This is a genomic window from Nitrospirota bacterium (assembly GCA_016235245.1).
GTDB lineage: Bacteria > Nitrospirota > Thermodesulfovibrionia > Thermodesulfovibrionales > UBA6898 > UBA6898.
Genome location: JACRLO010000019.1, coordinates 56,256 through 112,691 on the forward strand (window position 1 = coordinate 56,256; position 56,436 = coordinate 112,691).

Sequence of the window (56,436 nt, forward strand, 5' to 3'; positions counted from 1 at the left end):
TGATATGCCAGCTCGGCATTTTTGAGAAACGGGAAGGCTTTGCTCGTCGCCGGGGTGTAGATCTTCGCCATGTCTATATTGCCCAGCAGCCCCTGAAGCAGGTTATTAAAATCATGGGCTATGCCGCCAGCAAGATTACCGAGCGATTCGAGGTTCCTCACCTTTATGATCTCAGTTTCCATATTCTTGCGCTCCGTAATGTCTTCGAGAAGCCATATCGCACCGTCTTCCAGGTTTGCCGGATTTACTGCCTGGCCGACAAGATTGCACCAGACAAGGGAGCCGTCTTTCTTGCTCATCTGCACCTCGCCGGTGAAGACTTCACCCCGGGAAAGAGCCGCATATCCCTTTTCCCCTGTTTCGATATAACTTTTTTTGTCAGGGTAGAAGATCTCCGTATCGTTGCCGACTGCCTCGTCAATCGTAAAGCCAAACATATCAGCCAGACTCTTATTCGTCCAGATGATCTTCCTGTTTTTGAGAAACAGGACTCCTACCCCCAGGTTGTCGAGGATGATCCGCTGCTCATTTGCTACCCTCACGAGGTTGGCCTCAGTGATCTTACGGGTGGTAATATCACGATTACTGGCGCGAATGCCGCGAAAGACGCCATCGGCGCCATGAATCGGCTGACACACATGATGTATCCAGCGAATATCGCCGTTTCGGTCGATAATCCGAAATTCGAGTTCTTCCGGTCCCTGATATTCTTGCAGAGCGGTGCGATGGTTTCGGTGCTCTTCATACGAGGCAGTATCGTCCGGAAAAACGATTCGACTCAGTAAATCCGGGTCGGCGATGAACTCGGAGGAACTATAGCCGGTGATACGCTTGCAGGAAGAGGACATATAAATGATCCGGTTCTGCTCCGTGATCCAGTATTCCCAATCATAGGTGAAGTCAGCTACCGTATGGTATCGCTCCTCAGTCTCTCTCAAACGTTTATCGGCCCTGCTTTTATGGAGGGCGACCTCGATCGTGGACATCAGAGTATCTATCGTAGATGGCTTGGGGAGATAGCCGAAAGGTTCAGCTTTTTTTGCCTGTCCAAGCGTTTCAGCATCGGCGTGCGCTGTTAAAAAAACGATGGGAATGGCGAGTGACTTCCGGATCTCTTCGGCAGCCTGGATGCCGTTCATGTCACCTGCAAGGGTAATGTCCATCAGGATCAGGTCCGGATGCAGCTCAACTGCCCGACGTATTGCATCTTCTCCGCTGGCTACGACCGCTATGACCTCATACCCCAGCTGGACCAGGCTGGATTTGATATCCATCGCGGTCACGGATTCGTCCTCAACTAACATTATTGTACTGACTTGTGCATTGGTTTCGGTATTCAAAGCCTCTTCTGTCGGCTGCCTATCCATTCTGATCACCTTTTCGTTTTGAAGTTTCAGGAAACTGTATGGTAAAGTTGGCGCCTCCGGAATTTGACAGCTCGATCGTCCCGTGTATCTGCCCTGCCAATACATTGACCAACTGCAGGCCAAGCGACTGGGTGCTGCGGAAGTCAAGTTCTTCAGGAAATCCGATGCCGTTGTCAGAGACGGTCAGGACAAGACTGCCGTTATCGGCTCTGTTGACGCCAACGGTAACCGTTCCCTTTTTCTCATCCGGAAACGCATGCTTGAGGCTGTTTGAGACCAGTTCATTTACGATCAGTCCGCAAGGGATGCCAACGTTTACATCAAGTGCAATGGGTTCCATTTCTATGATACAGTCAACGTTACGCCGCTTGTAGGTGCTCGCAATTCCGGCAAGGAGGCTCTGCAGATAGTCTTTGAAGTCGATATGGGCCAGATCATCTGACCGGTACAGTTTTTCATGAATCAGCGCCATCGAGTTCACCCGGTCCCTGCTCTCCTCAAACAGGGCGCGGACTGTCTCGTCGGCTGCGCCCTTTGCCTGAAGATTCAGCAGGCTGTAGATTACCTGCATATTGTTCTTCACCCGATGATGGATTTCTTTCAGCATTACTTCCTTTTCTTTGAGTGAACGTCTGATCTTTTCTTCCGCCACCTTGACCTTTGTCAGGTCTACATCAAGACAGAACAACTCGGAATCCCGGCCGTGGCGTTGAACGATGGCATGACTCGAATAGACTGTCACGCGCGAGCCATCCTTGCGCAAAAGAGACAGCTCTGATGAGGCAATGGGCTGCCCGCTTTCGGCCATCTGCTGTATGGCTTCTTTGACACCGTCCCGCATTTCAGGAGGAATGATCAGCTCCAGCAGGTTGCGCCCGATTGCTTCCTCTGCCGTGTATCCGTACAGCCGTTCAGAGGCATAATTCCAGTAATGTGTTGTGCCATCGAGCCTGTACCCCTGGACGGCAACTGAGGGCACATGCTGAAGCAGCATGCGAAACCGTTCCTCGCTCTCACGCAGCGCCACTTCAGCCTTTTTTCGCATGAGCAATGAACGCCCGAGTCTGTTTTGTGCAAACCAGAGACCGACAATGCCGACCACCCATATTCCGGTATATCCCCAATATACCGGATATAACGTGCTCAGGGCTATGTCGTGATATTGCCCGAACGGCACGGAAACGCTGATACCACCCCTGATATCACCGACCCGGTAGCCCTGGTGGCCGTGACACTTAAGGCATCCAACCTCTGTGACCATTGGCCGCATCAGACGCATATAGCGTTTGTTCCCTATCATTTCAAGAGAAGACACTTCTTTTGAACCCGCTTCAAAAGCCCGTAAGGCCCTTGCTTCCCATTCGTCCGGAGCATTCTCCGTCCGAAGCGTGTTCAGGCTCGTAATATGCCCCTGGACCCCATACTGTTCTTCTGAGAGTTCGTGAACCTGGCGGGTCATATAGGCAGGGTTTACCAGGGTGAGTTTGTTGCCGGACGGCGTTGTAATGTCCCGCTCCGGTATATGTGCCAGATGAGGATTCGAAGGGGTTTCCCGCGTTATCGGCACATAGACGCCGCCATGCCTGGCTGCCCATCTGCGATAGGCAAGGTCTTTGTTATAGGTGGAAATGGCATCGGTCTGTGCCAGTGTTATGGCGAAGGAATCAGCTTTCCGGGTCTCCCAGAAAACCAGTCCCGCGATAAAAAGAGTCCAGCAGATCATCAGGCCGACAAAAAGCAGCAACAGCCTTCTATTATCAATACTCGGGCTGATTGCTGCTTGAGGCTCTTGAGACGCACGTATTGTCATAAGGACATTACGCTTTATCGTGGAGCATAATCTGGCACATGGCTATACATTCTCCCTTATGTTTAATCATATCCCATTTCAGATAAAACACAATATGGATTCTCCGGTTTTGTGACGACGAACCTGTTGTGAAGATAACGGATAGGAGCGGACAGTTTCATCCGGATTCTGCAGTCTTATCCGGCAGGATGCGATCAAGAGGCGAGAATCAGCTTATCTGTCCGGCAACGAGCTCTTCAATCTTCAGTCTGATTTCATCACGCGCCCTGCGAAACTCAGCCATGACCTCTTCTTCCGTGCCGACAGCACAGGCAGGGTCATCGACCGGCCAGTGGATACGTGTGATATCAGGCGGGGTCATGGGGCAGGACGCTTCGGCATTGCCGCAGAGGGTAATGATCTTGTTCATGGAGAGAAGGAAGTCAGGATCGATCTCCTTTGATTCCTGCTCGGAGATGTCAATGCCGAGTTCCCGCATCACGGTAGTGGCGCGACTATTTACGTCAGTCGGCGTCAGCCCGGCGCTGTGGGCATCAATGAGTCCTTTGCCGAGGACCCGTGCAAACCCCTCTGCCATCTGTGACCGGCAGGAGTTGCCGGTGCAAAGAAACATCACTCTTATCATGAACTGCCTCCTGGGGCAGACTCCCCATTCCGTGATACGGGCAGGCCTGCCATTTTGGTCGATAAAATAACCGGTAATTCGTCCTTCGGGGAACGCTCGGTCAATTATGCAATGACGGCAGGGAGCGAAACGTCCCGTGCCAGCGTCCCTGATCGGGCATATCTCATTCACGAGGATATTGCCTAAGACTATAGCAGATGTTTAATGCTGGTACCAACAAAGAATTATGATTTGTAATGGCAGGGAAACCGGCATCTGCTATACTGAAACCACAGAGGGGGATGGGTGTATGAGCATTCAAGGCAATGATGCCAGTCTGCAGGAAATGAGGAAGGACTATCCGGATAAGTTTGTGCCTGAGGTCCGTATTTTCAGTCATATACATCCCGGCGACCGGATCTTTATCGGCACCGGCTGTGGAGAGCCCCAGTACCTCGTACAGGCGATGATCAGGCATATTCAGTCCCATCCGAAGGCGTTTGTCGACACGGAGCTTCTCCAGATATGGAACCTCGGCGTCAACTCCTATGCGGAAAAGCAGTATAGGGACAATTTCAGGTTCAACTCTTTTTTCATCGGCAGCACGGCGCGCGATGCGGTCAATACCGGGCTTGCCGACTATACCCCCATATTCCTTTCTGCGGTCCCCGGCCTCTTTAAAGAAAAACGCGTCCCGATTGATATCGCCCTTATCCAGACTTCACTGCCTGATGCCCACGGCTATGTGAGCCTTGGCATAAGCGTTGATATCGTAAAGTCCGCGGTGGATAATGCCGAAGTCGTTATCGCCCAGGTGAATGCCGAAATGCCGCGCGTGCATGGCGACACCTTCGTACATATCAGAGATATTGATTTCCTGGTGCCGCATGATGAACCGCTGCTTGAGTTTGGTGCGGTCGTGTCCGATGAGATCGTCGGCCGCATCGGGAAATTTGTCGCGCAGATCATTCAGGACGGCGACACGATCCAGGTGGGGTATGGCAGCATCCCCAATGCGATCCTGGAGCATCTCAGGCATAAGAAGCATCTCGGTGTTCATACCGAGCTCTTTACGGACGGTATTATGGAACTCATGAAAAGCGGGGTCATAGACAATTCCCTGAAGGAGTTGAACCGTGATAAGACGATTGCGGCCTTCTGCATGGGAAAGCGGGAGACCTATGAGTTCATCCATGACAATCCGAGCATTGAGTTCAGGCCGGTAAGCTATACGAACAACCCACTCACCATTGCGAGAAACCGACGTGTAACGGCGATCAACAGTGCCCTTGAAATAGATCTTACCGGACAGGCAACGGCTGAGTCTCTCGGCAAGTATTTTTTCAGCGGGATCGGCGGACAGGCCGATTTTATGCGGGGAGCGATCCTCTCCGAAGGAGGCAAGACAATCCTTGCCATCCAGTCTACGGCGGAACACGATGCGATTTCGAGGATCGTGCCGTTTCTGACGGAAGGAGCTGGGGTTACCCTGACCCGTGGTGATCTGCATTATGTAGTGACCGAATACGGCATTGCCTATCTCCATGGCAAGAACATCAGGGAACGTGCCATGGACCTCATCGCCATTGCGCATCCGAAATTCAGAAGCTGGCTGATCGACGAGGCGAAGAAGCTTCATCTTATTTATGAGGACCAGGCCTTTATTCCGGGTGAGGCAGGGGTATATCCTGCCGAGTTTGAGGCGCACCGGACCACGAAGGCCGGTCTCGTATTGCTGATGCGGCCCGTGCGCATGACCGATGAACAGCTGCTGAAGGACTTTTTCTATGATCTGTCATCCGACTGCATGTACCACCGTTTTATTTCGACGCGGAATTCGATGCCCCATGAACAGCTCCAGAAATTTGTCGTGATCGACTACACGCGGGAGATGGTCATTCTTGCCATACGGGAAAGCGAAGGCAGGGAGTCGATCGTCGGCATGGCCCAGTATTATATCGACGAGAAGACGCATACCGCAGAGGTCGCCTTTGTTGTGCGCGACGACCACCAGAGCAAGGGCATCGGTTCAGAGCTTCTTGGCTATATCACGCTTCTGGCAAAGCGCAATGGTCTTCACGGCTTTACGGCAGAGGTGTTGATGGACAATAGGCCGATGCTCCAGCTTTTTCAGAAGATGGGTTTTATCGTTGAACAGCGGGCCGAAGCAGGGGTCTATGAGCTGAAGATGTCCTTCAGGGAAGGGTGAGCGGTAAGACGGCGGTTACCGCTTGTTCAGTCCCCAGATATTGTCTGCATATTCCATTACGGCGCGGTCGCTCGAAAATTTCCCCATATTGGCGGTATTGAGGATAGACCTGCGCGACCAGTCCTCGGCGTTGCGGTACGCAGCACCGGCCGCGTCCTGCGCCTGAACATATGAGCGGTAATCGGCTAGGATCAGGTAACGGTCTCCGCCATGAAGCAGGGCATTGAAAATCGGCATATAAAGGTCCTTCTTTTCAGACGAAAAGAAGCCCCAGCCGATCATGTCCAAAGCTTTTCTGAGGTCTGCATCGTTATGGTAGTAGTCCCACGGATTGTATCCGTTTACCCGCATGCTGCTTACTTCGTCGATCTTCATTCCGAAGATGAACATGTTTTCCTGTCCCACCTCTTCCATGATCTCGATATTCGCACCGTCAAGCGTGCCGATGGTAAGGGCGCCGTTGAGCGCCAGTTTCATGTTGCTTGTCCCTGAGGCCTCCATGCCGGCTGTGGATATCTGCTCCGACAGGTCAGCCGCCGGTATCACCTTCTCGGCCTGCGATATGCAGTAGTTTGGCAGAAAGACTACTTTCAGTTTTCTGCTGACCTCTGCATCACTGTTGACAGTCCTTGCGATATCATTGACCAGTTTGATGATCAGCTTGGCAAAGAAATAGCCTGGTGCGGCCTTGCCGGAGAAAATTACGGTCCTTGGCACCATGTCTGTCTGCGGATCATGTTTGAGGCGATTGTAAAGCGTAATGACATGAAGGATGTTCAGGAGCTGCCGTTTATACTCGTGAATACGCTTTATCTGCATATCATAGAGTGATTCTTCATCCACAACAATACCGGTCTTGCGAAGGATATACTGGCCAAGCAGCGCCTTGTTGGACCTCTTCACCTCCCGCCAGGCAGCGCGGAACAAGGGGTCTTCCGCAAGAGGGATGAGCTTTTTCAGGTCATACAGGTCAGTGATCCAGCCATTACCGATCTGGGAAGTAATAAGTGCCGAAAGGCCAGGATTTGCCTGGAGCAGCCACCTGCGCTGCGTAATGCCGTTGGTTACATTCCTGATACGACCGGGAAAGAACTCATCAAAATCCCTGAACAGGGAAGTCTTCAGAATTCGCGTATGCAGCTCAGCAACGCCGTTTACGGAATGACTGCCGACGATTGCCAGGTGTGCCATGCGCACTTTCTTTTGCGGCCCTTCTTCAATCAGCGACATCCTTGCCAACCGGTCGAGGTCAGAGGGGTATCGCTGCTCGACTTCCTGCAGGAACCGGTGGTTGATTTCATAGATTATCTCCAGGTGGCGGGGCAGCAGCTTTCCGATCATCTCGACCGGCCACTTTTCGAGCGCCTCGGGCAGCACGGTATGGTTCGTATAGGCAAAGGTGCGGACGCAGATGTCCCAGGCCTCTTCCCAGCAGAGGCGCTCCTCGTCCAAAAGCAGACGCATCAGTTCGGCAATGCTTATGGCAGGATGGGTGTCATTGAGCTGGACCGCGATCATCTCTGGGAGTTTGCTGAAGGGGGTCTCGCGCTTCCTGAACCTCCTGAAAATGTCCTGAAACGTTGCTGCTACAAAAAAATACTGCTGCTTGAGTCTCAGCATCCTGCCCTGCTCCATCTCATCGCTTGGATAGAGCACCTTGGTAATATTTTCCCTCAGCATCTTGACTTCCATGGCCTTCATGTAATCGCCATGATTATAGAACTCCATATTGAACTCGAAACTCGAAATGGCCGCCCAAAGGCGCATATTATTGACGATGTCTGTCCCGTAGCCGGGGATGAGGATGTCGCAGGCCATGGCATCTACCGTGTCTGCATCTGCCCATTGGCAGCGCATATTTCCCGCCTCGTCAAGGTAGCGGTCAGACCGGCCGTAGAATTTAACTGTGTACAGAAAACCCCTGCGGTCAATCTCCCAGGGGTTTCCCTTCCTGAACCAGTTGTCGCAGAGTTCAACCTGCCAGCCGTTGACGATCTTCTGGAAAAAGATGCCGTAGTCGTACCTGATGCCGTAGCCATAGCTTGGAATGTTCAGGCTCGCAAGCGAATCCAGAAAACAGGATGCGAGTCTTCCAAGGCCGCCATTGCCGAGGCCGGGGTCATTCTCCTCGGTCTCGAGATCTGCAAGGGAAAAATCGGTGCCCTCGAGCGCCTCCCTGCATTCTTTTTCGAGGGACAGGTTCAGGATATAGTTTTTCAGAAACCGGCCCGGCAGAAACTCCATCGAAAGGTAATAGACCCTTTTCGCCCCGCTTTTATAATATGACCTCTGAGAATTCAGCCAGCGCTCAATAAGCCGGTCGCGCACGCAGTAGGCCAGTCCGTTATAAAACGTGTCTTTTCTCGGCGTGCGGTAGTCATTGCCCAGAATGGATACAATATGTCTTTGGATGTCATCTTTTAAGCTGCCACAGACAGCAACGTCTGTCGTCGTCTTCTCCGAAATATGTCCTTCCTTTTTCATGTCTGACCCCTCAAACAGATGGCAATAGACGTTCACCATGCGAATAGTTCAGCTGCATTATATCACCTTTTTGACAGTGGCGAACGCGCAGAAAAAGGGGGGGCATGAACTGAAGACTTCGTTCGGGGCAGGGTGAGTGCGTGACGTGGCGCTTCTGCGTCCTATTGCACCAAATTAGCGGCGGGCAGCTGCATGTCGGACGGATTTGTCTGCCGGCGAAATGGCAGCTTTATCCTGCAGGGGATATTTCTCGGGGTTATCGAGATTGTCGATCTCCAGATCAACATCGAGTTCAGGCCAGTATAAATGATAACCATGCAGCAGCTGAACGTCCTGAATGGCGTGCAAAGTTTGATCTCTAAAAAATGGGTAGTCCTTGTAGCTGAGAAAATATTCCTTTTCCTTTGCATAGAGTCAAATGCTAAATGACGTAATGTTTTCAACGCTTACTGAAATGCTTTTGCCATGCTTTAATGATTTCATTGATATAGTGCCAATGACACAATAGGCCCCAGCCAGAATTTTGCTTCCCCGGCTTCACAGGTCACATGGACATGAATACGGTCTTCCTCATTCGAGAGGAAGTAAAATCTGTAACCCTTTTCTCAAAAAATTGATGGGCTCATCTGCCTTGCATTCCCCCTATCCCGATTGGCATGAAAATAGGATAATATTAAGAATATCAATGCGGTTGCCAAACTGCACACAATGTGATAATCTGTCAGTGAATGAAGCTGATAAACTGGAATACCGAAAAAAGCCTTAATCTCAAAGCATCAAGGGGTATTTGCTTTGAGGATATCGTGTTTTATATTGAAAACGGCGACATTTTGGATGACTACCAACATCCGAATCAGAATAAATATCCGGAACAGAGAATTATGGTAATCGGAATTAATAATTATGCATATCTTGTTCCTTATGTTGAGGATGTGGAAGAACTATTCCTGAAAACTATTATTCCGAGCAGAAAGGCAACAGAAAGTTATTTCGGAGGTAAGAAATGAAGACAAAATTGTCTAAAGAAGAACAGGAAATATTGGATAGTTTTGAAAAAGGCGAGTGGATACCGGTAAAAAACCTGTCAAAGAGAAAAGCAGAACTGATGAAATTTGCAAAAAACACTCTAAAGAAAGACAAAAGATTAAACATAAGAATTTCTGAAAGAGATTTAAACGAACTGCAACGCAAGGCAGTAGCAGAAGGCTTGCCATATCAGACGTATGTTTCCAGCATCATTCATAAATTCCTGAGCGGCAAACTTATAGAAGCAAAGAACTGCTAACACCGCTTTCAACCAGACGCGGAACAAGCTCGGCGTGTTTTCAGTCGTGTTTGCCCGCGCTTGTTACGGCCAGCGTGTCTGCCGGACATGGCACAGAACTTACGAGGTGAAAGCCCCCGTGCCAGGTAGAAGCAGAGCCGAAGGCAAGGAGAAGGGCACCAACAGCAGGCGCCTTCAGGCACAGAAGGCATAAATGCTATAGTCTCCCGCTTTTTACGGTTTTCTGCAGATGAGCTGTGCAACTGCTTTCTTCGGGTTTTTCTTAATGCCTTCAAAGGAATGAATGATCTCCCAATCCTGAAACCATGACCGCAGTTCTCCCGGCTGAAGCAGATGATCAGGATTCTTCGGTTTTCCGAATTGGGCCTGCTCTAATGTAAAGGTCTCATACATAAGAAGACCGCCTTTCCTGATGGCTTTTCTGATAAAGGGGATGAGCGGCCGATGAAGATACCGAAAGACAAGCACTGCGCTGAAGATATCGTTTTCAAACGGATCGCTGTTTTCCCGTTCGAGATCGATATGCCTCAGTGTTACGGGAACGCCGAGCGATGCAGCTGTCTCTGCGGCCTGCTTCAGGGCCTCATCTGACCGGTCCGCAAGGACAACGGAAAAATCTCTCAAAGCGAGGACGAGGCCGTTATGGCCATCGCCGCAGGCAAGATCGAGCAGCGGAAGATCCTTCAGCCCACCAGTAAAAAGTGAGAGGTTATCCCTGAGCAGGGAGTCAGACTCAGGCGGTCCGAATGGGGCTACGGGCAGTGACATACAGGCAGAAGATCATTACCCGAAACTACACATTCCTGATGAGTGCATGCTCGTCGCACTCCGGGAATTTGGGACAGCGGATGCAGTCGCCCCAGATCTTCTGCGGCAGTTCTGCTTTGTCCGTATCCTTGAATCCTAATTTCTTAAAGAATTCTGGCTGGTATGTAAGGACAAAGACCCGTTTGACGCCGAGTTCTTTTGCCTCGATCAGGCAGTGTTCAACCATCTTTCTGCCGATGCCTTTTTTGTGAAACTCTTTTTTCACGGCGAGCGAGCGCACCTCGGCAAGATCATCCCAGAGCACATGAAGGGCGCTGACGCCTACGATGACCTTCTTATCCTCGGCAATCACAAAGTCCCTGAGGTTTTCATACAGTTCGTTGAGCGACCTCGGTATCATCTGCTCCTTGCGGGCGAATTCGTTTACGAGCTTCTGGATATCCCTGATATCGCTGATATGGGCCTTACGTATTTTCAATGCAGTCCATCCCCTTTCTGACAAGCCCTCGGTTTGCCGAAAAAGCAGCCGCTTTTTTCGGGTCGGCATTGTCCTCAAATATGCTGAATATGGTTTTTTGTCTGAGCAATGCAGTTTTTGCGATAAAGGCGCCGAGCATTACCATGTTGGCCGACTTCTGATTGTCCTGATCGCCTGCAATCCGGGTTGAAGGCACCGCGACGGCAATGACGTCCTTCCTTGCTATCTTGCCCGGGATAAGCGAAGAGTCATAGAAAAGCAGGCCGTCTTTTCTGAGGCCCGGCAGGAAGCGTTCAAGTGATGCCCTGTTCATCACGATGAGGATATCCGGCGTCGTGACCACAGGAGACCCGATCATTTCGTCAGCGATGATCACGGTGCAGTTTGCTGTGCCACCGCGCATTTCAGCGCCGTATGAGGGGAACCAGGTGACGTCCCTGCCTTCGAGCATGGCTGCCGACATGAGCATCCTGCCGAGAAAAAGTATGCCCTGTCCGCCGGAGCCTGCGATGATTATCTTCTTCTCCAAATCAGTTGCTTCCCGGGTATTTATCTTTAACCAGCCCCAGTGGGTAGGTCTGCGAGAGGGTCGTCCTGACCCATTCTGCTGCTGCCCGTGGGCTCATGCCCCAGTCAGTAGGGCAGGGTGACAGGATCTCGATCAGACTGAAGCCCTTGCCTTCGATCTGGTATCTGAAGGCCTTTTCTATGGCCTTTCTTGCGGTAACCAGGTTCTTATACGAATCAACCGCAACCCGCTGGATGTATGCGACGCCTTCAAGGGTCGAGAGGAGTTCGGAGACTTTCAGCGGATAGCCCGTGCTCTTCAGGTCCCTGCCCGTGGGCGTGGTGGTTGTTCTCTGGCCGGTGATCGTTGTCGGCGCCATCTGTCCACCGGTCATGCCATAGGTCGCGTTATTAATGAAGAAGACCGAGAAATTCTCGCCCCTGTTGGCCGCATGGATGATTTCAGCGGTGCCGATTGCCGCAAGGTCTCCGTCTCCCTGATAGGCGAAGATGATCCTGTCAGGCATGATCCTTTTGAGCGCTGTGGCCGCGGCCGGGGGTCTGCCATGCGCTGCTTCGAGTATGTCGAAATTGAAGTAATCGTATGCAAAAACAGCGCAGCCCACAGGCGCTATGCCGATGACCTTCTCCCGGATGCCGAGCGCATCGATACATTCTGCAATAAGCCTGTGCACGAGGCTGTGGCCGCAGCCGGGACAGTACCGGAATGCATCCGGTTTCAGACTCCTGGGTCGCTCAAATACTTTTTTCACGCACGTTTCCCTGGTAACAGACTATGGTATTTCTGCCCGCAGTTTTTGCTGCGTACATGGCGCTGTCTGCAGCATTGAGCAGGTCCTTTGCCGTGGATGCATTCTGCGGAAACGAGGCGACGCCGCCGCTTACCGTTATATTCACTGTCTCCGTGGCATTGATTTTTATCTCTGTCTCCCGCACTGACTGTAATATTCTTCCGGCAAGGGTGATCGCTTCATCTTCTGCCGTGTTCGGCAGTATGATAACAAACTCCTCGCCTCCATACCTTACCACAACGTCCGTTTCTCTCGAAACCGACTTGAAGATCCTGGCAAGTTCCTGAAGCACCTCGTCTCCTGCCTGGTGACCGTAGGTGTCGTTCAGGCGCTTGAAGTTATCAATGTCAAAAAGCATGAGCGAAAACGAACTGCCGTACCGTTTCGTCCTCGATATTTCAAGATCGAGATAGCGGTAAAAATATCTGCTGTTAAAGAGCCCGGTGAGGCCGTCGGTTATCGAGAGCCGTTTTGTTTCCTGGAAGAGCTTGATCTTGTCGATGATATGGGATACGTGGTTGCCGACCAGTGAGAGGAGTGCCGCAAAATCAAAATCCATCTCCCTGTTCACCCTGCTGGCCAGAAAGAGCAGGCCTATTGCCTTTTGGCTGGATAGAAGCGGTATGGCAACAATAAAGACAAAGCCTTCCTCTCGCAGCACCGGGACCCTCGAGATGGCCGTACGCTCAACAATATACATCGGCTCCTGTATCCTGAGGGCATCGTGGCAGATGGTTTCAATGCCTCCGGCAAGGATAAAGTTCTGCAGATCCGGGGAAAGGCCTTTGCTCGTCTTCAGTTTGAGTCGCTCGTCTTCGCTCATCATCAGGAAGCCTGTATGAAAGTCTGTGATGAGAAGGACTTTTTCGATCAGGTCCTCCATCACCAGGTCCATATTTTCTGATGAGATAAAGGCGCTTGAAAGGGTATTGATGATGATCAGTTCCTTGTTTCTTTTCAGGAGCTCTTTTTCGAGTCTGATGAAGTTCGTGATGTCCTTGATTACAATCCTGATAAGATAGGTTATGCCGGAATGCCTGAACGGGAGGATCAGCACCTCAAAATGCCTGTTATGAAAGACGATCCTCTCAAAATCCTCCGAGCCTGAGGAGAAGGACTGGGAGATTTTAACGGAAAGCCCGTCAAGCAGGGTTATTTCATTAAAGTTCTTGTCGATCACCGCATCTCTATCCATCCCAATGAGCGTAAAAAAACTCAGGTTGGCATCAAGGACGGTGCCGTCGGACCTCAGGATAATAAAAGGGTCGGGTATGAGATCCAGAGAGATGAACTCTGCCTGGTCCTTGTGAGCGTTTTTATCAGTGGAGACAATCTTCATGCCTTATTTGCTTCTTTACATTCGTTATGGTTTTCACCTGTTATTATTCTATTTTATTTCCAATAGCGCAATAGTATTTTATCGGGACAGCCATTCCGCGTTTATGAAGCTATTTCTATATAAACCATCTTTCAATCCGTATGGTTAGGGTGAAAGAGTAAAGGCGTTGCATTTTTGTACGTGCCATTGCTATAATCCAGATACGTAATTTTTTCAGTCTGGCGAAGTAAATTAAGAAGAGTGGGCTTTCCCGCTCTTTTGTTTTCTATGGAAGAAATACAGGAAAAGATAGCGGCGTTGGCAGAATCCATTGCGGAGCAGCATGGGATTCGGGTCTATGACGTGGAGATCGTGGGCAATGCGAGGAATCCTTTTGTGAGGGTTTACCTTGACAAGGAAGAAGGGGTTTCTCTCGATGAGTGCGCGAAATTCAGCAGGTCGCTTTCTGCGCTGATCGACGTAGAGGATCCGATACCGACGGCCTTTGTGCTGGAGGTTTCCTCCCCGGGGCTCGACCGGCAGTTGAAGAAGCTGAGACATTATGAACAGTCAAAGGGTAAGCTGGCTAAGGTGGTACTGAAGAAAAAGTCTGCAGATGGACAGAATGTGCTCATCGGCAGGATTATGGATGTTCAGGGCGACATGATAACCCTGATAACCGGGGACGAGCAGAAGCTGTTCCTACCCTTTGATGCCATCTCTCGGGCAAGATTGGAGATAGAACTGAAATGACAAAAGAACTGTGCCATGTAATTGAACAGATAAGCAGGGAAAAGGGCATCTCGAAGGAGATCATGATAGAGGCTCTGGAGTCGGCGCTGCTCTCCGCCATGAGGAAAAAATATGGCGGCAGGACAAATATTCATCTGACTATTGACCGGAAAAAGTGTGATATCCGGGTCTATGAGACGAAGCTGGTGGCTGCGGAAGTGGCTGACCCTGACCAGGAGGTCTCGGTCAAAGACGCCCAGGCTATCGATCCGGAGAAGAAGGAAGGCGATTCTATAGACTTCCCTCTCGATCTCCATGACCTGGGCAGAATAGCTGCACAGACTGCGAAGCAGGTCATATTCCAGAGGGTGCGTGAGGCAGAGCGCGATGTCATCTTCAGCGAGTTCAAGGACAGGACCGGCCAGATCGTGAGCGGCTCTGTTATGAGAAAAGAGAAGGGCGCATACTTCATCAATCTTGGCAAGACAGAGGCATACCTTGCGATCAAGGACACGCTGCCGACCGAGAACCTGAAGCGCGGAGATGTTGTTAAGGCGATTGTTGAAGAGGTCAAGATCACCTCAAAAGGTCCCGAGATTATTATCAGCAGGACATCGCCCCAATTTGTCGGCGAACTGTTCAGAATGGAAGTGCCTGAGATCAGCGAAGGCCTTGTTATCATAAAGAGTATTGTCCGCGAGCCCGGAGAACGCACAAAGATTGCTGTCACCTCAAAGGACACTGCGGTTGATCCGGTCGGCTCATGCGTCGGCATGAAGGGAACCCGGGTGCAGGCCATAGTCCGTGAACTCAGGGGTGAGAGGATCGACATTATTCCCTGGACCGATGAACCGAGGACGCTCATTGCCCGTGCGCTCAGCCCGGCAAGCGTCGAGAAGATCGGCGTCAACGAGGATGACAAGACCGCAATGGTAGTCGTCAACGACCAGCAGCTCTCCCTTGCGATCGGCAAGAAGGGCCAGAACGTGAGACTTGCGATGAAGCTCACCGGCTGGGATATTGATATCATCAGCGATACGGAATATTCAAAAATACGCCTGGAAGAGACAGATAAGGCTCTTGAGGATTCCATGAAAAAGGAATCCCAGAAAAAAGAGACGCCATCTGTCGATGCCTGACAGCACAGGACTCTCCCTCCAATTCGTAAAAGGAGTCGGGCCGCATAAGGCCCGGCTTTTTGCAAGTCTCGGTATCAGCACCATCGCAGACGCATTCCATTATCTCCCTTTTCGTTACGAAGACCGTTCAAACCTCAAGCCTATCACGGACCTTCAGCCTGACAGCAGGGAGACCGTTTCAGGGACTATTGTTTCACTCAAGGCGAAGGGCAACAGGCTCGGCATTCTGGAAGCGGTGCTCACTGACGGGGCAGGATATCTGAAGATCACATGGTTTAATCAGCCCTTCTTAAAGAAAACCTTTAAGATGGGCCAGTCCATTGTCGTCAGCGGCACGGTAAAACGGAACACCAGGGATATGCCGCATCTGATGATGGAAAGTCCGGAGTATGAGACACTGCCAGAGGATGCTGATGCCCTTATCCATACCTGCAGAGTCGTCCCCTTTTACCATCTTACCGAAGGCATCAGCCAGAAGCAGTTCAGGAAGCTCATGTTTTCGATTATCCAGGAGTATGCGGTGCATCTTCGGGATCCTCTGCCCTCAGATGTCCTTTCGAGGAATGATCTGCCTGCACTTCAGGAGAGTATCCGGCAGTTGCACTTCCCCGGCAATACCGAAAACCTTGCCGACCTCAACAGCGGCAGGACCAGATATCACCGCAGAATCATATTCGATGAGTTCTTTCTTTTCGGGCTTGGTCTTGCCGTGCTCAGGGATACTGCCGGACGGGAAAAAGGGATCAGTTTCAGGCCGATGGGAGACCTCAGAAAGGCTCTTCTGGAGCAGCTTCCCTTTGAACTTACTTCAGCACAGAAACGGGTCATGGACGAGATCGGCAGGGACATGCGTAAGTCCAGCCCCATGAACCGTCTTATCCAGGGTGATGTCGGCTGCGGCAAGACTGTTGTAGCTCTTTCTGCCATGCTCGATGCGGTAGAATCAGGGTATCAGGCAGTGCTCATGGCTCCGACAGAGATCCTTGCGGAACAGCATTACATCAATATATGCGGGCTGATCGGTCAGCTCGGCCTCAGCGTGCAGTTGATGACCGGAGGCTCGAAAAAGCAGGCTTCAGCGGACGCATCTGCTTCCGACATTATTATCGGCACCCATGCGCTGATTCAGGAGAAGGTGAAGCTCAGGAAGCTGGGGCTTGCGGTGATCGACGAGCAGCACAAGTTTGGTGTCATGCAAAGGGCGGTTCTCAGAAAAAAGGGCATGAACCCCGATGTCCTGGTGATGACCGCGACGCCGATCCCGAGGTCTCTCGCCCTTACCCTGTATGGCGACCTTGACTGTTCCGTAATCGATGAACTCCCTCCCAAAAGAAAGCCTGCGCACACCTCCTGGATGGAAGCTTCGAAGAAGGATGAGATCTATGAACTTCTCAGGCAGGAACTGAGCAGGGGAAGGCAGGCCTATGTGGTGTACCCTGCCATAGAAGAGTCCGAGAAGATGAAACTGAAAACAGCGCAACAGGGCAAAGAGGCATTTTCCCAAAAGTTTCCCGAGTTCAGGGTCGGGCTTATGCACGGCAGGATGAAGACCGAAGAGCGTGCAGCCGCGATGGGTCTTTTTAAAAATAAGGAGATCGATATCCTGGTGAGTACAACCGTAATCGAGGTGGGTGTGGATGTCCCCAATGCCTCGCTCATGCTGATCGTGCATGCCGAGCGTTTTGGCCTGAGCCAGCTGCACCAGCTGCGGGGGAGGGTCGGAAGAGGCGCTGACGATTCATACTGTATCCTGATCGCATATTGTCCCATTGGTGAAGATGCCCGGCGCCGTCTGGATATTATGGTGAGGACCAATGACGGCTTCCGGATTGCGGAGGAGGACCTCGAGATCAGGGGGCCGGGGGAGTTTCTGGGAACGCGCCAGGCAGGGCTGCCTGAGCTGAGGAATGCGAATATTATTCGGGATGCGGCCATACTTGAGGCGGCAAAAAATGAGGCTGCTGTCATCATCGAAAAGGACGCCGGACTCAAAGAATTACCTTTTCTAAAAGAACATCTTGATGTATTCTGGAAAGGAAGAGTTGACTTCTTCAAGACAGGGTAGCGGAGGCGAGGCATGAAGAAAATAATAGACGATTTCAGAAGAGGGCTGGAGAGGCTGCGCTGGTTTGCGACCGTGTTTGCCGAGCGCCTGAAGATCGAGATAGCGATATTCAGGCTTCTCTATGAATCTGACAGGATCGTCAAGACCAGAGGAGAACTTCTGAGAAAGATCGGCGAACGCGTCATGGAACTGAAGGACCAGCAGGACAAGAACATTCTGAAAGATTCGGTCGTAGCAGAGGCAGTGGCTGAGATCGGCAAGCTTGAAAAGACTATCGATGACCTCAAAACCAGGGTCGCTGAGATGGGCAGGGTTTCGGAGTAGGTGATACTGTACGGCATTGTATTTATCTTTGGTGCGCTTATCGGTTCGTTTCTGAACGTATGCATATACCGGATGCCGCGTGACCGTTCGATCGTATGGCCCTCGTCGCGCTGCACGTCCTGCAGTAATCCTATCAGACCTTGGGACAATATACCGGTGCTCAGTTTTCTGCTGCTGGGAGGCAAGTGCCGGACCTGCAAGGCCCCCATATCTTTTCGGTATCCGCTTGTTGAGGCGCTGAACGCTTTCTGCTATGTTTTTCTTCTCTGGAGATTCGGGCCTGACTGGCCGCTTCTGATCTACGCGCTGTTTTGCTCTGCGCTTATTGTCATAACCTTTATCGATCTTGATTTCCAGATCATACCTGATCGCATTTCTCTTCCCGGCATACCTCTTGGCCTGCTTGCCGGCTCGCTCATCCTGCCGGATCCGTTTATGCGGGCGGATGCGCTCGGATGGAGAGCGTCGTTCATCGGCGCTGCATCAGGGTTCCTTTTTTATTATTCCATTGCCTTTGCCGGAGAGAAAATATTCAAGAAAGAGGCAATGGGCGGAGGCGACATCAAAATGATGGCCATGGTCGGAGGATTCCTGGGATGGAAGGGCGTAATTCTGACGACCTTCCTCGGCAGTTTTTTCGGGTCGATCATCGGCATCTTCATGATGCTCTTTCGGGGAAGAGAAAAGGGCAGTCAGATACCGTTTGGTCCCTTTCTTGCGCTTGGAGCGGTGATTTCGCTTTTCTTCGGTCAGGAGATCATTATCTGGTATCTGTACCGGAGATGAGCATGACGGGATGCATGATGCGCTGACATGAACTTCCAGTATATCCAGATAACCCTTATCATTTCCGTTGTCCTGATGTTTGTTATTCTCGTTTTTTTTGTGGTAAAGCAGATTCTTGCGTACCAGAAAAAGCGGGATGAACAGGAAAACCGCGAGAGGACCCAGATTACCTTTGTTGTCGATACCTTCCATGATCTTATGTCCAGCCCTCGACATTCTTGAGCTTAACGAAGATGACGTGATCGGAAAGCCCTGCAGAGAGATATTTCGGAGTCCCATCAGGGAGATGATAGAAGAAAGAAGAGTGGTTGTGCGCGCAGAAACGGCATATACCTGCTCCGGCGGAAAGCGGCTCTGGATCGGTCTTGCGCTTTCACCGCTGAGAGACAGCACCCAGGCTGTCATCGGCCACCTCCTTGTCTTTACCGACCTGACAGAACTGAAGGCCTTTCAGTCGCAGAAGGAACTGCGTGACCGGCTCTCGACGCTTGGGGAGATGTCTGCAGGCATTGCCCATGAACTCAGAAATCCGATGGCGGTCATTTCCGGCTATACCAGGATACTGTCGAGAAAGGCTGACGATTCCCTGAAGCCTGCGGTAACCGCAATCAACAAGGAAGTCGATGTCATGAATCGGATCATAACCGACTTTCTCACCTTTGCCCGTCCTGCGGATCCGGTTTTCGGCAGAGTCGATCTTGCTGCGTTGATAAAGGGTTGTGTCGAGGCCATTGAAGAGACTGCGCAGAAGATCAGCATAACGGTCTTGATTTCAGACGTGCCGATGATTAAGGCCGACGAGGTCTTTATGCGCCAGGCGATCTCGAACCTGCTTCAGAATGCGGTTGAGGCAATGCCGGATGGCGGCAAGATCGCATTCACCTGTGCTCAGGACACGGAGTGCGTCCTGTTGACCATGTCAGATACAGGCCACGGCATACCGGAGAACATTATGGACAAGATATTCCTGCCCTTTTACACAACCAAGGAGCGTGGCACCGGCCTGGGTCTTGCCATTGTGCATAAGATCATCGTCTCCCATGGAGGTACCATCAGGGCTGAATCTTCACCTCAGGGCACGGTCTTTACCCTGGCCCTTCCTAAAGAGACCGCAGTCATTTGTCCTTCGTAACCCTGGCCTTTACGGTCAGAGGCTGAAACCGTCAACAGGGATCCGGCAGAATTTCCTGAAGCCTGACTTAATGGACATCATTACCGCTATTGCCTTATAATTCACAAAAAACACAGGGGAGGGTTATTTTGAGAACAAGGGCCTTCAGATTCATTGTATGCATTATGTTCATGCTGTCCACGTCCATTGCCGTTTTTGCTCAATCAGCGACTGAAAAGACCTTCCTGAGCCTCTATTTTACAGAGGATGAATTGACGGTCGTCTCTGCAACGCGGAGTCTCAAGTCTATCGATCGCATTGCTGAAAATATCTCGGTCGTGACCCATGAAGAGATAGAACTGATGAATGCCCATACGGTTGCGGATGTTTTAAATTCGGTCAATGGGCTGCAGGTATCATTTTTTGGCTCCAGCCCGGGCAATATTGCGCTTGCCCAGATTCAGGGGTCTGATCCGCGTCATGTTGCAGTGTTCCTGGATGGTGTGCCGCTGAACAATTTAAGCAATAATCTCACAGGATTGGAGATGCTCCCGGTCCAGCATATCGAAAAGATTGAGATAATCAAGGGTCCTGCCTCTTCAGCATGGGGTTCTTCATTAGGCGGCGTGGTAAACATTATCACAAAATCTGCATCAGACAAGGTCAGCGGTACGCTCTCGGCCTCATACGGTGAGCGCGAAACCAGTGATCTCAGGGCGGAGATAAGCGGCAGGAAAGATGCCTTCGGCTATTATGTAGCAGCCGGAAGACTTGAGACAGACGGCTTTCGTCCCAACAACGATACCCTTAACAGGAACATCTATACAAAACTGTCGTTCGATCCAGCGTCTAACACCCGGATACTTTTCTCCCTGCTCTATGGCGAGACCTTGCGGGGGGAGTATGTTGATACTGACTGGGGCGAATATGGCAAAAAACAGAACAAGCTGCTGGTTATGAATCTGTCACTGAATACGGCGCTAAGCAAGGAGTCCGACCTTGCAGTCTCCATATGGTCATATGATAATCGTGAAAAGGAGTTCGTCTATCAGCTAAGCGACAGCAGCCTGATTTTTACGGGGCAGAACAGAGACAAAAAATACGGGGCAAGCGGAAAGTTTACCTGGCGACATGAAAACCATGCAGCGGTTATGGGTGTTGATTATGAAAAGGGAACATTATGGTCATATGTCATCGAAAATGAAAAGCAGTCAATAGAAAAACGGGCTGTATACGTCAATGATACCATGACCCTCGGAAAGTTTTCCGTGACCCCGGGACTGAGGTATGACAATACGGATACAAATGGTAATTTCCTCAGTCCCAGTCTTGGAGCGACATATGACCTTGGCAAGAAGACGTTGCTGAGGGCCTATATTGCGCGCGGGTTCAGCATCCCTCCGCTGAGTTTTACCTTTCTTAATGAAACAGCTGTAGGTTGGAAGGGCAATCCTGATCTGAGAGTGGAGAAAGTTATGTCCTATCAACTGGGCATCGAAACCGGGGTATTGGAGTATCTCTGGCTGAAGATTGCGGCCTTCAGGCATGACGTGAAAGACGGGCTTGTGCCTGAGGAAGGGACGGACGGTCTCTGGTCGTTTATCAATAAGGACAAACTCAGAAGGCAGGGGGCAGAGATCGAGATGAGGACTCAGCCTGTTTACCATATGACCCTGCATGCCGGTGCAACCTATATTCAGACAAAGGACAGTGATACCGGAGAAGTAATTAAGGATGTGCCAACAAGCTCCTATGTGGTTGGACTGCAGTACGACGACAATAAAACCTTTAGGGCACTCCTTCAGGGAAGGTATATATGGTGGAATTCTGATGCATTCTATCTGGCTAAATACAGTTCTATGATCTTTGACCTGAACATGATCAGGACCATCTATCAGGCAAAGGGAAGCAAAGTTGATCTTTTCCTGACAGGCCACAATATCTTCAATGGTTCACAGTATTCGGACTCCTGGTATAAAAACTCTGCGCGCTGGATCGAGGCAGGGTTGCGCTACAGGTTTTAGGCAGACTATCACCCCCTTTCAGGGGGATACATTGTCGTGACGGAGGAATGAACATGGCGACTCCAACAAAGAAGGCTGCAACAAAGAAGACAGCAACAAAAAAGCCGGCAGCTAAGACGCTCAGTAAAGGGACAACAAAGAAAGCTGCTGTAAAGGCCGGTTGTTGCCCTGGCGGCATGGGCAGTGCAAAACGATAGCAAATAGTTTATCTCAGGACTGAAAGAAGGAGGGCTCAAGCCCTCCCTCTTTCTACTGTATGCAACTTTCCAAATACTGCAAAATCTATAAGTCAGAAAAAACTGCCGATACCCTTATCCTGTTTTCCACTAAAAACGCTGCCATAGCTGAACTGCCGGAATCGCTCCTGCAGCGCATCAACAAAAACAAGTCAATTCCCGATGCTGATGAAAAACTTCTGAGGCGGCTTGGGTTGCTTGCTGCTGATCCTGAAAAAGAGAAGAAGCGGGTGATGAGATATATCGACGAGGTAAACAGGATCAGCAGGACACTGAACATCAAGCTCGTGATGAACCTTGACTGCAACCTCGACTGCAGATACTGCTTTGAGGGCACACGAAAAGGAAAATTCTATCTCTCAAAATCTTGCGCTGATGATTTTATCTCATTTGTTCGGAGCAGGGTAGTCAGAGCAGAAAAAATGGGCTGCGGATTTGAAGATATTGTAATCACGTTTTACGGAGGCGAGCCACTGCTGAGCAAAGAGATGATCATCTCTATTGCCCAAAGACTGAAGGCCCTTGCGGGGAAGTCGGGCATAACGTTTTCATTTTCCCTTATGACGAACGGCACGCTTCTGACAAAAGCGACTGCCCTTGAGCTGAAGAAACTTGGTCTTAAAGATGCCTGTTTCACGCTTGACGGGTTGCCGGACAATCATGACAGATACCGGCCATTCAAGGGCGGCGCTGGCAGCTTCAGCATAATCCTGAAGAATATGAAAGAGACGTGTGATGTCGTCAGCATAGACCTCGGCGGCAACTATACAAGGGAAAACTACAGGCACTTCCCTGCCCTCTTAGACCTGCTTATGGATAAAGGTCTGACTGCTGAAAAAATACCATCACTGAGTTTCTACCCGATAGTCGCCGAATCTGCTTCTGTCATGCCGGACTTTCATGAGGGGTGTGTCTCAATTAACGAGCCGTGGCTGGCAGAGGCAGGAATGTTTCTGAGGGATGAAATACTGAGAAGGGGTTATTCAACCGGCCGGGTTCTGCCGTCAATCTGCATGATGGAACAGCCGAACAATATGGTAATGAACTACAACGGCGACATCTACAAATGTCCGGGCCTGATCGGCAGGCAGGAGTATAAGGCCGGGGACATCTGGAAGGGGATTGGGGACTATCATGTCTCTCATCATTTAGACAACTGGAATAATGAAAAATGCCTTGGATGTGAATATCTGCCCTTATGCTTTGGCGGCTGCAGGTACATGAAGCTGGTGCGGGACGGCAATATGGACGGCATTGACTGCAAAAGACCCTACCTGGAAGCAACACTCGAAAAGGCCGTGATGCAGGACATCAGGTACGGCCAGTTATGAAGCAGTGCTATGGGTTATTTCCAGAGCAAAGCATAAAGAAGTATGCTATGATCTGCTGATGGTATGGCTGTCTGAATTGGAGGATTAGGGCGGCCTTTATAACCGTCTATTTATGAGGGGGACATTGTTTAAGGGGTCATTTATTTCATTGACGCGACGGTTTATCAGAATCCTTCCGGCTCTGATAATCATTCTCCTGATGTCTGCGACTTCCCGGGCCAGTGATGTACTTGTCCTGAAGTCTTCCGACATCAAGCCGTATCAGGAAGCACTGGAAGGCTTCAAGCGGACCTGCAGATGCACGATAACGGAGTTTTTGCTTCGCGATGCGCGGGGTGAGCTTGCCAACAAAGCGGCTGAAATTCATGCGCGGGCTATTTTTGCCGTCGGTATGGATGCCCTGAGTGAGGCTCAGGCAATAACCGAAATGCCTGTCGTCTATGCAATGGTGCCGTCCCATCCTGCTTCTGCCAGGCAGAACATATCTGGTGTGAGCATGCGCATCCCGGCAGAAAAGCAGCTCGCCGCCATGGTCAGGATATTGCCTGGTGCGAAGAGGATCGGCGTTGTCTATGACCCGAAGAATTCCGACGGGTTGATGCATGATGCACTGAGGGCTGCAAAGGAGCAGAACCTTGAGTTGATCCTGAGCACGGTTCAGGGGTTGGGTGAAGTTCCGTCCCGGATCGACGGCATGAAGAACCGGATTGATTTCTTCTGGATGCTGCCGGATACGACCGTGATTAACCCCGAGACCCTGAACCATCTCTTTTTCTTTTCATTTCAGAATAAAGTGCCTATCTTTTCCTTCTCGAAAAAATTCGTTGAGCAGGGGGCTGTTGCGGCGCTGAGTATTGACCCTGTGGACGTCGGTGCACAGGCAGGAGAAATTATGCAGAAGCAGCTTTCAAAAGCAGATTCGTGGCCGAGGCTTCGACAGGATGTCCGAAAGCCGCTTCTTATGATCAATAGAAGAATTGCCGCAAAAATGGATGCCAGGCTTGGTGCGAACGTCCCCGAGGGCGAGTATGATGTCAGATAGGCCGGGTATGTTCGGCAGGATGCTCCACTATGCCAGTGGGTATCGTGAGAGTTTTGCGGGAAAACTCTTCATCTCGGTCGCTGCCATTGCGCTGCTAATTTTTTGTCTGATCTTTGCATTCGATTACTGGTCGGAAACCAGGACCATGAGGCAGAACATAAGTAACAAAGGAAGACTGCTTTCTTCTATCCTCGCCAAGAATGCAAGGACCGGCGTTTTTGCCGAAAATCAGGACATGCTGAGGGCTGCGTGCGAGAGCATCACACAGAGCAGTGACGTGCTCGCGATCAGGATCAGCGATATCAATGACCGTCTGCTGTATGAATATAAAAAAGACGGCATTTCTGAAGATGAGTTCAAGGGTCTTCCTGCGGGCAGGGACATGAAAGCCCTACAGGACAGAGGAGAAAAGATCTTCATGATACCGGGGAAGAAGGTCTATTTATTTTCTGCGCCGATCATCATCGAGAGGGCTTATCAGGCTGAAGGCCTCTTCTATTCTGATGCGGGTGATGCTGCCATGCAGAAGGATTTGATCGGATATCTCTATCTTGGGCTGAACAGGGCCTATCATGAGAAAAGGCTGAAAACGGTGCTTATTACCGACGTCACGGTCGCGGCGCTGATTCTCCTGTTGGCGGGAAGTCTGATTTTCTGGCTTGCGCGAAAGATGACGCGGCCGCTTGTCAGTCTTGCCGAAGCAGTCAGGTCCTTTGGCAAAGGCCAGCAGTTCAGTGCAGTCACCGTTAACAGTCGGGATGAGGTCGGTAAACTCGCCGAGGCTTTCAGCGCCATGACCGACTCTCTGCAGCATAAGGAGGCGGAGCGGCAGCGCATGGAGTCACAGTTCAGACAGGCGCAGAAAATGGATGCGGTCGGTACGCTGGCCGGCGGTATAGCGCATGACTTTAATAATATCCCCAGTGCCATCATCGGATTTGCCAATATTATGAAGATAGGCATGGAAAAGGACGACCCCGCAATGGGACAGGTGGACCATATCCTGTCAGCTTCGGCGAGGGGGACGTCACTGGTGCAGAGCCTGCTTGCCTTCAGCAGGCAGCGGATAATCGATCCGAAGCCGGTCAGCGTGTCGGAGATTATTACCTCAATGGAGAAGATCCTGAAGCGGCTTATCAGGGAAGATATCGCTTTCAGGATCGAACTCTCGGAGGAAGACCTTGTGGTGATGGCAGATGCAGGACAGATTGATCAGGCGCTGATGAACCTCTGCACCAATGCGAGGGACGCTATGCCGGATGGCGGGGTGCTTACACTTGCCACCCGACGGGCAAGGCTTGAGGAGAATTTTTTTAGAGATTACGGGACTGCCAGGCCGGGCATGTATGCTGTTATATCCGTGGCAGATACCGGTCTGGGCATGAACAAAGAAACGCTCAAGAAGATCTTTGATCCCTTCTTCACGACAAAGGAGGTTGGCAAGGGCTCAGGCCTCGGACTGTCGACCGTCTATGGGATCGTAAAACAGCATGGTGGCTATCTTGACGTTGTGAGCGAAGAAGGCGAGGGAACGGCTTTCAATATGTATTTCCCTCTGCTTCAGACCAGTGTTGAAAAGGAAAAAGAGAAGAAAGCGGCACTGCTCACGAAGGGCACAGAGACTATTCTGGTCGCCGAGGACGATGAAGATGTGAGAATCTACATTACGGACATCCTGACGATCTTCGGATACAAGGTTATCGCGGTCACGAACGGTGATGAGGCGGTGGATGCCTTTGTCGCCAACCAGGGGATCGATCTGCTTCTCCTTGATGTAGTCATGCCGCGGAAAAACGGCAGGGAAGCCCTTGAGGCAATACGGCAGACTGCTCCCGATATCAAGATCCTTTTTCTGAGCGGATATCCTGCTGAAGCGATCGGCAAAAAGGGGATCATCGATAAGGGGTTGAATTATATCAGCAAGCCGGTTACACCGGAAGCACTTCTGCCTAAGCTGCGGGAAATCCTCGACCATAAACCGTACTAATAAAAAAATCTGAACAGCAGAAAGGTCAGGAGCGTTCCCATGAGTGCTCCCAGCACCACTTCCAGCCAGGTATGCATCTTTATCGCGATCCTGGACTGGGCGATCCAGACCGCCAGGAGAAAGCAGAGGACCGAGATGTAAAGGTTCTCCGTGATATACGTGACCGAGACCCAGACCGAAAAGGCGAGCGCTGAATGGCCGGAGGGCATGCCGCCGCTTAGGGCATGCCCTTTTCCGAATTGTGCTTTTGTAACGATAACGGCAATAAGTACAAGTACGAAGGCGATGAAGGATATTTCTTCCTTTGAATGTTTTGCGACATGAAAGCCTTCACTGAAAATAACTTTTACATAGGGGAAAAGCACTACATAGCCGAGCACTGCTGCGCCGAAGGCAGTGATAAGCACTGCGCCGGCAGCAATATCTTTTGCGATCCCTGCCTTCTCCGAATAGTCTGGAGACAGAATATCCACAACGGCCTCTATGGCGCTGTTCATCATCTCCGCTGCAAGTACGAGGATAACGGCAAGCGCAATGATGACGAGCTCAGACTTTGAGACGCCGACCATATAGCTGAAAAACAGGACACCAGCTGCCGAGAAAAAATGGTATCGGAGATGTTTCTGGGTGCGTACTCCATACAGTATGCCTTCTATGGCGTGGTTAGCGCTTTTAATCCAGGCGGACAAAGGCATCCCGAATCTCCTTTTCCTTCTTCTCCATCTTTGCCTTCAGGTATCTGCTCTTCTCATGGTCGTACCCCAACAGATGCAGCAGCCCGTGAATAAGCAGTCTTCTCAGCTCTTCCTCAAAGGTGGATTCGTATTGCCGCGCCTGGCTGATCGCCCTTGGCACGGAGATGACGATATCTCCGAGCATTGGCGTCGTGATATCGCCCGGGCTGAAACCCTCGTCCATCGGGAAGGAAAGGACATCGGTTTCTTTGGGGATGCCGCGATAGCGCTGGTTGAGGAGCTTCATTCGTCTGCTGCCCACAAAGAGCAGGCTCAACTCAGCCTCTTTACGTCCGAGCAGGAACAGGGCACTGGTAAGGTCGGCCCTGATCTTACGCAAATTTAGGCTTTTCGATCTTTGCCGGTTCTTTATGTGAATTGCCATTGCCGAAATCGAAACCAGGGTAGTCAATCCTCTTATGCATGATGCCGGTCAGGATGTAGATAAAGCGTTTCTTGATCTCTGATATGTCCTTGAGGGTAAGTTCGCACTCGTCAAGCTGTCCCTCGAGAAAAATATGGTTGATGATCTTCTCGACAAGCGCTGATATCCTTGCCGGTGTGGGGTCATTGAGAACCTTTGAAGCAGCCTCCACCGCATCGGCCATCATGACCAGCGCGGCAACCCGGGTCTGGGGTTTCGGCCCGGGATACATATACTCCTCTTCGCCGGGGCTGATGTCGTGCCCCATATCCTTTGCCTTCTGGAAGAAATAGGTGAGCACTGCTGTCCCATGGTGCTGCCGGATGATGTCGATAATCGACTGGGGCAGCTGGTATTGTTTTGCAAGCTCGACCCCTTCTTTTACATGGTTGATGATGATCATGCTGCTCATGTGAGGCGTAAGCCTGTCATGTTTGCTCGGCGCTCCGCTCTGATTTTCGACGAAATACTCAGGCATCTTTGCCTTGCCGATATCGTGGTAGTAGGAGCTTACGCGCGCCAGCAGGGGGTTGACGCCGACGGCCTCGGCAGCCGATTCCACCAGACTGCCGACGATTACGCTGTGGTGATAGGTCCCCGGCGCATTGATCATGAGCATTTTCATGAGCGGCTGGTTCAGGTCAAGAAGCTCCAGGAGACTGATATCGGTCGTGACCTTGAAGAGATACTCAAAAAGCGGAAGGATGAGCGAGACGATTGCAGAAACCGTGGTGCCGGAGAATATCGCAAGGACGATTGCGGCAGGCGCTTTTTCGGTAAAAAGCTCGCCTTTTGAGATAAGGAAGATGATCACCAGACAGATATTTACCAGGATGACATAGAGGCCGCCACGCAGCAATGCTGACCTTTTTTTGCACCGGATTACACTGAATGCGGCAGTGAGGCTGCCCACAAAGGTATAGATCGGGAAAAACGACTCCTCGAGCCAATACCCGGTCAAAAGGCTTACGGTAAAAGAAAAGGTGATCGCGGTGTGAAAATCAAAAAGCAGGGTGACGAGCATTGCTCCTGTCGCGATCGGGATGCCGTACATGGCAATGCCCGTATCGCCCGTGCCCAGCCCCTTCATCATACTGATCAGAAAATAACTGAAGATCCTGCCTGCCATAAGCGTGCCGATGATCATAAGACTCAAAAGCAAAAGCATGTTGTAGTTGTTCAGATAGGCCGGTTTGTATCTCATGATATCGCGGTAGAGCACAAAGAGCAGGACAAACGATATGAGTGTGCCTCCCAGGAATTTGTTCAGGCTGAATTCCTGAAGCAGCAACAGTGAGGTGACCACCGCAATGCCGAAAAGATAGGACAACTTGATAAGGTTTGTCCTGACTGCAGGTGTATTAAGCTTCTGTAATGATATCTCTGTTTTCATAGTGTTCATATGCCTTTATAATAGCCTGCACCAGCTTATGCCTTACCACGTCCCGCTCAGAGAAGGATACAAAGGTAATGCCTCCGATGCCATCGAGAATCTTCATGACCTCCACGAGCCCCGATGCCCGGTTTGAGGGCAGGTCGATCTGCGTGACATCTCCGGTGATTACTGCCTTTGAATTAAAGCCCAGCCGGGTCAGGAACATCTTCATCTGCTCGGTCGTCGTGTTCTGCGCTTCATCAAGAATGACAAAAGCATCATTCAACGTCCTGCCCCGCATGAAGGCAAGTGGCGCTATCTCAATCACTCCGCGTTCCATGAGGTTCATGACTTTTTCAGTATCCATCATATCATACAATGCATCATAGAGCGGCCTCAGGTAGGGGTTTACCTTCTCCTGGATGTCACCGGGCAGGAAGCCGAGTTTTTCACCTGCCTCGATTGCGGGTCGCGCAAGCACGATTCTGCTGACCTCTTTTTTCAAAAGGGCATTCACCGCCATTGCCATGGCAAGATACGTCTTGCCGGTCCCTGCAGGCCCGATGCCAAAGACGATATCGAATCCCTTTATGGAATCAAGATACCGTTTCTGGTTTTCTGTCTTGGGGATGATGAAACGACGCTTCGAAGAGACAGGTATATTATTGAGAAAGAGTTCCTTTAACGACATGCCGTTGCCTTCAGACAGTGATCTGACCGCAAAGCGGATATCCTCCGGCCTGAGCGAGAAACCCTGCCGGCTGAGTTCCCTCAGGTCGTGAATAAGGGTTTCCGCGGTTCTGACCTGTTCGTCCGCACCCTTTAAAAAAATCCTGTTACCCCGATAACTGGCCGAAATGCCGAGGGATTCTTCGATGAGCTTCAGGTTCTTCTCAAGGCTGGTGAAAAGGAACGGCAGTTCGCTTTCGCTGTCAAAGGCTATTTCAACGGTCTCCGTAGCAGCTCCTTATTCCGTCTTCATGGTGACATAGGTCTGCAGGCCTTCGGCCTTCTTGAGCTTCAGTGCAAGCAGTTCAGCCTCTTTCTTCTCACTGAACTCGCCTGTTTTGACCTTGAATATCTTCTGCCCGTTCTTGTTTTTTCCTGCAGAAATAAAGGACTTGTAGCCCTTCTTGTCGAATTTTGTCTTCAGATGCTTTGCCTCGGCACTATTTTTGAACGCCCCTATCTGAACGGTATAGAGGACGCTTTTACTTTCCAATGCAGCCGCTTCAATCTTATGGGGAGCTTTCTCGACCGCCGGTTTTGCAATCTGAGACTCAGCGCTCTTTTGCGGTTGCACAGGTTTCTCTGCTGCCGGAGCGACAGGTAATACCGGCTCCTTGCTCGCAGGAGTAACGGCATGTGCCACGGGAGACACTGGTTCAGCCAGCGGTGCTGCGGCCGGCGAAGGGGCAGCAGGCTGTGGCTCCTGTTTCGGCACCTGACCGGTTGACTCGGCTGCCTGCAGAATCTGGACCGGTTTCGGGGTGTTGCTCTTGCCGACAAAATAACCGAGGGTGAAGCTCAGACCGGAAAATATGATCACGACAACGATGATGAATTCCTTGCCGAGCATGAATCCGGAAGGCCTTTCAGTGAATTCTTCGCCGTTCATAAAACAAGCATAGCATCACCATAGGAAAAAAATCTATATCCTCGTGAGATGGCCTCTGCATAGGCATTGAGAAGGTTTTTACGGCCTGAAAACGCTGCGGTGAGCATAAGCGGTGTGGAGCGCGGAAGATGAAAATTCGTGATCAGGGAATCAGCAGCCCTGAACTGAAAACCTTCATGAATAAAGATGTCCGTCGAGCCCTTGATGGTTCCGTTGGACGATTGGACAACGCTTTTTCCCGACAGATATCCTTCCAGGGTGCGGGTCGTTGTCGTGCCGACGGTAATAACACGGTTGCCGCGCCGCTTTGTCTCCCCGATCTCACGGATCAGTGAGCTGTCGATCTCAAAATGCTCGCTATCCATGGTGTGGTCCCGGATATTGTCGGCCTTGACCGGCCTGAATGTTCCGATCCCGACATGAAGAGTGACCCTGCGGAGAAGAATAGAACGGTCCCGCAGTTCATTGAGCAGGTCATTGGTGAAATGCAGGCCTGCGGTCGGCGCCGCAATAGACCCCTCCCGTTCGGCATAAACAGTCTGATAACGTTCTTTGTCTGTCTCGTCGGCTTTCCTCCTGATATACGGAGGAAGCGGCATCTGCCCATGTTCCTGGATGATCCTCTGCATTTCCGGTGTGGTTTCGAAGGTCACGGTCATGTCCTCTGTCATATGCACCGTGAAGCAGTCAGCAACGGTCAGCGGTCCGGAATACCGCTCTTTGGCGAGTACACGCCACGACGTCTCCGAAAGCTTTTCGACCAGGAGGATGTCAATTTTTCCTCCTGTGGGCTTGTACGCGGTCACGCGTGCGGGGAATACGCGCGAATTATTCATCACGAGCATATCGCCGGCCTGCAGATAAGAAGGCAAGTCAGAGAAATGTCTGTGCTCCATCTTCCCATTTCGTGAAAGCACAAGCAGACGCGAACTGTCCCGTTTTTCGACCGGTCTTTCTGCTATGAATCCGTCGGGAAGGAAAAAATCGAAATCAGCGGTTTTCATACTGCTGTAATACCGTGCCCGGGTAGAAATAGGCGAGGATGTCTTTGTACCCGACTCCGCTCTTTGCCATTTCCAGAGAACTCCATTGACAGAGACCAACGCCATGGCCGAAGCCTTTTCCATCGAATACCATGACATTGTTATCACGGGATACCGTGAAATTCGTGCTCGGCAGTCTGTTCCAGCCGATCGCTTTGCGCAGGTCCGTGGCCTTCATGGATTGTGCTGAGCCGGTCTGGGCAACATCGACCGTCTTTACCCGTTTCGTTGAGGTATACGACGTGATCGTTATGTCCCTGATGCCGGGAATATTCAGCACCTTCTCAACCTCTTCGATCGGAATGCGGCGTTCCCATATCCAGTAAGGGGAGGACTCACAGCTTCCTGAAACAGGTTTGAGGTAGGGATAGCCCTTGCCGAAGACCTCCTCCGGAGCCTCGGTCAGGCCTCCTGAAGTGGAGTGGTAGAAGGCCTCGATGATCCTGCCGTTGTACGTGAGCACTTCCCCTTCGGTGTTCATCACCGCATAGGCGATGCGTGCATTCTCACTAGAGCCCTTATAGACCTGGTGGAGAACCGAGGAGGTGAGATCGAAGTTTGGATTGTTGTTCTGGGCCTTCTGATACAGCGCATAGGTCCTGGAGATGACCGCCTGGGTCTTCAGCGCTTCCATATCCCAGTCTGCACCGACCTCGGCACTCACCACACTCTTGATATACTCCTCAAGAGGGAGTTCATTGATAAGGTAAAGACCGGCCTTGCCTTTCCATACCTCTATATTGCCGGGATAGCGTGTGCCGTTGACCAGAAGGTCTCCTTTGAGTTTCCCCATCCGTTCTATCTTTTCATCCCGCGAGGGGATGTTTTGAAATACATCATCAAGGATGAGGACCTTCATGGCCGTGCCTGCCTCGGCAGCCGACGCAAGCAGCAGGAAGAACATGCATGCTGCTGCCAGTTTTCTGATCATAGTAATCATGGTGTCTGATTATTTCTCCTTTTCCCGCCCTGGGTATACCGCTCCATCTCCGAGTATATGCAGCCGCAATATTTCTGGCGGTAGAGCGCAAGTTCCCGCGACATGTTTTGGGAGGTCTTCCAGCCTGGCCTGAAATCTTCAGCGAAGAATGATACGCCATACCGGGTTGCTGCCTTTTTGCCCTGCTCTAGTATAGCATCAAATTTCTGGTAGGGGCTTACCAGCAGCGAGGTCGTGAAGCCGTCGAAGTACATCTTCTTTGCCGCCTGAGCGGTTCTGTCAAGCCGCTTTTCATAGCAGACAGCACAGCGGTCCGGCCCCTTGCCTGCGACTGACTTCAGAAAATCGTCGAGGCAATAGTCATCATCGTATTCGATGTCAAGATTCCAGAGTCTGCCGAGTTTGCTTACCGAGTCGAGTCTTGCCGTATATTCCGTGTACGGGTGAATATTGGGATTAAACCAGAATCCTTTTATGTCCATACCCTTGAGGAGGAGGTTCTGGAGGGGATGGATGCTGCAGTTGGAACAGCAGATATGCATGAGGATTTTCATGCGCAGCCGTGATGGGTAGTGCGTGATGAGTACTGAGAAAAAAAGATACGAAAAAACGTATGCATGGGGTCAGAACAGGCCGCTGGGAATAGCCTTGCCGAGGTGGGCAAAGGCGCTTCGCGTTGCGAGCCTGCCGCGCGGCGTCCGTTCAATGAGACCCTCCTGAAGCAGGTAGGGCTCATACACATCCTCAATCGTTTCCCGGTCTTCCCGGAGCGAGGCCGAGATGGCCTCCACGCCTGCAGGGCCGCCATTGAACTTCTCGATGATCGTCAGCAGAAGTTTCCTGTCCATCTCGTCAAGTCCCTTTTCATCAACTTCAAGCGAGAGCAGGGAGCTCTTCGTTATGGCGAGATCGATCCTGCCGTCGCCAAGCACCTGGGCAAAATCCCGGATTCTCTTTAAGAGCCTGTTTGCGATACGGGGTGTGCCGCGTGACCGCCGTGCTATTTCAAGTGCCGCATTCTTTTCGATCGAGACCTTGAGGATGTTTGCCGAGCGCGTAATGATCTTTTCGAGTTCGTCATAGGAATAAAACCCAAGCCGGGTGACGATGCCGAAGCGGTCCCTGAGCGGTGAGGTGAGAAGACCTGTTCTCGTTGTTGCGCCGATGAGCGTGAACCTGGGAAGGTTCAGCTTAAGCGTCCGGGCATTGGGCCCCTGGCCTATGATGATGTCCAGCTGATAGTCTTCCATGGCAGGATAGAGCACTTCTTCCACAATGCGCGGCAGCCGGTGGATCTCGTCGATAAAGAGGATATCACGCTCAGAGAGATTGGTCAGGATCGCGGCGATATCGCCTGCACGTTCGAGCATCGGTCCTGACGTTGACTTGATGCTTACCTTCAGTTCATTGGATATGATATGCGCCAGCGTCGTTTTGCCGAGTCCGGGCGGCCCGCAGAACAGGAGGTGGTCAAGGGGTTCTTTCCTCTGGTTGGCAGCAGTAATGAATATCTTGAGATTTTCCTTGAGTTTCTCCTGGCCCACAAACTCATCGAGCGTCCCCGGCCTGAGATTAACATCGAGGATAGTTTCCTCATCACCAGCCGCCGGGCTGACGAGTCTCCCTGCAATCTCAGGATTGTCTATAAGGTGTTCATCCATGTTTTTTCTCTGACATGAGTTTAAGCACTTCCCGTATCACGGTTTCAATGTCCGTATGTCCCTGCTTATAGACCGGCTCCAGGAACTCCTGTGCAATGTTCTTCTTGTACCCCAGATTGATCAGGGCAGACAGGGCGTCGTCAAACACCTTGTCTTTTGAACCAGAAACTGCCGGAAGTTTTTCTCTCAATTCAAGAATGAGCCTCTGCGCGGTCTTCTTGCCCAGCCCCGGAATCCTGCAGAGCATGGCAACATCTTCAGTCTCAAGCGCGGTCAGAAATTCCTCAAGGGAAAGACCGGAAAGCACGTTCAGCGCCATTTTAGGCCCAACGCCGGTGATGCCGAGGAGGGTGGTAAATATTTTCTTCTCGTCTTCGGCATGAAAACCGAAGAGCTGTATGGCGTCTTCGCGCACATGGGTATAAATATGGAGAAAGGCCTCCTGTCCTTCCTGGGGCAGCCGGGAAAGGATGTTTATCGGCACCTGCACCAGATATCCAACGCCATACGCTTCGATAAGCAGATGGTCGGGTTTTTTCGAAATTATTTTGCCTCTGAGGGAACCGATCATAGGATAAAAACCCGCTTACTCATTGCTTTTCTTGACTGCATTGCTGAATTTTATCGTATTTGCGTAGCACAGGGCAAGGGCGATGGCGTCAGCGCTGTCAGGAGCGAGGTCTCCCTGAAGGTTCAGAATGAGCCGAACCATCTTCTGCACCTGCTCTTTTTCAGCCCTTCCATAACCGACAACGGATTTTTTTACCTCAAGGGCGCTGCATTCATGCAGTTCGATCTCTTCTGATGCCGCTGCCAGGAGCGCAATGCCACGGGCGTACCCGAGGCTCATTGCCGCCCTGACGCTCTTTGCATAAAACATCTTTTCCACGACAACATGGTCCGGCCGGTAGTTCCGGATAATGGCGATAAGACCCTCGTAGATATATTTAAGACGTTCATGCAGCGGCTTGGCGGATGAAGGCGCAATCGTCCCGGAGGTAACATAGGCAGCCCCCCTGGGCAGGATATCAATAAGCCCATACCCGCACCTGATGCTTCCGGGATCTATACCGAGTATCTTCACCTTACAGAGATTTTTTTCGCGGCTGGTCAAAAAGGATATCTTCGACCATAAGGCAGATGACATGGCCGAGGGGAATATGCGTTTCCTGAATCCTTGGTGTGTTTTCTGAAGGCACGACAAACGGGTAGGTTGTTTTCGCCGCCGTTTTTTCACCCTTGAGGCCGGTAAGAAAAACGGTCTTCAGCTTTTTTCTTTTTGCTGCGTCAAGCGCCTTGAGGATGTTGGGCGACTGGCCGCTTGTGCTGAGCGCTATGGCAATATCTCCTTCTGCGCCAAGGGACTTGATCTGCCGGGCAAAGATTTCAGAGAAGTCATAGTCATTTGCGATCGACGTGATGACCGCCACGTCAGTGTTCAGTGCAAGGGCCGGGAGGCCAGGCCGTTCTCTTTTGAATCGGTTGACGAACTCAGCCGCGATATGCGATGCGTCGGTTGAACTGCCGCCATTGCCGAAAAGGAGGACCTTGTTGCCGGCATTGAAGGCAGCGGCGATTGCTTTTGAGACCTCGACAATGGCGTCAAGATGCCCTTGAACGAAGCGCTCCTTAACGTCAATACTGTCGTTGAATTCTTTCAGGATCTTTTCTTTCATATCTGCCATGTCTGCGCCCCGGAGGAAAAATTATTAGAGAAATAGACTAATGAATCCCGGTCTGCAAGTCAACTTAGCGCTGCGGGACATACATAATGTCCCTTATCTCCGCCGCAGGGCCTTCCTTTGCAATTCCGATAGCCGTAATCCGGTAATCCCTCTTCGATGCAGGGGGATCAGGGTCGAGGAATGCCGGTGTCTGCGTACTGCCTATGAGGATAAACGCATTGCTGTCAATCTTGCGGTACACGTTGAACCCGGTCACCCAGATTTCATCAAGTTCCGTCCAGGAGAGAAAAACTTTGTCCTGCGCAGGAAATGCCTGAAGATTGCGGGGTATTACCGGCATGAGGTCTGCTGCATCAACCGTTAGTTCCTCTGATGCAGGGCCCTCATCTCTGATACTGCTGCCGGTCAGGCTTCGCACGGTGTAATAGAAAACCGTATGTGCGGAAAAGGTGTCTTTAAACCGGGGCTCGGAAAGAGGTGACTGATTGAGCGGCATCATTCCGTATTTCCCTTTTTCTGTGCTCCTGTATACATTAAACAGAGCTCCCGTGTTTGCCCGGTCCCATGCAAGGATGATCGAGTTTCCCTCCACCGCATATGACAGTTTTGCCGGCGGCAGAGGACCCTGGGCAGGGGAGGCAGATGCAGCAGCGGAATCAGCGCTGTATGCCCCCCGAAGACTTTGAGCTATCACTTTGTATTCATAGGTGTTGCCGGCTGCGAACTCTTTATCGATATAGCTGCGTTTTTCTTTGTCGACAGGGGAGAGTTTTTTGAATTCTGAACCGGTTGACCTGAGGACAATAAATTGGGTTATCAGGTGTTCCTTTGCCGGTGGAAATGCCCATGAGATGAACATGGCGTCTTCCCGATGGACTATGCCCAGACCTGAAGGCGTCTCGGGCCTTTCATAGGACTTGAGTGTCGGGTCGCCTTTTTTGCCGCAGCCGAAGACGACTGCGGTCAGCACGACTGCGGTCAGGACCAGAAGAAGATCCTTTCTCGTATGACCGCCTGCGATCATTTCAGTATCTTTTTGTACTGTCTGATCTGCCTCTTGACCTCTGATGGCGAAGTGCCCCCAAACGAAGTCCTGGCCCGGACCGATTCGGCAGGGTCGAGCACCGAGACGATATCGCCGGATATCTTTGGGGAAAAGGCAGAGAGTTCCTGAAGCGACAGTTCTGTCAGCTGGATATTCTTTGAGATGCAGTGAAGCACAATCCTGCCGGTGATCTCATGCGCCTCCCTGAAGGGGACGCCTTTTCTTGCCAGATATTCTGCGATGTCCGTAGCTGTTGAATATCCTTCGCCTGCAGTCAGGCGGAGCCGTTTTGTATTAAATTTCAGATCCTGCATCATCTCGTTGAGGACTTCAAGGCACGCGTCGAGGGTCTCGGCAGAGTCAAATATCGGCAGCTTGTCTTCCTGCATGTCCCGGTTATAGGCAAGGGGCAGACCCTTCATCAGGGTAAGAAGCGCCACCAGATTGCCATAAACCCTTCCTGTTTTTCCGCGCAGCAGTTCAGCGACGTCAGGGTTCTTCTTCTGCGGCATGATGCTCGAGCCTGTCGTGAACCTGTCTGAGAGCTCGATAAACCGGAACTCTTCGGTTGACCAGAGGATCAGCTCTTCTGCAAGCCGTGAAAGGTGCATCATCGCGATTGCGGCACAGGAAAGGAATTCGAGCGCAAAGTCCCTGTCTGATACGCTGTCAATACTGTTGCCGGAAGCCTCCCGGAAGCCCAGGAGTTTTGCCGTATAGGCCCTGTCCGTCGGCAGTGACGTGCCTGAAAGTGCACAGGCGCCGAGGGGACAGATATCGGTCCGTTTCAGACAGTCGGCAAAGCGCTCCTTGTCTCGTTGAAACATCTCTACATAGGCAAGCAGATGATGACCGAGGAGGACCGGCTGCGCCCTTTGCAGATGCGTATATCCCGGCATGACCGCATCCTGATTCCGTTCAGCCAGCCTGACAAAGGTTTTCTGGAGCGCCTCCAGCCGAGTGACGATCTTGCCCATCTCGTCTTTAAGGTAAAGCCTCAGATCGACCGCGACCTGGTCGTTCCTCGATCGGGCGGTATGGAGTTTCTTGCCGGCAGGACCGATTTTTTCGGTGAGCGCTGACTCGATATTCATATGGATGTCCTCAAGCTCTGAGGAGAACGGGAATGAGCCTGTTTCTATGGTATGGGCAATCTGCTGAAGGCCGGCGACAATGGCATCCGCCTCTTTCTTTGTGATAATGCGCTGCCGGGCGAGCATCCTGGCATGAGCAGTGCTTCCTTTGATGTCGTGTCTCCAGAGCTTCCTGTCAAAGGAGATGGATTCGGTAAAGGACTCTACCGTCCCTGATGTTTTTTCGGTGAATCTGCCGGACCAAAGTTTTTTCATATGGGGTAAATTCCTGTGCAAAGCAATGCGAATTAGAATAGAATAATTATTATGCAAAATCCCCTGATAAAGCAACTTCAATCTGCAGTGGAATCGGTTATTCGCGGGAAGTCCGATGCCATCGCAATGGCCATCGTCACACTGCTGGGCCGCGGTAACCTCCTCATAGAGGACGTCCCTGGTGTCGGCAAGACAACACTGGCCTATGCCCTTGCAAAGGCAACGGACTGTGCGTTTCAGAGAATCCAGTTTACCAGTGATATGATGCCCTCTGACATTATAGGCGTGAGCATCTATAACCCTGAGAGCAGGGAGTTTGAGTTCAAAGCCGGTCCTCTGTTTGCAAACATTGTGCTGGCCGATGAGATAAACAGGACTAGCCCGAGGACCCAGTCGGCCCTTCTTGAGGCAATGAACGAGCGGAAGATTACGGTGGACCGCCAGACGCTCATGCTGCCCGATCCTTTCATGGTGATTGCAACGCAGAACCCTGTTGAGTATTACGGGACTTTTCCGCTGCCTGAGAGTCAGCTCGACCGGTTCATGATGCAGATCAGGCTTGGGTATCCGGAACTTGAACATGAGAAGCGCGCAGTTACTGACCAGTCCGGCTTTGCATTGATCGAAAGGCTGAGACCGGTTGTAACAAAGGCAGATATCCTAAAGATGCAGGAAGCAGTGGATGCGGTCATGGTTGAAGAGGCCGTAATGGATTATCTGATGCAGATCATTACCGGTACAAGAAATGATGACAGGATACGGCTCGGTTGCAGCACACGCGGAGCACAGTTCCTTCTTAAAGCGGCAAAGGCGCATGCATACTATGCCGGCAGGGACTTTATCGTGCCTGACGATGTCAAACGTCTTGCGCCGTGCGTTATCGGCCACAGGCTTATCCTGAAGAGCCGGAAAGGGATCTCTGACGCCGAGGATGTCGTCCGGGATATGGTCGAGCGTATTGCCGTGCCGGTCTGAAATGGGATGCCGGCATGAAACTCACACGCGAGGGTAAACGCTTCCTCCTGGCCGCGGCTCTGATCGCAGTTGCTGCCGTTAATACCGGGAATAATCTTATCTATCTCATCCTGTCGCTTATGCTTTCATTCCTGCTGCTGTCCTATCTGATCCTCAGGCTTAACCTTGCGGGACTTCTTCTGGAAGTATCACTGGCAGGGCCGGTCTTTGCGGAGGAAGAGGTCTGTGTTGATCTGCTCGTGCATAATGGGAAGAAGATCCCTGCATACTCGGTACTATTTTCGGCTCCGGAGGCTGCGGAGCCGGTATATTGCGGACAGATCTCCGGGTATAAAGATTTCAGGGCAGAGGTCATGATGATGTTCAGGAAGAGGGGTCTGTATGGGTACAGGGACTTCGTTGTTCAGAGCGGTTTTCCTTTTATCCTCTTTCGAAAGAGTATGTCAGTTCATGTATCCGGCCAGATCCTTGTATATCCGAAGCTGCTCGATATCAAAAATATAGCCGAGGTTATTGATGCCTCTCAGGAAGAGGGCAGGGTCGCTGTCAGGGGCAGCGGGGACGAGGTCTATGCCCTTCGTGCCTTTCAAAATGGTGATGACTGGCGGAGGATCCATTGGAAGGCGTCGGCGCGGCAGGATGGTTTTCTCATCCGGGAATATGCTGCATATACGTCTCAAAAAATAACGATCCTGCTTGATAATCTCCTGCCGCAGGATGCAGAACAGTTTGAAACTGCTGTTTCGGTCTCCGCTTCACTGGCGCAGCATTTTAATGAGCGCGGGTATCCGGTGCGGCTCATTGCCGGGGGAGTGATGCTGCCGTTTGGAAGCGGCAAGGAACACGTTCTCCTGATCCTTGATACGCTTGCGCTTATCGCTGAACGGCAGGAAGATTTCCCTCTCTCAGGCTTTGAAGCAGATGGGTTCACGATCGCTGTCCTTAAGTCAGCGCAATCGGGACTGAAGTCAGCGGCTGCCTTTTCAGATCTGGTGATCCATGCCGATACTCTATAAGAGTATAACGGCGGTTCTGGCCCTGACAGGCTGCGTAAGCCTGCTTATTACGGGTGAAATGAACCTTCCGGTCTGCGTTGGCGGGCTTACGCTTTTTGTGGGTTATTACCGGTTTTTCAGAGACAGGGCACAGGCGTCGAAACGTGTTGCCGCTATTCTGGCACAGGCTGCTCTCTTTGTCTTCCTTGCCGATGCGCTGATCATCACGGGTGATGTGTTCCTCGCCGTGGCCCATATGACTATAACCTTCCAGGGAATAAAGAGCTTTGACCTGAAGGAGCCCTGGGACCATCTGCAGGTCTATTTCATGTCGCTGCTTCAATTGATCATTGCATCTGAGCTGACCCGCGCGCTCACGTTCGGCGTCATCTTTGTGGTCTTTATGGTACTGCTGGTCACCGCCATGGTCCTTTCCCATTTTTTGAAGGAGGGTACGCTTGGCAGGGTGCGCATCCGGCGTCCGGTCTCTGTTATCGTCATGCTCACGATGATCTGCACGACAATATTCTTTATGGTCATTCCACGGGCGCCCCAGCGCTTTATCGGGAAAAGTCATGCGCATGGCATAAAGACCGTCGGGTTTTCGGACAAGGTTGATTTCGGTGCCTTTGGCGATTTCAAACTCGATCAGACCGTGGTGATGAGGATAGAGATGGACCGCGAGGTCAGACCCCCGTATTACTTCAGGGGCATTGCCATGGATACGTTTGACGGCACATCCTGGAGAAACACCACCAAACAGATAAGCCGGATACTGAAGACCGACAACGAATTTATCATCGCTCCCTATGATCGGGCGCGCGTCGTTGAGCAGCGGATCTATCTCGAACCGATCGACTCGGATGTTATCTTCGGCCTTGCACGAGTGACTGCAGTGACGGCGGATACGTTTTCCCTTCTCGTTGACGATGCTCAGGGCATAACCATTCCGGGCAAGCTGTCACGACGCATAAAATATGCGGTGCGAAGCGACATGGCGGCTGTCTCTCAGGGACGGCGCGAAGAACGCTATCTGCAGATGCCGCGCAGGATGGAAAAGATCATCAGCCTGGCAAGGAGTATTTCAGGCGCTGGCTCATCAGATGCAGAGAAGGCCTCCGCACTGGAAACCTATCTCAAAAGAAACTATCTCTATTCACTTTCTACAACGCTTCCGCCTGCCGGCATGAGCGTACTTGAGGATTTTCTTTTCAACAGCAAAAAAGGGTTTTGCGAACATTACGCGTCCTCCATGGTTGTCATGCTCAGAGGCCTTGGCATCCCGAGCCGGATTGTGAACGGTTTTTACGGAGGTGAGCGCAACGAATATGGCAACTATCTCATTGTCAGGCAGAGTGACGCACATGCCTGGGTCGAGGCGCTTATTGACGGACAGTGGAGGCGTTTTGACCCGACCCCTGCAGTTGCCCAGCAGAAGCCTCCTGCCTTGTCTCATGTTCTTGATTCCCTGCGGCTCCAGTGGACGCGGTATGTTGTGGGATTTAGTTCGGATGACCAGAAGGAGATCGTCAGGACGCTTGCCTCTTCCTTTACGCTGAAAGGTCTGCCCCGCCTTCGTTTCTCAATGATCAAAACGGTAATCCTCTGGGCCTTCGCTCTTACACTTGTCAGTCTTTTGCTCTATGCCGTATCGAGAATACTCAGGTTTAAAAGATATGGCTTTGTCACGAGGACCTATCTTGAATTTAGGGAACTTCTGCGGAGGAAGGGTATGAGGGTGACCGATGCGATGACAGCAGGAGACCTGCTTAAGCTCTCTCGCAATAACGGTCTTGGTGACGAGGCAGAAGAATTTCTGATGCTCTACGAGTCCCACCGCTTCGGCAGTTGTGAGATGAGCGACGCTGTGAGACTGAGATACCGAGATCTTTTGAAAAAGCTGAGATCGGGTAAGTTCACTTGCTATTGAAGGGTGCCAAAAGGTCCTCAGGGGATGCAAGTTTTGCATAAAGGGATTTCGCGAAGCCTTCGAGACCAGGAAATAGACTTGCCTGAGTTATATTCATCCGATGAAGATCCATCAGGATGCCCTTCTTGATCTTGCCTGGACAAGGAAAAATATACCTGTAGAGGCAAAAGTCATTTGCCCTAGCTTTGTTAGGAAGAACAGCGATCAAGTTCTCTTCAAATGGTTTTGTGATATCACCTGGACACAAAAAATCGCCTTGCTGAATAACCAGTCGTTCGTTGAGTCGAAATGGATTGACCGGGTAAACAAAAGGCCAAGTATTACGACAAAAAGCACCCTTCCATGTTTGTTGTTTCTCAATGTTATGATCTGTATCCAAGAGGCTTTTTACGTTGTCATGAATACGCTTGCTCTTCTGAATGCTATTTCTAATTGCATACTTTTCTATCGCCCAGACTTCGCATGGTATGTTATCGACAGCTTTTTCTATCGCGAAAAAAACGGCAACATAAAAAGAATAAGTCCAATCAAGTAGTCGTGTCGGTGCGCCATAGTGCTGCATAATAGCCAACCATTCCAAACTGTCGTTCTTTTTTGGGACATGGGAAGCAAAGTGATAATATTGACGCTGAAATCGGCGAAGCAGTCCGGATTCAATTTCAGGTGACTTATCTAACGGGATGTCAAAATCATTTAACGCTCGCTCTAATGTCGATTTGAGTTTCCAGCCTTTATTGCGTTGGCCTCTGAATATCCACTCTTGTCTACTCTCATCAGTCATGTTTCGATGGATGTCGCGGGCTGCCTCCTTTATCTTTTTCCAACTGGGCAAATCACTAACAACCACCTCTTTGTAATGGAGATTTTTCTTAAGTTTGTTCATATTTTCTTTCATGATCTCAGAATATTCGACAACCGTGCAAATGGTCACTTGTATTCTATAGTTTATAGGAATTAGTTGTTTTCTTCCCTTGCTCTCATCCCCATTACCAGAAACCAGACGATCGAGCCTAACATGAGAAACCAGCCAAGTGCCTTGACTATGGCGGCGATGTAGTGGTCGTATTTCAATATATTCATTTGTTCAAGGATAATATTCCAGTCATGCTCGCCGCCGCCGACAAGGGGGAGCGCGAGCGCACGGGCGTCATTTATATAAACGCCGATATTGAGCAGGTTCTCGCCGAACCAGAAGGCGCAGAAGAAGACGCCTGCAGTTTCTCTTTTGATAAAAAAATAGACGAGGATGCTGAAGGGGATGATGAGTTGCATGAGTGTGCCGCCCCAGATGCCGATCATCTTACCGAAGATCGAAAAGAAGAGATGGCCGAACTCATGAAAAGGCAGGTTTACATGGTCGAGACAAAGAAATTTACCTGATTGCATGAGCGCATAGATGCAGAAGCCGAGGGCAGCAAGCGCGCCGCCCAATAATGCCGGTCCAGGTACAGGTTTCCAGTCAGGGTTGTTCATTATCAGTTGCCCATTTGCTGATCATTATCAAATTTTCATTCTGAAATATCATTTCGCTGCATAGGTTGCTGCCGGCTAAAAGGAATCCAGAAACTGCGCAGGTGTTAGTATTATAATTCCGAAGGTTTTGGCAGGCCTGCGCATAAAGCTGCCGAAATGGGCAATGTCTCCGGTGATGAGGTGCGTTGCCTTGCAGGCAAGCGCTGCCTGAAAGATCGGCCTGTCTTTCTCTATCAGATCTGGTGGGAAGAGCGCATCAGGCCGTTCAGGAACGATGGCAGCGGTTTGCAATATTTTGCTGAACTGCTTAAGTGTATTTGGGAATTTTGCAGAAAGATTACGACGAGCCTCTTCTGCGGCGAATGCGCTTGTGCAGAGATGCAGAATTCCTGCCTCTCCGAATGAAATGATCAGTGCTGCCTTGCCATCCGGATTATGAGCAGCGGTGAACAGAACGTTTGCGTCGAGGAATAGCCTCTTCACCGGTTAAGTTTTGCCTTCTTAAGCAGAGATGTCTTTTCGCTTGGTGACAGCCGGTCGGCCTTGTCCCAGTCTTCGATCTGGTTGTCGGTATACATCTCTATCTCGAAGACCGCGGCAGGTCTCAGAACGAGTTCGTTTCCTCTGTCTTCGATGGTGACGGTGCCGCCCTGCATTATGCCTGCCTTTTTACGGATGGCTGCGGGCAGTGTTATTTGACCCCTGCTGCTTACGGTAAGTGTCTCTTTCATGATGACCTCCTGCTAATTAGCAGTTTATCAGAAATACGGAAAATCAGCAATACAGCGCAGGCGAAAGTCGGAGAGATTATCCTGTCCGGCGGTATTTACGTGCGGGATTGCGAGCAAAAGAGTCACTCTTTCTCCCAGCCGAACTTGCCTATGAGTGGGACAAAGACGCAGGGTGTGTGGTATTCCTCTTTAAGCCCCTGCTCGGTTTTCGTGATCTTCAGAAGCTGCTGTGAATATCGCGATCCTACCGGAATCACAAGAATCCCGTTCAGGGCAAGCTGCTCCATGAGGGGCTCCGGAATATGCGGCGAGGCTGCCGTGATGATGATTCTGTCAAAGGGAGACTCTTCAGGCCAGCCAAGCGTTCCGTCTCCTGTCCTTACATGGATATTGTCATAACCCAGCGTATGATACTCAGCTTTTGCACGGTCAGCGAGGACCCCTATGCGCTCGATCGTATAGACCTCTTTTGCGAGCTCTGCAAGCACTGCCCCCTGGTATCCTGACCCTGTTCCTATTTCCAATACCTTTTCCTGGCCTGTGAGCGCAAGCAGTTCTGTCATGACGGCAACCATATAGGGCTGGGAAATGGTCTGGCCTTCTCCGATCGGCAGCGCCATGTCATCATACGAGCCGGCAAGGTTCTGCCCTCCTGCAAAGATATGCCTCGGAGCACGACGCATGGCATCCAGCACGCGGGGGTCTTTGATACCGCGCGGGATGAGCTGATTTTCGATCATCTGGTCCCGCAATTTCTGATAGTCCATGACTGCTATACCTCTGCCTAACCCCTAATTCCCAAAACCTAACATCTTCTCAATATTTCCCGTGCTGCGACAACGCCTGATGCAGACGCCTGGATTAACCCGCGGCTTACTCCAGGGCCGTCTCCTGCGGCAAAGATGTTTGGAATCTCGGTCTCGAGGTTATTGGTGAGCTTCAACTGCATGGAATAGAACTTTACCTCAACGCCGTAGAGCAGGGTATGGCGCGAGTTGACGCCGGGAGCAATTTTGTCCAATGCCTCAAGCATTTCAAGAATGTCGGAGAGATAGCGGTAGGGAAGGGCAAAGCTCAGGTCGCCGGGAGTTGCATCGGTGAGTGAGGGCCGCACAATGCCTTTTGCAATGCGTTCTTGGGTGGAGCGCCTGCCTGCCTGAAGATCTCCAAGCCTCTGTACAATTACACCCTTGCCGATGAAGTTTGCCAGCTGGGCAATATATCTTCCATAGGATATGGGCTCGTCAAAGGGCTCGGTGAAATAGGTGCTGACCAGCAGCGCGAAGTTCGTATTGTTTGTCCTCCGGTCGGTGTAGCTGTGGCCGTTGACGGTCCAGATACCTTTGAGATATTCCTTTACCACCTCGCCATAGGGATTTACACAGAAGGTCCTGACCTTGTCGTCGAATTTCTTTGAGTAAAAGACGAGCTTGGGCTCGTACGTAGCCTTTGTGAGGTGCTCCATAACAGAGGCAGGAAGCTCTACCCTTACACCGACATCAACCGGGTTTTTGAGCTGCGTGAGCTTGAGCCTGCGCGCTTCTTCTTCGAGCCACTTCGAACCCTCCCGACCCGGAGCAAGAACCAGAAAGCGGGAATAAAATGTTCTGCCGTCTTTGAGCGTTACGCCTTTATAGGTGCCGTCTTCGATCAGCACCTGCTCTGCCTCTGCTTTAAAGATGATATCGATAGTGCGGCTTATCTCGTCCTTCATCTTTTTGAGCAGAATAAGACACCGGTCTGTGCCGATATGCCTGATCTTTGAAGGTATGAGTTCAAGGCTATTCTTTGATGCAAGCCGCTCCATGCTCCGGATTTCTTCAGGATGGTCGCCGAAGATCTCCTCAGGAGCACCGTGTTCGATATAGATGCGGTCTACATAATCGATCATGGACTGGACAGAATCGTTATCCATGTAACGGCAGAGGAAGCCTCCGACCTCGGGAGAAAGGCTGAGTTTACCGTCACTGAAGGCGCCTGCTCCTCCCCAGCCGCTCAGAAGATCGCATTCAGGGCAGGTTGTGCAGGATATCTTTCTTTCTATGGATGGGCATTTTCTCTGGGTTATATCACGGCCCTTCTCAATGATCAGGACCTTCATCGTTTTCTCTGATTTCAGGAATTCGAGTGCGGCGAATATGCCGGCCGGTCCTGAACCTATGATGATGACATCATACTGATTCATCCATACCACCCAGCATGTCAGAAACGTTCCAGCGCTCCCTCAGAAAGGTGAGTGCGCCATGATTCGTGAGGTCAAGATGGATCGGCGTGATTGATACGTAGTTTTCCTGCACTGCCTCCATATCTGCCTCGTCTCCATGCTCCCAGAATGTTCTTCCGCCGCCGATCCAGTAATATTTTTCTCCCCAGGGGTTGAAGGTCTCCTGAATGGAGTTCTCATAAATGCGCTTGCCCTGGCGAGTGATCTTGATGCCTTTGATCTCCTGCCTTTGGATATTGGGGAAATTTACATTCAGCAGGGTATCAAACGGCAGGGAATGTTCCAGTACATAGGCGGCTATCTTTGTGGCAAGAAAGGCGGCTGTCTCGTAATGGTACTCTTTATCAGAGATGAGAGAAAAGGCGATCGAGGGAATACCGAAGATCGTGCCCTCAATTGCGGCAGAGACAGTGCCCGAGTAGGTAATATCATCTCCAAGGTTCGCACCCTTATTGATGCCGGAGACGACAAGGTCGGGCTTACGGGGCAGAAGTTTGTTGATTCCGATCGTGACGCAGTCTGTTGGAGTCCCGTTTACGCTGAATACATGCTCCCTGATCTGCTCTGCCTTGATCGGTCTGTCAAGGGTGAGGGAATGTCCGGCGGCAGACCGTTCTCTGTCCGGCGCAACGATATACGTTTCCCCCAAGGCCGCCATGGCATTGCTGAGCGCTATTATCCCGGGTGCATGCACTCCGTCGTCATTGGTAACTAATATGATTGGCATAATTCTATTCTATCATAACGACGGAAAAGCTCATCTGGAGTCTGTTATGACTGCATCAAAAGGTCTCAACCGCATCAAAATGCAACCAGCCTGATGATGCGCTTATGATTGTTATCGCGCTGAACAGACAGCTCGGCAGGTTTTGGAAAATACAAAAAGGAATAACGTATTATATTGCAGTCGTACTGTTATGAATAACGATGGGGAATGTTTATAAGAACGAAAATGGCAAGAAGATTCCGGTGACTGAGAAACGGGCCGCTCATATGGCGCTTGATAAAGCCCTGATCATGGTTGTTGATGACTGTGACGATGTAGTGCAGGCCATTACAGTATACCTTGAGGACTGGGGTTATGAAGCCCTGCCTGCAAGGTCTGGCCCAGATGCCCTTGAGCTTTTGGACAGCCACCGTGTAGACCTTGTCCTGTCCGATCAGGAGATGCCCGGCATGGACGGCCTCGAACTCCTGAAGGAGATAAAGGCCTGGGACAAAGACCTGCCTTTTATCATTATGACCGGGTATGGAAGCATCGACATGGCTGTCTCCGCCATGAAACAGGGTGCGGATGACTATATACAAAAAGACTATGATCCTGACACGCTGAAGGCGTCAATCATGCGCTCCCTTGAGCGTTCGCGCCAGCTCACAGGGTACCGGGAGCTGAAAGACTATTTCGGCAATCTCTATAATTTTCAAAATATCATCACCCGTTCGCCTCTGATGCTAAATGCGCTCAAACTTGCCGAGAAGGTTGCCTTAAGCCCTGGTACTACGGTCGCTGTTTATGGAGAGAGCGGGACCGGCAAGGAGGTGCTGGCAAGGGCGATCCATTTTGCCTCGGGCAGAATGGAAAGCAGGTTCGTTGCAATAAATTGTGCCGGCATTCCCACCAACCTGCTTGAGACAGAGCTGTTTGGGCATGTAAAGGGAGCCTTTACCGGGGCAGACAATGACCGGGACGGAAAGTTCGACCTTGCACAGAAGGGCACCTTGCTCCTTGATGAGATCGGTGATATGCCGCTTGAACTTCAGGCGAAACTGCTCAGGGTGATTCAGGAGCGCACGTATAATAAGATCGGCTCTAACCGGCATATCCCTGCTGATTTGAGGATAATAGCTTCAACCCACCGGGACCTGAAGAAAATGGTCAGGGAGTGCAGTTTCCGCGAGGACCTCTATCACAGGATTAATGCCTATCCCATAACCCTGCCGCCTTTAAGAGACCGTGTTGAAGATATCCCAGACCTGGCTGCACATTTCATCAGGCAGTACAGAAAAGAACTCGGCAAACAGATACCCGGCATATCAGAGTCAGCCATGAAGATTTTGCTCAATTACCAGTGGCCCGGCAATGTGCGCGAGCTAAAAAACTGCATCGAGCGTGCGGCGATATTGATCGATGGCGAACTGATAAGGCCCGATCACCTGAATATCATGGGACGCGCTGAAGAGCAGAACGTCTGCGTTCCTGAGGATGAAAAGGTGCGCATCGACCTCTGCCTGGATAAGGATGTTTTTTCTCTTGAGGCTGCGGTGGCCCAGATCTCGGATGAGATATTGAGCCGGTGCGGCAACAACAAAAGCCGCGCAGCGGATATGCTGAAGGTCGACAGGAAGCATTTCTACCGCAGAAAATAAATCAGTTATAAGGATTATCGGTATATTGCTTGACTGACCAATGCCGGAAATCCGCTTCTTGTCAACATTCTCGTCAGGTTAGTATAATCTCGTAAATGCTTACCGGTCAAAAAACAGTACTACTGGCCAAGATCACGCGTCCGAAACTGTCCGGCATATTCGGTCGGGACAGGCTTTTTCGTCTCATCGACAAGGGACGAAACAGGCCGGTGGTCTGGATCGCGGCCCAGGCAGGTTCAGGCAAGACCACACTCGTCGCGAGTTATCTAGATTCCCGGAAACTTCCGTGTCTGTGGTACCAGATGGACGAAGGCGACGGAGACATCGCATCGTTTTTCTACTATATGGGTATGGCTGCAAAAAAGGCCGCGCCCCGGCACAGGAAACCGCTTCCGCTGTTGACCTCTGAATATCTCATGGGCATCCCGGTATTTACCCGCCATTACTTCGAAGAACTCTTCTGCCGCCTCAAGTCGCCTGCGGTCATCGTTCTGGACAATTATCAGGACGCGCCTCTTGATTCCGATTTTCACGACATGCTTGTCAACGGGATCGACGTTATCCCCGAAGGGATCACTGTTCTCGTTCTGAGCCGTGTTGATCCTCCTCCTCAGCTTGCGCGGCTTCAGGCAAATAATCGGCTCCGGCTCATCGGTGAGGATGAAGTTCGTTTTACCCGGGAAGAGTCGGGGGAACTGCTGAAAACACAGGGGCAAGGGCAGATCACCGGTAAAGCGTTGGACCTGCTGTATAGAAAAACCGAAGGCTGGGCTGCCGGATTAGTCCTGTTGATGGCCGGAGCCGGGAGGGCCGGGCCAGGCTATCAATCGCCTGAGGACGCATCCTCTGCAAATCTCTTCGATTATTTCGCAAACGAGATTTTCATCAAGGCTGACACAGCAACACAGGACGTGCTTTTGAAGACGTCGTTTCTTCAGAGAATCAACACGTCGGACGCTGAACAGTTGACCGAAAATGAGATGGCCGGCCAAGTCCTGGAACGGCTTAGCCGTCATCATTACTTTACGCAGAAATACGACCGGGCATATCAGTATCATCCGCTGTTCCGGGAATTTCTTCAAAACAGCGCAAAAAGAATATTTTCGGAGACCGACAGAACGCGTATTCAGGTAAAAGCAGCAGGACTCCTCGAAAAGTCGGGTCGGGTTGAAGAGGCGATCGGGCTTTATATCGAGTCTCTTGATTGGGGGCAAACGGAACGCCTGATTCTCTCGCAAGCGCCTGCGCTTGTGTCGCAAGGCAGAAGCGCCACGCTCGAAGGATGGCTGAAAAGCTTTCCGCAGGAGCACATCGACAAAGCCCCCTGGCTCCTTTACTGGTCCGGCATCTGCCGGATGGCCTTTGATCCTTACGATAGCCGAAGACTGCTCGAAAAATCATTCGAGCGGTTTATGGCAGATAAAGACAGAACCGGGACGTTTCTATCGTGGGCGAGTATTGTCGATACGTTTGTCTACGCCTGGGGGGACTTCTCGCCGCTTGACCGATGGATCGCTGTTATGGAGGAGTTCCTTGCCGAACAACCGGAATTTCCCTCTCCGGAAATAGAAGTGCGCGTTGCCGGATGCATGTTGAGCGCTATGGCGAACCGGCAGCCCGGGCGGGCAGGGCTGGCCCATTGGGCTGAGCGCGTCCAGGGGATCGTTGTTACAAGTAATAACGTTCAGCTCAAATTGATGCTCGGCAGCCAGTTGATCTTTTATTATCTCTGGGTCGGCGATTTTTCGAAGATCGTCTTTGTGGTTGAGGCACTGCGCCCCTCCGGCAGTCTTAAGGAATATGATCCGCTCACGAGGCAGAACTGGTATGCATGGAAGGCCATGTACTCCTGGTTTGTCGCAGACTGGGCAGCGTGCTGGCAGGCAATTTCCGACGGCATAAAAAATGCCGAAGACAGCGGCATTCATCTGCTCGATCTGTTCCTTCTTGCCCAGGGGGTTTTCGGCGGCCTGAGCCTGGGAGACCCTTCGGCCGCTGTCTCATGTCTTGAAAAGATGGCGCTTACCAACAGCCCCCGGCCCGGGGACAAGGGCTTGTATCAGTATCAGGCAGCATCGGTCGCCTGGTATTACGGTGAATATAAAAAGTCCATGGTACACGGGAATCTCGGCATAGAACTCTGTGAGAAGTTAGGGTGGCCGATTTCGATGGTTCTCTGCCTCATCGAACATGCGGTAACGCTCTTCGACGACAACCGGCATGACGAGGCGGATGACTGCCTGGCGAAGGCCCTGGAAATCTGTCGGGGCATGAATGGTCTCGAATTCCTGGCGTATATAAACGGAGCTCGGTTTGCCTTTGATCGAGGTGATGGAAAACAGGGACTTGCTTTTCTGGAACAAGGTATGGCGCTCGGTGCGCGGTTCGGCTATTTGAATTTGCCCAGGTGGAATGACGGAAACATGTCGCGGCTCTGCGCAAAAGCTCTGGAACATGGCATCGAACCGGAATATGTGCAGAAATTGATCGGTCTGCGGGGCCTGATACCTGAAAGACAGGTAGAAGACTGGCCCTATTCCATGAAGGTATATGCCCTCGGTAATTTCAAGCTGTATAAAGACGACAAGCCGGTTGAGTTCGCCGGCAAAGTGCAGAAGAAGCCCCTTGAGATGCTTAAGGCGCTGATAGCTCTTGGGGGAAAAGGTGTGTCCGAGGAGCGATTGATCGATCTTCTTTGGCCCGATGCGGATGCTGACTCAGCCCATAAATCACACGAGATAACCCTGCTTCGCCTTCGACGGCTGCTCGACGTTGAAGGGGCGATACAGTTTAAGGGCGGACTGGTTACTCTCGACCCCAGGTATTGCTGGGTAGACGTCTGGGCACTTGAGGACATTTTCAGCAAGACTGCTACTGCATGGAAAACAGCAAATATCTCCGGGACATCAAAAGAGATCGCAGCCGAGACAATACGATTGACTGAAAAGGCGATTGAGATGTATAAGGGAGATTTCCTTGAGTCCGATGCGCATCAGGCTTGGGCCGCTCCCCTGCGCGAGAAGATGAAGAGCAGGATCGTCTTTCTTCTCCTGGCGCTGGGCAACCACTGGGAACGATCAGGACAATGGAATAAGGCCCTGGAATATTTTCAGAAGGGGCTTGATAGAGACGATCTCACCGAAGAGTTCTATCAGCATCTCATGGTCTGTCACGAGATGCTTGGACAAAAGGCAGAGGCAGTGAAAGTATACAAAAAATGCAGTTCGGTCCTTTCTTCAGCACTGGGTATTTCCCCCTCAGAAAAAACTGAAGAGATCTATTCCCGCCTAACAAAAACCCGATAGCTTCTTTCTGTCATTGCGAGGAGAGCAGCGACGCGGCAATCCATCAGTTGGTAAATGATTGCCCTGAGACAACGGAAAAAGACGAGATTGCCACGCCCGATAAGGCTGGACTCGCAATGACAGGCCGTGAAGAAGAGACGAGATTGCCGCGCCCGATAAGGCTGGGCTCGCAATGACAGGCCGGAATCACAAACAGGGAGACCTTTCCATCTGTATGCGATCTGTAGGTAGTGTCCTGATATTGTTTTTTAATTTGTATTCTGCACGGGGGACAAATGAAAGGCTATGAGCGACAGAGATATGCTTCTTTTCCGGACAGTATTGCATCGGGTATGTTGGCAGGCAGAGGGAAGATCTTGCTGGTTGAAGATGACGACCTGGTGCGGGAGATGTTCATGGCGTATCTGTCAGTTTTTGGCTATGAGGCGATGGCAGCGTCCGATGCAGAGTCTGCGCTTCGGATATTTTCTGAAAATAGGGAAGGTTTTTCTCTGGTGATTTCGGATATTGTCATGCCCGGCATGAACGGTATCGAGTTGTGTGAGACACTTCTTGAGGTCGATCCTGCTCTTAAGATATTGCTGACAAGCGGTCATATCCCTGATTTTATCAATGCCAGACGCCTCTTCATGCGCTTTGAATTTCTTCAGAAACCGTTCACCCCAGAGGAATTTGAGCAAAAGGTAAGGACGCTTGTTTCAGGACCCCTGAAAGTTATGCAGGCGGCTGATTGACGTTCGACCAGCCGGAATATTAGCAGCAAGCAATGGAGTCAGATTTGGGTAGAGGGTATAAAACATCGAGAGATAAAGGAGGAAACATGAAACGAACAGGATTTATTGCAATGGCAGTGGCGTTTTTTCTGTCTGCCCTTGCGTTAGTCTCGCCCGTTGGGGCAGGGATGTTCACCGAGTACCCGCTTCCGACTGCCGCAAGCGCACCGTATGCCATCACGTCAGGGCCGGACGGCGCCCTCTGGTTTACCGAGGCGGATGGCAACAAGATCGGCCGCATAACAACAGCAGGGGTTATAACGGAGTATACGATCCCGACTGCCGCAAGCGCACCATCCATCATCACCGCAGGGCCGGACGGCGCCCTCTGGTTTACGGAGTATGGCGGCAACAAGATCGGCCGGATAACAACAGCAGGGGTTATAACGGAGTATCCGGTTCCGACGGTCGCAAGCTCACCGTATGGCATCACGACAGGGCCGGACGGCGCCCTCTGGTTTACGGAGTATGGCGGCAACAAGATCGGCCGGATAACAACAGCAGGGGTTATAACGGAGTATACGATCCCAACGGCCGCAAGTGGACCGTATGACATAACGACAGGGCCGGACGGAAGGCTCTGGTTTACTGAGTCTGGCGGCAACAAGATCGGCCGCATAAACGCCACGACCGGTGTTTTTGTAGAGTTTTCGCTCCCGGGTAACGCCAGCAGCCCCTTCGGCATAACAACAGGGCCGGACGGAAAGCTCTGGTTTACCGAATATGCCGGCAACAAGATCGGCCGCTTGGACCCCACGAATGTGGCTATTAATGAATTTGCCGTTCCGACCGCCGCAAGCATTCCGACCGCGATCACGACAGGGCCGGATGGAGACCTCTGGTTTACGGAGGGTATAGGAAAGATCGGTCGCATAACAACGGCAGGGGTTATTGCCGAGGCCGCTATCCCGACTGCCGGAGGGATGCCATTAGGCATCACGACAGGGCCGGATGGAGACCTCTGGTTTACCGACAATACCGGCAACAAGATCAGCCATTTTACGCCCAATGGGACTTTCACGGTCACAAACCTCAACGATAGCGGGCCTGGTTCTCTCAGGCAGGCGATGCTGGATGCCGATGCCTCTCTTGGGGCTGACACAATCAGGTTTAGCGTCAGCGGAACAATTACCCTTGCGTCTACACTGCCGGGCATCACCGACATAGATGGTCTGACGATCGACGGAACCGGACAGACGGTGACGATCAGCGGTAACAACGCAGTTCAGGTGACAGGCGTTTCTACTGGCAAATCGTTGACCCTTAATCATTTGACGATTAGTAATGGCAAAGGCTTAGGCAGCATTAATAATAACAAAGGAACTCTGACCATAGCGAATTGTACCTTCTCCGACAATATAGGGAATGTAGGCGCGATTTATAACCAGTCCGGCACGACGATCATTACGAACAGCACCTTCTCCGGCAATAGCGTGACCAGCTATGCCGGTTGCATTTACAATAGCTCAGGCACGATATCCATTACGAACAGCACCTTCTCGGGAAATAGCGCACCAGGTGGCGCCTGTCTTTTTAACGACCTCGGCGGCGGCACAGTGACGCTGAGAAACAGTATCGTTGCCGATAGCATATCCGGCGTGAATTGTTCCGGTGCGATTGTTTCTGGCGGCTACAACATTGACAGCGGTAACAGCTGTGGTTTCACCGGCACGGGCGACCTCATTAACACCGACCCACTCCTCGGTCCTTTGGCTGACAACGGCGGCCCGACCTGGACCATGGAGCTTCTTGCTGGCAGTCCGGCAATCGATGCCGGTGATCCCGCTACTGGTCTTAACGCTGACCAGCGGAGTGTGCCACGGCCTTTTGGTTCAGCCGATATCGGCGCATATGAATATATTGCGAAGCCGAACCAGGCAGCGCTTATCTTTACTCCGGGCGCGTTTTTGACGTATAACGCGACAGAGACGCTGAGCACGACAGGGGGCAGCGGCACAGGTGCAGTGACCTATCAGGTGACCCTGGGGAACTGTTCGATATCCGGAGGCAATGTTCTTAAAGCCGACAGCGGCACCGGTTCATGTTCGATAACAGCGACCAAGGCAGGGGATGCGAATTATAGTCAGGCAACCGCAACAGCTACAGTAACGCTGCAGAAGGCCGTAACAACAACAGCACTTAACGCAAATGTTGCCTTTACTCAACCAGTCCCTACGGTAACGTTGACTGCAACGGTCAGCAGCCCCTCTGGTTCGCCTTCATCCGGTGTCGTGGGGTTTACGGCAAACGGAAGCATCATAGCAGGCTGTGCTGCCGTATCAGTAGTCTCAGGGACAGCGACCTGTACAACCACCTCACTGCTGCCGGGGGTCTATGACATAACGGCTGTGTATAGCGTAAGCGCCAACTATCTGAACAGTACCTCGGCGGTGCTGAAAGTCACGACCCTGCTTGGCAAGATGTCGCGCAACAGCTGGTATCTGTCGCCAGAGGGGTGGATCGTTCGGGCGTATACAAAGGCAGATGCGCCGAATGAGGTATACCTTGAGGTGCTGGACACGGGCAATGTTGTGGTAGCCCCATCGGGTATGGCAGGTATGAGTTCTAACCCCATGCTATTGGCCTCAGATGCAACAGTGCCTGAGGTAGCTCTTGGGTTTAACAGGGCCACAAGGACAGCCTATGTGACGTATACCTCGGCAGGAGGGCGGCAGGAGGTGGAGGTCACGGGCATAAAGGGGAACTCCCCTCTGATAGGAGTTACGCCTGAGCCGGTATTGTTTGGCAATGTGAAGCTGAAGAAGACGGTAACTATGACGGTGACCGTCTCCAACAGAGGGGTGCAGCCGTTGCATGTAACGGCGATAGGGGCACCGGCAGCACCGTTTGGCATAGCAGGAGGCGGAACGTGTGCAGTGGGAGTGCCAGTGGCAGCAGGTGGCAGTTGCAGCATCGTGGTGAAGTTTGCACCGGCAGCGGCGCAGGGCTATAGCAGCAGTTTTGTGATCAGCTCGGACGGCGGAAATGCGACAGTGCATCTGAGCGGAACAGGATGGCTGTGAGATGAGGAATATAAGATCAGGATATACAGGAGGAGGCATAATGAAGAAGGCAATGATGATGGTAGTATTGTGTATGACAGGATTGGTATTAATGGCAGGGGTATCAGGGGCGGAGGAGGCAGCGTGGTATGATGCAGCAGAGAACTGGATTGTGAGGGTGTATAGCGCGCCTTCAGGTGCTGGCTACGGAGTGACCCTTGAAGTGCTCGATACCGGCAACAGCCTGGTGACAGACCCGATACTCGGGATGGCAACGAACCCGCTTTTGCTGACCGGGACCGCAGGAGGCCCTGATGTGAGCCTTGCCTTTGACGAAGGGAGTGCGACGGCGTATGTGCTGTATACGG

52 protein-coding genes and 3 pseudogenes (1 of these 55 cut by a window edge) are annotated in these 56,436 nt (G+C 51.4%); 23 read left to right on the plus strand and 32 right to left on the minus strand.

The window, feature by feature from the left end:
* The 3 genes from HZB31_09145 to HZB31_09155 form a co-directional block, all read right to left on the minus strand.
* A protein-coding gene (locus tag HZB31_09145; protein MBI5848098.1) for a response regulator crosses the window boundary here: on the minus strand, window positions 1-1,367 show its 5' portion. Its footprint begins 958 nt before the window's first position; 1,367 of the gene's 2,325 nt are visible here — the first part of the coding sequence; its start codon is at window positions 1,365-1,367; its stop codon lies off the left edge, out of view.
* Window positions 1,360-3,177 carry a DUF3365 domain-containing protein gene (locus HZB31_09150; GenBank protein MBI5848099.1) on the minus strand — a complete coding sequence of 606 codons (1,818 nt, stop codon included), beginning with the start codon at window positions 3,175-3,177 and terminating at the stop codon, window positions 1,360-1,362. The genes HZB31_09145 and HZB31_09150 overlap by 8 nt, the downstream gene beginning before the upstream one ends.
* Before the next feature lie 208 nt (window positions 3,178-3,385).
* Complete coding sequence (locus HZB31_09155) at window positions 3,386-3,802, minus strand: arsenate reductase ArsC (protein MBI5848100.1); 417 nt, start codon at window positions 3,800-3,802, stop codon at window positions 3,386-3,388.
* Between the two features lie 289 nt (window positions 3,803-4,091).
* On the opposite strand from HZB31_09155, the gene HZB31_09160 reads away from it, so the two are divergent.
* The gene (locus HZB31_09160) at window positions 4,092-5,990 is read left to right on the plus strand and encodes a GNAT family N-acetyltransferase (GenBank protein MBI5848101.1); all 1,899 of its coding nucleotides are present in this window, start codon (window positions 4,092-4,094) and stop codon (window positions 5,988-5,990) included.
* 15 nt (window positions 5,991-6,005) lie between these two features.
* On the opposite strand, the gene HZB31_09165 is transcribed toward HZB31_09160, so the two are convergent.
* The 3 genes and pseudogenes from HZB31_09165 to HZB31_09175 form a co-directional block, all read right to left on the minus strand.
* The gene (locus HZB31_09165; GenBank protein ID MBI5848102.1) at window positions 6,006-8,474 is read right to left on the minus strand and encodes a glycogen/starch/alpha-glucan phosphorylase; all 2,469 of its coding nucleotides are present in this window, start codon (window positions 8,472-8,474) and stop codon (window positions 6,006-6,008) included.
* Between the two features lie 174 nt (window positions 8,475-8,648).
* A pseudogene (locus tag HZB31_09170) lies at window positions 8,649-8,873 on the minus strand (DUF2442 domain-containing protein).
* A gap of 80 nt (window positions 8,874-8,953) precedes the next feature.
* Window positions 8,954-9,100 (minus strand): annotated as a pseudogene (locus HZB31_09175) (DUF4160 domain-containing protein).
* A 102-nt stretch (window positions 9,101-9,202) separates the two neighbouring features.
* Here HZB31_09175 and HZB31_09180 point away from each other — a divergent pair.
* Complete coding sequence (locus tag HZB31_09180) at window positions 9,203-9,481, plus strand: BrnT family toxin (GenBank protein ID MBI5848103.1); 279 nt, start codon at window positions 9,203-9,205, stop codon at window positions 9,479-9,481.
* Window positions 9,478-9,759, plus strand: coding sequence for an antitoxin (locus tag HZB31_09185; protein ID MBI5848104.1), 282 nt, complete (start codon window positions 9,478-9,480; stop codon window positions 9,757-9,759). Before HZB31_09180 ends, HZB31_09185 begins: the two co-directional genes overlap by 4 nt.
* Window positions 9,760-9,972: 213 nt before the next feature.
* On the opposite strand, the gene HZB31_09190 is transcribed toward HZB31_09185, so the two are convergent.
* Genes HZB31_09190 through HZB31_09210 form a run of 5 tightly spaced genes read right to left on the minus strand, consistent with a single transcriptional unit; the run spans window position 9,973 to window position 13,663 of the window.
* Complete coding sequence (locus HZB31_09190; GenBank protein ID MBI5848105.1) at window positions 9,973-10,527, minus strand: class I SAM-dependent methyltransferase; 555 nt, start codon at window positions 10,525-10,527, stop codon at window positions 9,973-9,975.
* A gap of 25 nt (window positions 10,528-10,552) precedes the next feature.
* The gene (locus tag HZB31_09195; protein ID MBI5848106.1) at window positions 10,553-11,074 is read right to left on the minus strand and encodes an N-acetyltransferase; all 522 of its coding nucleotides are present in this window, start codon (window positions 11,072-11,074) and stop codon (window positions 10,553-10,555) included.
* A complete protein-coding gene (locus tag HZB31_09200; GenBank protein ID MBI5848107.1) occupies window positions 10,992-11,534 on the minus strand; it encodes a 2-oxoacid:acceptor oxidoreductase family protein in 543 nt (180 codons plus the stop codon). Before HZB31_09200 ends, HZB31_09195 begins: the two co-directional genes overlap by 83 nt.
* A gap of 1 nt (window position 11,535) precedes the next feature.
* The gene (locus HZB31_09205; protein ID MBI5848108.1) at window positions 11,536-12,285 is read right to left on the minus strand and encodes a 2-oxoglutarate oxidoreductase; all 750 of its coding nucleotides are present in this window, start codon (window positions 12,283-12,285) and stop codon (window positions 11,536-11,538) included.
* On the minus strand, window positions 12,269-13,663 hold the full coding sequence (locus HZB31_09210) for a diguanylate cyclase (protein MBI5848109.1): 1,395 nt from the start codon (window positions 13,661-13,663) through the stop codon (window positions 12,269-12,271). The genes HZB31_09205 and HZB31_09210 overlap by 17 nt, the downstream gene beginning before the upstream one ends.
* Before the next feature lie 267 nt (window positions 13,664-13,930).
* Here HZB31_09210 and HZB31_09215 point away from each other — a divergent pair, with 267 nt between their 5' ends.
* The 12 genes and pseudogenes from HZB31_09215 to HZB31_09270 all read left to right on the plus strand — a co-directional run bounded on the left by HZB31_09215 (window position 13,931) and on the right by HZB31_09270 (window position 26,419).
* Window positions 13,931-14,395: a ribosome maturation factor RimP gene (locus HZB31_09215; GenBank protein ID MBI5848110.1), complete on the plus strand. Its 465-nt coding sequence runs from the start codon at window positions 13,931-13,933 to the stop codon at window positions 14,393-14,395.
* Window positions 14,392-15,513, plus strand: a complete 1,122-nt coding sequence (gene nusA, locus HZB31_09220) for a transcription termination/antitermination protein NusA (GenBank protein MBI5848111.1) — start codon at window positions 14,392-14,394, stop codon at window positions 15,511-15,513. The genes HZB31_09215 and nusA overlap by 4 nt, the downstream gene beginning before the upstream one ends.
* A complete protein-coding gene (gene recG / locus HZB31_09225) occupies window positions 15,506-17,578 on the plus strand; it encodes an ATP-dependent DNA helicase RecG (protein MBI5848112.1) in 2,073 nt (690 codons plus the stop codon). The genes nusA and recG overlap by 8 nt, the downstream gene beginning before the upstream one ends.
* A gap of 12 nt (window positions 17,579-17,590) precedes the next feature.
* Entirely contained in the window at window positions 17,591-17,902 is a 312-nt protein-coding gene (locus HZB31_09230; protein ID MBI5848113.1) for a hypothetical protein, read from the plus strand.
* A 21-nt stretch (window positions 17,903-17,923) separates the two neighbouring features.
* Window positions 17,924-18,688, plus strand: a pseudogene (locus HZB31_09235) (prepilin peptidase).
* Window positions 18,689-18,715: 27 nt separating this feature from the next.
* Window positions 18,716-18,910, plus strand: a complete 195-nt coding sequence (locus HZB31_09240) for a hypothetical protein (GenBank protein MBI5848114.1) — start codon at window positions 18,716-18,718, stop codon at window positions 18,908-18,910.
* The gene (locus HZB31_09245) at window positions 18,879-19,820 is read left to right on the plus strand and encodes a PAS domain-containing protein (GenBank protein MBI5848115.1); all 942 of its coding nucleotides are present in this window, start codon (window positions 18,879-18,881) and stop codon (window positions 19,818-19,820) included. The genes HZB31_09240 and HZB31_09245 overlap by 32 nt, the downstream gene beginning before the upstream one ends.
* A gap of 128 nt (window positions 19,821-19,948) precedes the next feature.
* Window positions 19,949-21,823 (plus strand): TonB-dependent receptor, encoded by a 1,875-nt coding sequence (locus HZB31_09250; GenBank protein MBI5848116.1) that lies wholly within the window; start codon window positions 19,949-19,951, stop codon window positions 21,821-21,823.
* 53 nt (window positions 21,824-21,876) lie between these two features.
* Complete coding sequence (locus HZB31_09255) at window positions 21,877-22,020, plus strand: hypothetical protein (GenBank protein MBI5848117.1); 144 nt, start codon at window positions 21,877-21,879, stop codon at window positions 22,018-22,020.
* Between the two features lie 59 nt (window positions 22,021-22,079).
* Complete coding sequence (gene gptM, locus HZB31_09260) at window positions 22,080-23,390, plus strand: geopeptide radical SAM maturase (GenBank protein MBI5848118.1); 1,311 nt, start codon at window positions 22,080-22,082, stop codon at window positions 23,388-23,390.
* 199 nt (window positions 23,391-23,589) lie between these two features.
* Complete coding sequence (locus HZB31_09265) at window positions 23,590-24,432, plus strand: ABC transporter substrate-binding protein (protein MBI5848119.1); 843 nt, start codon at window positions 23,590-23,592, stop codon at window positions 24,430-24,432.
* Window positions 24,419-26,419, plus strand: coding sequence for a response regulator (locus HZB31_09270; GenBank protein ID MBI5848120.1), 2,001 nt, complete (start codon window positions 24,419-24,421; stop codon window positions 26,417-26,419). Before HZB31_09265 ends, HZB31_09270 begins: the two co-directional genes overlap by 14 nt.
* On the opposite strand, the gene HZB31_09275 is transcribed toward HZB31_09270, so the two are convergent.
* The 14 genes from HZB31_09275 to argH form a co-directional block, all read right to left on the minus strand.
* Window positions 26,416-27,114: a diacylglycerol kinase gene (locus HZB31_09275; protein ID MBI5848121.1), complete on the minus strand. Its 699-nt coding sequence runs from the start codon at window positions 27,112-27,114 to the stop codon at window positions 26,416-26,418. The genes HZB31_09270 and HZB31_09275 overlap by 4 nt on opposite strands.
* Window positions 27,092-27,493 carry an rRNA maturation RNase YbeY gene (ybeY, locus tag HZB31_09280; protein MBI5848122.1) on the minus strand — a complete coding sequence of 134 codons (402 nt, stop codon included), beginning with the start codon at window positions 27,491-27,493 and terminating at the stop codon, window positions 27,092-27,094. Before ybeY ends, HZB31_09275 begins: the two co-directional genes overlap by 23 nt.
* On the minus strand, window positions 27,486-28,970 hold the full coding sequence (locus HZB31_09285) for an HDIG domain-containing protein (GenBank protein ID MBI5848123.1): 1,485 nt from the start codon (window positions 28,968-28,970) through the stop codon (window positions 27,486-27,488). Before HZB31_09285 ends, ybeY begins: the two co-directional genes overlap by 8 nt.
* Complete coding sequence (locus HZB31_09290) at window positions 28,939-29,895, minus strand: PhoH family protein (GenBank protein MBI5848124.1); 957 nt, start codon at window positions 29,893-29,895, stop codon at window positions 28,939-28,941. Before HZB31_09290 ends, HZB31_09285 begins: the two co-directional genes overlap by 32 nt.
* Before the next feature lie 24 nt (window positions 29,896-29,919).
* On the minus strand, window positions 29,920-30,570 hold the full coding sequence (locus HZB31_09295; GenBank protein ID MBI5848125.1) for an SPOR domain-containing protein: 651 nt from the start codon (window positions 30,568-30,570) through the stop codon (window positions 29,920-29,922).
* Window positions 30,567-31,574 carry a tRNA preQ1(34) S-adenosylmethionine ribosyltransferase-isomerase QueA gene (gene queA, locus HZB31_09300; protein MBI5848126.1) on the minus strand — a complete coding sequence of 336 codons (1,008 nt, stop codon included), beginning with the start codon at window positions 31,572-31,574 and terminating at the stop codon, window positions 30,567-30,569. The genes HZB31_09295 and queA overlap by 4 nt, the downstream gene beginning before the upstream one ends.
* The gene (locus tag HZB31_09305) at window positions 31,561-32,553 is read right to left on the minus strand and encodes a SpoIID/LytB domain-containing protein (protein MBI5848127.1); all 993 of its coding nucleotides are present in this window, start codon (window positions 32,551-32,553) and stop codon (window positions 31,561-31,563) included. The genes queA and HZB31_09305 overlap by 14 nt, the downstream gene beginning before the upstream one ends.
* Complete coding sequence (locus HZB31_09310) at window positions 32,550-33,107, minus strand: epoxyqueuosine reductase QueH (protein ID MBI5848128.1); 558 nt, start codon at window positions 33,105-33,107, stop codon at window positions 32,550-32,552. The genes HZB31_09305 and HZB31_09310 overlap by 4 nt, the downstream gene beginning before the upstream one ends.
* Before the next feature lie 69 nt (window positions 33,108-33,176).
* The gene (ruvB, locus tag HZB31_09315; GenBank protein MBI5848129.1) at window positions 33,177-34,214 is read right to left on the minus strand and encodes a Holliday junction branch migration DNA helicase RuvB; all 1,038 of its coding nucleotides are present in this window, start codon (window positions 34,212-34,214) and stop codon (window positions 33,177-33,179) included.
* Window positions 34,207-34,785: a Holliday junction branch migration protein RuvA gene (gene ruvA, locus HZB31_09320; GenBank protein ID MBI5848130.1), complete on the minus strand. Its 579-nt coding sequence runs from the start codon at window positions 34,783-34,785 to the stop codon at window positions 34,207-34,209. The genes ruvB and ruvA overlap by 8 nt, the downstream gene beginning before the upstream one ends.
* A 15-nt stretch (window positions 34,786-34,800) precedes the next feature.
* Window positions 34,801-35,328, minus strand: coding sequence for a crossover junction endodeoxyribonuclease RuvC (ruvC, locus tag HZB31_09325; protein ID MBI5848131.1), 528 nt, complete (start codon window positions 35,326-35,328; stop codon window positions 34,801-34,803).
* A complete protein-coding gene (locus HZB31_09330; protein ID MBI5848132.1) occupies window positions 35,300-35,890 on the minus strand; it encodes a D-sedoheptulose 7-phosphate isomerase in 591 nt (196 codons plus the stop codon). The genes ruvC and HZB31_09330 overlap by 29 nt, the downstream gene beginning before the upstream one ends.
* Before the next feature lie 73 nt (window positions 35,891-35,963).
* Window positions 35,964-36,923: a hypothetical protein gene (locus HZB31_09335; protein ID MBI5848133.1), complete on the minus strand. Its 960-nt coding sequence runs from the start codon at window positions 36,921-36,923 to the stop codon at window positions 35,964-35,966.
* Window positions 36,920-38,293 (minus strand): argininosuccinate lyase, encoded by a 1,374-nt coding sequence (argH, locus tag HZB31_09340; protein MBI5848134.1) that lies wholly within the window; start codon window positions 38,291-38,293, stop codon window positions 36,920-36,922. Before argH ends, HZB31_09335 begins: the two co-directional genes overlap by 4 nt.
* Window positions 38,294-38,344: 51 nt before the next feature.
* On the opposite strand from argH, the gene HZB31_09345 reads away from it, so the two are divergent.
* The 3 genes from HZB31_09345 to HZB31_09355 are packed head-to-tail and all read left to right on the plus strand — an operon-like array spanning window position 38,345 to window position 42,193.
* A complete protein-coding gene (locus HZB31_09345; GenBank protein ID MBI5848135.1) occupies window positions 38,345-39,268 on the plus strand; it encodes a MoxR family ATPase in 924 nt (307 codons plus the stop codon).
* Window positions 39,269-39,282: 14 nt separating this feature from the next.
* Window positions 39,283-40,284: a DUF58 domain-containing protein gene (locus HZB31_09350; protein ID MBI5848136.1), complete on the plus strand. Its 1,002-nt coding sequence runs from the start codon at window positions 39,283-39,285 to the stop codon at window positions 40,282-40,284.
* On the plus strand, window positions 40,268-42,193 hold the full coding sequence (locus HZB31_09355) for a DUF3488 domain-containing protein (GenBank protein ID MBI5848137.1): 1,926 nt from the start codon (window positions 40,268-40,270) through the stop codon (window positions 42,191-42,193). Before HZB31_09350 ends, HZB31_09355 begins: the two co-directional genes overlap by 17 nt.
* Here the strand turns inward: HZB31_09355 and HZB31_09360 are convergent.
* From HZB31_09360 to surE, 7 genes are all read right to left on the minus strand, one after another.
* The gene (locus HZB31_09360; GenBank protein ID MBI5848138.1) at window positions 42,180-43,088 is read right to left on the minus strand and encodes an FRG domain-containing protein; all 909 of its coding nucleotides are present in this window, start codon (window positions 43,086-43,088) and stop codon (window positions 42,180-42,182) included. The genes HZB31_09355 and HZB31_09360 overlap by 14 nt on opposite strands.
* 59 nt (window positions 43,089-43,147) lie before the next feature.
* A complete protein-coding gene (locus tag HZB31_09365; protein ID MBI5848139.1) occupies window positions 43,148-43,666 on the minus strand; it encodes a hypothetical protein in 519 nt (172 codons plus the stop codon).
* Between the two features lie 75 nt (window positions 43,667-43,741).
* Window positions 43,742-44,149, minus strand: a complete 408-nt coding sequence (locus HZB31_09370) for a PIN domain-containing protein (protein ID MBI5848140.1) — start codon at window positions 44,147-44,149, stop codon at window positions 43,742-43,744.
* Window positions 44,146-44,397, minus strand: coding sequence for an AbrB/MazE/SpoVT family DNA-binding domain-containing protein (locus HZB31_09375; protein MBI5848141.1), 252 nt, complete (start codon window positions 44,395-44,397; stop codon window positions 44,146-44,148). The genes HZB31_09370 and HZB31_09375 overlap by 4 nt, the downstream gene beginning before the upstream one ends.
* Window positions 44,398-44,519: 122 nt before the next feature.
* Entirely contained in the window at window positions 44,520-45,164 is a 645-nt protein-coding gene (locus HZB31_09380) for a protein-L-isoaspartate(D-aspartate) O-methyltransferase (GenBank protein ID MBI5848142.1), read from the minus strand.
* Window positions 45,165-45,202: 38 nt separating this feature from the next.
* Window positions 45,203-46,582, minus strand: a complete 1,380-nt coding sequence (locus HZB31_09385; protein MBI5848143.1) for an NAD(P)/FAD-dependent oxidoreductase — start codon at window positions 46,580-46,582, stop codon at window positions 45,203-45,205.
* Window positions 46,569-47,348, minus strand: coding sequence for a 5'/3'-nucleotidase SurE (surE, locus tag HZB31_09390; protein MBI5848144.1), 780 nt, complete (start codon window positions 47,346-47,348; stop codon window positions 46,569-46,571). Before surE ends, HZB31_09385 begins: the two co-directional genes overlap by 14 nt.
* Window positions 47,349-47,614: 266 nt before the next feature.
* Between surE and HZB31_09395 the strand changes: the two genes are divergently transcribed.
* From HZB31_09395 to HZB31_09415, 5 genes are all read left to right on the plus strand, one after another.
* On the plus strand, window positions 47,615-48,988 hold the full coding sequence (locus HZB31_09395) for a sigma-54-dependent Fis family transcriptional regulator (protein MBI5848145.1): 1,374 nt from the start codon (window positions 47,615-47,617) through the stop codon (window positions 48,986-48,988).
* 95 nt (window positions 48,989-49,083) lie between these two features.
* Window positions 49,084-52,293: a tetratricopeptide repeat protein gene (locus tag HZB31_09400; protein MBI5848146.1), complete on the plus strand. Its 3,210-nt coding sequence runs from the start codon at window positions 49,084-49,086 to the stop codon at window positions 52,291-52,293.
* Window positions 52,294-52,568: 275 nt separating this feature from the next.
* Window positions 52,569-53,027, plus strand: coding sequence for a response regulator (locus HZB31_09405; GenBank protein MBI5848147.1), 459 nt, complete (start codon window positions 52,569-52,571; stop codon window positions 53,025-53,027).
* 86 nt (window positions 53,028-53,113) lie between these two features.
* A complete protein-coding gene (locus HZB31_09410) occupies window positions 53,114-56,089 on the plus strand; it encodes a choice-of-anchor D domain-containing protein (GenBank protein ID MBI5848148.1) in 2,976 nt (991 codons plus the stop codon).
* A gap of 40 nt (window positions 56,090-56,129) precedes the next feature.
* On the plus strand, window positions 56,130-56,436 hold a 307-nt coding region (locus tag HZB31_09415), incomplete at its 3' end, for a hypothetical protein (GenBank protein MBI5848149.1).

What these genes read in the sequence shown, in the direction of transcription:
- HZB31_09150 (MBI5848099.1), bottom strand. Translation starts at nt 3,177, where the DNA reads ATGACAATACGTGCGTCTCAAGAGCCTCAAGCAGCAATCAGCCCGAGT.
- HZB31_09155 (MBI5848100.1), bottom strand. Translation starts at nt 3,802, where the DNA reads ATGATAAGAGTGATGTTTCTTTGCACCGGCAACTCCTGCCGGTCACAG.
- HZB31_09160 (MBI5848101.1), top strand. Translation starts at nt 4,092, where the DNA reads ATGAGCATTCAAGGCAATGATGCCAGTCTGCAGGAAATGAGGAAGGAC.
- HZB31_09165 (MBI5848102.1), bottom strand. Translation starts at nt 8,474, where the DNA reads ATGAAAAAGGAAGGACATATTTCGGAGAAGACGACGACAGACGTTGCT.
- HZB31_09180 (MBI5848103.1), top strand. Translation starts at nt 9,203, where the DNA reads ATGAAGCTGATAAACTGGAATACCGAAAAAAGCCTTAATCTCAAAGCA.
- HZB31_09185 (MBI5848104.1), top strand. Translation starts at nt 9,478, where the DNA reads ATGAAGACAAAATTGTCTAAAGAAGAACAGGAAATATTGGATAGTTTT.
- HZB31_09190 (MBI5848105.1), bottom strand. Translation starts at nt 10,527, where the DNA reads ATGTCACTGCCCGTAGCCCCATTCGGACCGCCTGAGTCTGACTCCCTG.
- HZB31_09195 (MBI5848106.1), bottom strand. Translation starts at nt 11,074, where the DNA reads ATGCCGACCCGAAAAAAGCGGCTGCTTTTTCGGCAAACCGAGGGCTTG.
- HZB31_09210 (MBI5848109.1), bottom strand. Translation starts at nt 13,663, where the DNA reads ATGAAGATTGTCTCCACTGATAAAAACGCTCACAAGGACCAGGCAGAG.
- HZB31_09215 (MBI5848110.1), top strand. Translation starts at nt 13,931, where the DNA reads ATGGAAGAAATACAGGAAAAGATAGCGGCGTTGGCAGAATCCATTGCG.
- nusA (MBI5848111.1), top strand. Translation starts at nt 14,392, where the DNA reads ATGACAAAAGAACTGTGCCATGTAATTGAACAGATAAGCAGGGAAAAG.
- recG (MBI5848112.1), top strand. Translation starts at nt 15,506, where the DNA reads ATGCCTGACAGCACAGGACTCTCCCTCCAATTCGTAAAAGGAGTCGGG.
- HZB31_09230 (MBI5848113.1), top strand. Translation starts at nt 17,591, where the DNA reads ATGAAGAAAATAATAGACGATTTCAGAAGAGGGCTGGAGAGGCTGCGC.
- HZB31_09240 (MBI5848114.1), top strand. Translation starts at nt 18,716, where the DNA reads ATGAACTTCCAGTATATCCAGATAACCCTTATCATTTCCGTTGTCCTG.
- HZB31_09245 (MBI5848115.1), top strand. Translation starts at nt 18,879, where the DNA reads ATGATCTTATGTCCAGCCCTCGACATTCTTGAGCTTAACGAAGATGAC.
- HZB31_09255 (MBI5848117.1), top strand. Translation starts at nt 21,877, where the DNA reads ATGGCGACTCCAACAAAGAAGGCTGCAACAAAGAAGACAGCAACAAAA.
- gptM (MBI5848118.1), top strand. Translation starts at nt 22,080, where the DNA reads ATGCAACTTTCCAAATACTGCAAAATCTATAAGTCAGAAAAAACTGCC.
- HZB31_09265 (MBI5848119.1), top strand. Translation starts at nt 23,590, where the DNA reads ATGTCTGCGACTTCCCGGGCCAGTGATGTACTTGTCCTGAAGTCTTCC.
- HZB31_09270 (MBI5848120.1), top strand. Translation starts at nt 24,419, where the DNA reads ATGATGTCAGATAGGCCGGGTATGTTCGGCAGGATGCTCCACTATGCC.
- HZB31_09275 (MBI5848121.1), bottom strand. Translation starts at nt 27,114, where the DNA reads ATGCCTTTGTCCGCCTGGATTAAAAGCGCTAACCACGCCATAGAAGGC.
- HZB31_09285 (MBI5848123.1), bottom strand. Translation starts at nt 28,970, where the DNA reads ATGAAAACAGAGATATCATTACAGAAGCTTAATACACCTGCAGTCAGG.
- HZB31_09295 (MBI5848125.1), bottom strand. Translation starts at nt 30,570, where the DNA reads ATGAACGGCGAAGAATTCACTGAAAGGCCTTCCGGATTCATGCTCGGC.
- queA (MBI5848126.1), bottom strand. Translation starts at nt 31,574, where the DNA reads ATGAAAACCGCTGATTTCGATTTTTTCCTTCCCGACGGATTCATAGCA.
- HZB31_09305 (MBI5848127.1), bottom strand. Translation starts at nt 32,553, where the DNA reads ATGATTACTATGATCAGAAAACTGGCAGCAGCATGCATGTTCTTCCTG.
- HZB31_09310 (MBI5848128.1), bottom strand. Translation starts at nt 33,107, where the DNA reads ATGAAAATCCTCATGCATATCTGCTGTTCCAACTGCAGCATCCATCCC.
- ruvB (MBI5848129.1), bottom strand. Translation starts at nt 34,214, where the DNA reads ATGGATGAACACCTTATAGACAATCCTGAGATTGCAGGGAGACTCGTC.
- ruvA (MBI5848130.1), bottom strand. Translation starts at nt 34,785, where the DNA reads ATGATCGGTTCCCTCAGAGGCAAAATAATTTCGAAAAAACCCGACCAT.
- HZB31_09330 (MBI5848132.1), bottom strand. Translation starts at nt 35,890, where the DNA reads ATGAAAGAAAAGATCCTGAAAGAATTCAACGACAGTATTGACGTTAAG.
- HZB31_09335 (MBI5848133.1), bottom strand. Translation starts at nt 36,923, where the DNA reads ATGATCGCAGGCGGTCATACGAGAAAGGATCTTCTTCTGGTCCTGACC.
- argH (MBI5848134.1), bottom strand. Translation starts at nt 38,293, where the DNA reads ATGAAAAAACTTTGGTCCGGCAGATTCACCGAAAAAACATCAGGGACG.
- HZB31_09345 (MBI5848135.1), top strand. Translation starts at nt 38,345, where the DNA reads ATGCAAAATCCCCTGATAAAGCAACTTCAATCTGCAGTGGAATCGGTT.
- HZB31_09350 (MBI5848136.1), top strand. Translation starts at nt 39,283, where the DNA reads ATGAAACTCACACGCGAGGGTAAACGCTTCCTCCTGGCCGCGGCTCTG.
- HZB31_09355 (MBI5848137.1), top strand. Translation starts at nt 40,268, where the DNA reads ATGCCGATACTCTATAAGAGTATAACGGCGGTTCTGGCCCTGACAGGC.
- HZB31_09360 (MBI5848138.1), bottom strand. Translation starts at nt 43,088, where the DNA reads ATGAAAGAAAATATGAACAAACTTAAGAAAAATCTCCATTACAAAGAG.
- HZB31_09365 (MBI5848139.1), bottom strand. Translation starts at nt 43,666, where the DNA reads ATGAACAACCCTGACTGGAAACCTGTACCTGGACCGGCATTATTGGGC.
- HZB31_09375 (MBI5848141.1), bottom strand. Translation starts at nt 44,397, where the DNA reads ATGAAAGAGACACTTACCGTAAGCAGCAGGGGTCAAATAACACTGCCC.
- HZB31_09380 (MBI5848142.1), bottom strand. Translation starts at nt 45,164, where the DNA reads ATGGACTATCAGAAATTGCGGGACCAGATGATCGAAAATCAGCTCATC.
- HZB31_09385 (MBI5848143.1), bottom strand. Translation starts at nt 46,582, where the DNA reads ATGAATCAGTATGATGTCATCATCATAGGTTCAGGACCGGCCGGCATA.
- surE (MBI5848144.1), bottom strand. Translation starts at nt 47,348, where the DNA reads ATGCCAATCATATTAGTTACCAATGACGACGGAGTGCATGCACCCGGG.
- HZB31_09395 (MBI5848145.1), top strand. Translation starts at nt 47,615, where the DNA reads ATGGCGCTTGATAAAGCCCTGATCATGGTTGTTGATGACTGTGACGAT.
- HZB31_09400 (MBI5848146.1), top strand. Translation starts at nt 49,084, where the DNA reads ATGCTTACCGGTCAAAAAACAGTACTACTGGCCAAGATCACGCGTCCG.
- HZB31_09405 (MBI5848147.1), top strand. Translation starts at nt 52,569, where the DNA reads ATGAAAGGCTATGAGCGACAGAGATATGCTTCTTTTCCGGACAGTATT.
- HZB31_09410 (MBI5848148.1), top strand. Translation starts at nt 53,114, where the DNA reads ATGAAACGAACAGGATTTATTGCAATGGCAGTGGCGTTTTTTCTGTCT.